General features: G+C 46.6%; 55 protein-coding genes, 1 tRNA gene and 2 pseudogenes (2 of these 58 running past the window's edge). 27 read left to right on the top strand and 31 right to left on the bottom strand.

Going from position 1 to position 57,355, the window contains the following annotated elements; translation table 11 throughout:
• From BM292_RS09410 to BM292_RS09395, 4 genes are all read left to right on the top strand, one after another.
• A protein-coding gene (locus tag BM292_RS09410; RefSeq protein WP_092857916.1) for a sensor histidine kinase crosses the window boundary here: on the top strand, positions 1-661 show its 3' portion. It extends 359 nt beyond the left edge of the window; 661 of the gene's 1,020 nt are visible here — the last part of the coding sequence; its start codon lies beyond the left edge, outside the window; it ends in the stop codon at positions 659-661.
• Positions 654-1,181, top strand: coding sequence for a response regulator transcription factor (locus BM292_RS09405; RefSeq protein WP_092857914.1), 528 nt, complete (start codon positions 654-656; stop codon positions 1,179-1,181). Before BM292_RS09410 ends, BM292_RS09405 begins: the two co-directional genes overlap by 8 nt.
• A gap of 80 nt (positions 1,182-1,261) precedes the next feature.
• On the top strand, positions 1,262-2,128 hold the full coding sequence (locus BM292_RS09400; protein WP_092857912.1) for an MBL fold metallo-hydrolase: 867 nt from the start codon (positions 1,262-1,264) through the stop codon (positions 2,126-2,128).
• 32 nt (positions 2,129-2,160) lie between these two features.
• Positions 2,161-3,102: a YeiH family protein gene (locus BM292_RS09395; protein ID WP_218151680.1), complete on the top strand. Its 942-nt coding sequence runs from the start codon at positions 2,161-2,163 to the stop codon at positions 3,100-3,102.
• Here BM292_RS09395 and BM292_RS09390 read toward each other — a convergent pair.
• On the bottom strand, positions 3,083-3,832 hold the full coding sequence (locus BM292_RS09390; protein WP_245751906.1) for a sulfite exporter TauE/SafE family protein: 750 nt from the start codon (positions 3,830-3,832) through the stop codon (positions 3,083-3,085). The genes BM292_RS09395 and BM292_RS09390 overlap by 20 nt on opposite strands.
• A gap of 156 nt (positions 3,833-3,988) precedes the next feature.
• Between BM292_RS09390 and BM292_RS09385 the strand changes: the two genes are divergently transcribed.
• Genes BM292_RS09385 through BM292_RS09375 form a run of 3 tightly spaced genes read left to right on the top strand, consistent with a single transcriptional unit; the run spans position 3,989 to position 5,979 of the window.
• Positions 3,989-4,621: a peroxiredoxin gene (locus tag BM292_RS09385; RefSeq protein WP_092857910.1), complete on the top strand. Its 633-nt coding sequence runs from the start codon at positions 3,989-3,991 to the stop codon at positions 4,619-4,621.
• 14 nt (positions 4,622-4,635) lie between these two features.
• Entirely contained in the window at positions 4,636-5,238 is a 603-nt protein-coding gene (locus BM292_RS09380) for a 4'-phosphopantetheinyl transferase family protein (protein WP_092857908.1), read from the top strand.
• A gap of 60 nt (positions 5,239-5,298) precedes the next feature.
• Entirely contained in the window at positions 5,299-5,979 is a 681-nt protein-coding gene (locus BM292_RS09375) for a dUTP diphosphatase (protein WP_092857906.1), read from the top strand.
• Here BM292_RS09375 and BM292_RS09370 read toward each other — a convergent pair.
• Positions 5,976-6,893 carry an META domain-containing protein gene (locus BM292_RS09370; RefSeq protein ID WP_092857904.1) on the bottom strand — a complete coding sequence of 306 codons (918 nt, stop codon included), beginning with the start codon at positions 6,891-6,893 and terminating at the stop codon, positions 5,976-5,978. The genes BM292_RS09375 and BM292_RS09370 overlap by 4 nt on opposite strands.
• A gap of 73 nt (positions 6,894-6,966) precedes the next feature.
• Positions 6,967-7,419, bottom strand: a complete 453-nt coding sequence (locus BM292_RS09365; protein ID WP_092857902.1) for a hypothetical protein — start codon at positions 7,417-7,419, stop codon at positions 6,967-6,969.
• Between the two features lie 190 nt (positions 7,420-7,609).
• Between BM292_RS09365 and BM292_RS09360 the strand changes: the two genes are divergently transcribed.
• Positions 7,610-7,792, top strand: a complete 183-nt coding sequence (locus tag BM292_RS09360; protein WP_092857900.1) for a YgaP family membrane protein — start codon at positions 7,610-7,612, stop codon at positions 7,790-7,792.
• Between the two features lie 25 nt (positions 7,793-7,817).
• Positions 7,818-8,477 (top strand): cupin domain-containing protein, encoded by a 660-nt coding sequence (locus tag BM292_RS09355; RefSeq protein ID WP_092857898.1) that lies wholly within the window; start codon positions 7,818-7,820, stop codon positions 8,475-8,477.
• Here BM292_RS09355 and BM292_RS09350 read toward each other — a convergent pair.
• The 4 genes from BM292_RS09350 to BM292_RS09335 all read right to left on the bottom strand — a co-directional run bounded on the left by BM292_RS09350 (position 8,466) and on the right by BM292_RS09335 (position 11,945).
• Complete coding sequence (locus BM292_RS09350; RefSeq protein WP_092857896.1) at positions 8,466-9,602, bottom strand: DSD1 family PLP-dependent enzyme; 1,137 nt, start codon at positions 9,600-9,602, stop codon at positions 8,466-8,468. The genes BM292_RS09355 and BM292_RS09350 overlap by 12 nt on opposite strands.
• A 29-nt stretch (positions 9,603-9,631) precedes the next feature.
• Positions 9,632-10,108: a large-conductance mechanosensitive channel protein MscL gene (gene mscL, locus BM292_RS09345; protein ID WP_425439083.1), complete on the bottom strand. Its 477-nt coding sequence runs from the start codon at positions 10,106-10,108 to the stop codon at positions 9,632-9,634.
• Between the two features lie 69 nt (positions 10,109-10,177).
• Positions 10,178-11,209, bottom strand: a complete 1,032-nt coding sequence (locus BM292_RS09340; protein ID WP_092857894.1) for a bifunctional glycosyltransferase family 2/GtrA family protein — start codon at positions 11,207-11,209, stop codon at positions 10,178-10,180.
• Between the two features lie 85 nt (positions 11,210-11,294).
• On the bottom strand, positions 11,295-11,945 hold the full coding sequence (locus BM292_RS09335; RefSeq protein ID WP_092857892.1) for a glutathione peroxidase: 651 nt from the start codon (positions 11,943-11,945) through the stop codon (positions 11,295-11,297).
• A gap of 225 nt (positions 11,946-12,170) precedes the next feature.
• Between BM292_RS09335 and BM292_RS09330 the strand changes: the two genes are divergently transcribed.
• Complete coding sequence (locus tag BM292_RS09330; RefSeq protein WP_092857890.1) at positions 12,171-14,600, top strand: S9 family peptidase; 2,430 nt, start codon at positions 12,171-12,173, stop codon at positions 14,598-14,600.
• Positions 14,601-14,662: 62 nt separating this feature from the next.
• On the opposite strand, the gene BM292_RS09325 is transcribed toward BM292_RS09330, so the two are convergent.
• Positions 14,663-15,637 carry a benzoate/H(+) symporter BenE family transporter gene (locus BM292_RS09325; protein ID WP_281247510.1) on the bottom strand — a complete coding sequence of 325 codons (975 nt, stop codon included), beginning with the start codon at positions 15,635-15,637 and terminating at the stop codon, positions 14,663-14,665.
• A 100-nt stretch (positions 15,638-15,737) separates the two neighbouring features.
• Here BM292_RS09325 and BM292_RS09320 point away from each other — a divergent pair, with 100 nt between their 5' ends.
• Positions 15,738-15,986, top strand: coding sequence for a TIGR03643 family protein (locus BM292_RS09320; RefSeq protein ID WP_092858243.1), 249 nt, complete (start codon positions 15,738-15,740; stop codon positions 15,984-15,986).
• Positions 15,987-16,075: 89 nt separating this feature from the next.
• Entirely contained in the window at positions 16,076-17,668 is a 1,593-nt protein-coding gene (locus BM292_RS09315) for an ABC-F family ATPase (protein ID WP_092857886.1), read from the top strand.
• A 23-nt stretch (positions 17,669-17,691) separates the two neighbouring features.
• On the opposite strand, the gene BM292_RS09310 is transcribed toward BM292_RS09315, so the two are convergent.
• On the bottom strand, positions 17,692-17,916 hold the full coding sequence (locus BM292_RS09310) for an amidohydrolase family protein (RefSeq protein WP_143434089.1): 225 nt from the start codon (positions 17,914-17,916) through the stop codon (positions 17,692-17,694).
• The gene (locus BM292_RS09305; RefSeq protein ID WP_177203830.1) at positions 17,885-18,454 is read right to left on the bottom strand and encodes an amidohydrolase family protein; all 570 of its coding nucleotides are present in this window, start codon (positions 18,452-18,454) and stop codon (positions 17,885-17,887) included. Before BM292_RS09305 ends, BM292_RS09310 begins: the two co-directional genes overlap by 32 nt.
• Before the next feature lie 247 nt (positions 18,455-18,701).
• Here BM292_RS09305 and BM292_RS09300 point away from each other — a divergent pair, with 247 nt between their 5' ends.
• From BM292_RS09300 to BM292_RS09285, 4 genes are all read left to right on the top strand, one after another.
• A complete protein-coding gene (locus BM292_RS09300; RefSeq protein WP_092857880.1) occupies positions 18,702-19,112 on the top strand; it encodes a hypothetical protein in 411 nt (136 codons plus the stop codon).
• A complete protein-coding gene (locus BM292_RS09295) occupies positions 19,109-20,191 on the top strand; it encodes a DUF2891 domain-containing protein (RefSeq protein WP_092857878.1) in 1,083 nt (360 codons plus the stop codon). The genes BM292_RS09300 and BM292_RS09295 overlap by 4 nt, the downstream gene beginning before the upstream one ends.
• Before the next feature lie 112 nt (positions 20,192-20,303).
• Complete coding sequence (locus tag BM292_RS09290) at positions 20,304-21,353, top strand: isopenicillin N synthase family dioxygenase (protein ID WP_092857876.1); 1,050 nt, start codon at positions 20,304-20,306, stop codon at positions 21,351-21,353.
• Between the two features lie 66 nt (positions 21,354-21,419).
• A complete protein-coding gene (locus BM292_RS09285) occupies positions 21,420-21,689 on the top strand; it encodes a TFIIB-type zinc ribbon-containing protein (protein ID WP_092857874.1) in 270 nt (89 codons plus the stop codon).
• A 73-nt stretch (positions 21,690-21,762) separates the two neighbouring features.
• Here the strand turns inward: BM292_RS09285 and scpC are convergent, their stop codons facing one another.
• The gene (scpC, locus tag BM292_RS09280; protein ID WP_092857872.1) at positions 21,763-23,280 is read right to left on the bottom strand and encodes a succinyl-CoA:acetate CoA-transferase ScpC; all 1,518 of its coding nucleotides are present in this window, start codon (positions 23,278-23,280) and stop codon (positions 21,763-21,765) included.
• A gap of 237 nt (positions 23,281-23,517) precedes the next feature.
• Here scpC and BM292_RS09275 point away from each other — a divergent pair, with 237 nt between their 5' ends.
• Both BM292_RS09275 and BM292_RS09270 read left to right on the top strand, forming a co-directional pair.
• A complete protein-coding gene (locus tag BM292_RS09275) occupies positions 23,518-24,000 on the top strand; it encodes a hypothetical protein (protein ID WP_092857870.1) in 483 nt (160 codons plus the stop codon).
• Positions 23,993-24,205: a type II toxin-antitoxin system RelB family anti-toxin gene (locus tag BM292_RS09270; RefSeq protein ID WP_245751903.1), complete on the top strand. Its 213-nt coding sequence runs from the start codon at positions 23,993-23,995 to the stop codon at positions 24,203-24,205. Before BM292_RS09275 ends, BM292_RS09270 begins: the two co-directional genes overlap by 8 nt.
• Here BM292_RS09270 and BM292_RS09265 read toward each other — a convergent pair.
• The 3 genes from BM292_RS09265 to BM292_RS09255 all read right to left on the bottom strand — a co-directional run bounded on the left by BM292_RS09265 (position 24,195) and on the right by BM292_RS09255 (position 28,901).
• Positions 24,195-25,766: a phosphoethanolamine transferase gene (locus BM292_RS09265; RefSeq protein WP_092857868.1), complete on the bottom strand. Its 1,572-nt coding sequence runs from the start codon at positions 25,764-25,766 to the stop codon at positions 24,195-24,197. The genes BM292_RS09270 and BM292_RS09265 overlap by 11 nt on opposite strands.
• 101 nt (positions 25,767-25,867) lie before the next feature.
• Positions 25,868-27,964 carry a TonB-dependent receptor gene (locus BM292_RS09260; protein ID WP_092857866.1) on the bottom strand — a complete coding sequence of 699 codons (2,097 nt, stop codon included), beginning with the start codon at positions 27,962-27,964 and terminating at the stop codon, positions 25,868-25,870.
• A 199-nt stretch (positions 27,965-28,163) separates the two neighbouring features.
• Positions 28,164-28,901, bottom strand: a complete 738-nt coding sequence (locus tag BM292_RS09255) for an endonuclease/exonuclease/phosphatase family protein (protein WP_092857864.1) — start codon at positions 28,899-28,901, stop codon at positions 28,164-28,166.
• On the opposite strand from BM292_RS09255, the gene BM292_RS09250 reads away from it, so the two are divergent.
• The 3 genes and pseudogenes from BM292_RS09250 (at position 28,888) to BM292_RS09230 (ending at position 32,083) form a co-directional block, all read left to right on the top strand.
• Positions 28,888-30,384 carry an RHS repeat domain-containing protein gene (locus tag BM292_RS09250; protein WP_143434088.1) on the top strand — a complete coding sequence of 499 codons (1,497 nt, stop codon included), beginning with the start codon at positions 28,888-28,890 and terminating at the stop codon, positions 30,382-30,384. The two genes, BM292_RS09255 and BM292_RS09250, sit on opposite strands and share 14 nt — an antisense overlap.
• Positions 30,385-31,173: 789 nt before the next feature.
• Positions 31,174-31,821: pseudogene (locus BM292_RS09235) on the top strand (RHS repeat-associated core domain-containing protein); the annotation flags it as partial.
• The gene (locus BM292_RS09230) at positions 31,814-32,083 is read left to right on the top strand and encodes a hypothetical protein (protein WP_245751900.1); all 270 of its coding nucleotides are present in this window, start codon (positions 31,814-31,816) and stop codon (positions 32,081-32,083) included. The pseudogene BM292_RS09235 and the gene BM292_RS09230, both read left to right, overlap by 8 nt.
• Before the next feature lie 610 nt (positions 32,084-32,693).
• On the opposite strand, the gene BM292_RS09225 is transcribed toward BM292_RS09230, so the two are convergent.
• Both BM292_RS09225 and BM292_RS09220 read right to left on the bottom strand, forming a co-directional pair.
• Positions 32,694-33,662, bottom strand: a complete 969-nt coding sequence (locus BM292_RS09225; protein ID WP_245751899.1) for a nucleotidyl transferase AbiEii/AbiGii toxin family protein — start codon at positions 33,660-33,662, stop codon at positions 32,694-32,696.
• 89 nt (positions 33,663-33,751) lie between these two features.
• Positions 33,752-34,372, bottom strand: a complete 621-nt coding sequence (locus BM292_RS09220; RefSeq protein WP_092857852.1) for a DUF6088 family protein — start codon at positions 34,370-34,372, stop codon at positions 33,752-33,754.
• A 635-nt stretch (positions 34,373-35,007) separates the two neighbouring features.
• Between BM292_RS09220 and BM292_RS09215 the strand changes: the two genes are divergently transcribed.
• Entirely contained in the window at positions 35,008-36,798 is a 1,791-nt protein-coding gene (locus BM292_RS09215; RefSeq protein WP_092857850.1) for a GmrSD restriction endonuclease domain-containing protein, read from the top strand.
• Between the two features lie 101 nt (positions 36,799-36,899).
• Here BM292_RS09215 and merA read toward each other — a convergent pair whose 3' ends face one another.
• Genes merA through merT form a run of 3 tightly spaced genes read right to left on the bottom strand, consistent with a single transcriptional unit; the run spans position 36,900 to position 39,022 of the window.
• Positions 36,900-38,303 carry a mercury(II) reductase gene (gene merA / locus BM292_RS09210; protein ID WP_092857848.1) on the bottom strand — a complete coding sequence of 468 codons (1,404 nt, stop codon included), beginning with the start codon at positions 38,301-38,303 and terminating at the stop codon, positions 36,900-36,902.
• A gap of 55 nt (positions 38,304-38,358) precedes the next feature.
• Positions 38,359-38,658, bottom strand: coding sequence for a mercury resistance system periplasmic binding protein MerP (merP, locus tag BM292_RS09205; protein WP_034818174.1), 300 nt, complete (start codon positions 38,656-38,658; stop codon positions 38,359-38,361).
• 13 nt (positions 38,659-38,671) lie between these two features.
• The gene (merT, locus tag BM292_RS09200) at positions 38,672-39,022 is read right to left on the bottom strand and encodes a mercuric ion transporter MerT (RefSeq protein ID WP_034734507.1); all 351 of its coding nucleotides are present in this window, start codon (positions 39,020-39,022) and stop codon (positions 38,672-38,674) included.
• Between the two features lie 74 nt (positions 39,023-39,096).
• Here merT and merR point away from each other — a divergent pair, with 74 nt between their 5' ends.
• Positions 39,097-39,540 carry a mercury resistance transcriptional regulator MerR gene (gene merR / locus BM292_RS09195; RefSeq protein ID WP_092857846.1) on the top strand — a complete coding sequence of 148 codons (444 nt, stop codon included), beginning with the start codon at positions 39,097-39,099 and terminating at the stop codon, positions 39,538-39,540.
• A 51-nt stretch (positions 39,541-39,591) separates the two neighbouring features.
• Here the strand turns inward: merR and BM292_RS09190 are convergent.
• The 6 genes and pseudogenes from BM292_RS09190 to BM292_RS09165 form a co-directional block, all read right to left on the bottom strand.
• Positions 39,592-39,923: pseudogene (locus BM292_RS09190) on the bottom strand (YnfA family protein).
• A 15-nt stretch (positions 39,924-39,938) separates the two neighbouring features.
• Positions 39,939-40,574: a cation efflux transmembrane domain-containing protein gene (locus BM292_RS09185; RefSeq protein WP_034734464.1), complete on the bottom strand. Its 636-nt coding sequence runs from the start codon at positions 40,572-40,574 to the stop codon at positions 39,939-39,941.
• A 299-nt stretch (positions 40,575-40,873) separates the two neighbouring features.
• On the bottom strand, positions 40,874-41,761 hold the full coding sequence (locus BM292_RS09180; protein ID WP_092857844.1) for a cation diffusion facilitator family transporter: 888 nt from the start codon (positions 41,759-41,761) through the stop codon (positions 40,874-40,876).
• A gap of 59 nt (positions 41,762-41,820) precedes the next feature.
• A complete protein-coding gene (locus BM292_RS09175; RefSeq protein WP_092857842.1) occupies positions 41,821-45,018 on the bottom strand; it encodes an efflux RND transporter permease subunit in 3,198 nt (1,065 codons plus the stop codon).
• 11 nt (positions 45,019-45,029) lie between these two features.
• Positions 45,030-46,175, bottom strand: coding sequence for an efflux RND transporter periplasmic adaptor subunit (locus tag BM292_RS09170; RefSeq protein ID WP_092857840.1), 1,146 nt, complete (start codon positions 46,173-46,175; stop codon positions 45,030-45,032).
• Between the two features lie 3 nt (positions 46,176-46,178).
• Complete coding sequence (locus tag BM292_RS09165) at positions 46,179-47,429, bottom strand: TolC family protein (RefSeq protein WP_092857838.1); 1,251 nt, start codon at positions 47,427-47,429, stop codon at positions 46,179-46,181.
• Between the two features lie 211 nt (positions 47,430-47,640).
• Between BM292_RS09165 and BM292_RS09160 the strand changes: the two genes are divergently transcribed.
• Positions 47,641-47,826 (top strand): hypothetical protein, encoded by a 186-nt coding sequence (locus BM292_RS09160; RefSeq protein ID WP_092857836.1) that lies wholly within the window; start codon positions 47,641-47,643, stop codon positions 47,824-47,826.
• A gap of 80 nt (positions 47,827-47,906) precedes the next feature.
• The gene (locus BM292_RS09155) at positions 47,907-48,869 is read left to right on the top strand and encodes a HindVP family restriction endonuclease (protein ID WP_177203828.1); all 963 of its coding nucleotides are present in this window, start codon (positions 47,907-47,909) and stop codon (positions 48,867-48,869) included.
• Between the two features lie 189 nt (positions 48,870-49,058).
• On the opposite strand, the gene BM292_RS09150 is transcribed toward BM292_RS09155, so the two are convergent.
• The 3 genes from BM292_RS09150 to BM292_RS09140 all read right to left on the bottom strand — a co-directional run bounded on the left by BM292_RS09150 (position 49,059) and on the right by BM292_RS09140 (position 51,950).
• Positions 49,059-49,135: transfer RNA gene (locus BM292_RS09150), tRNA-Arg, on the bottom strand.
• An 86-nt stretch (positions 49,136-49,221) separates the two neighbouring features.
• Positions 49,222-50,298 carry a hypothetical protein gene (locus BM292_RS09145; RefSeq protein WP_092857832.1) on the bottom strand — a complete coding sequence of 359 codons (1,077 nt, stop codon included), beginning with the start codon at positions 50,296-50,298 and terminating at the stop codon, positions 49,222-49,224.
• A gap of 107 nt (positions 50,299-50,405) precedes the next feature.
• Positions 50,406-51,950: a serine hydrolase gene (locus BM292_RS09140; RefSeq protein ID WP_092857830.1), complete on the bottom strand. Its 1,545-nt coding sequence runs from the start codon at positions 51,948-51,950 to the stop codon at positions 50,406-50,408.
• A gap of 142 nt (positions 51,951-52,092) precedes the next feature.
• Here BM292_RS09140 and BM292_RS09135 point away from each other — a divergent pair, with 142 nt between their 5' ends.
• Positions 52,093-53,619, top strand: coding sequence for a leucyl aminopeptidase family protein (locus BM292_RS09135; protein ID WP_245751897.1), 1,527 nt, complete (start codon positions 52,093-52,095; stop codon positions 53,617-53,619).
• 96 nt (positions 53,620-53,715) lie between these two features.
• Here the strand turns inward: BM292_RS09135 and cydB are convergent, their stop codons facing one another.
• Together cydB and BM292_RS09120 are read right to left on the bottom strand one after the other, a co-directional pair.
• Positions 53,716-54,717 (bottom strand): cytochrome d ubiquinol oxidase subunit II, encoded by a 1,002-nt coding sequence (cydB, locus tag BM292_RS09125; protein WP_092857826.1) that lies wholly within the window; start codon positions 54,715-54,717, stop codon positions 53,716-53,718.
• A gap of 3 nt (positions 54,718-54,720) precedes the next feature.
• Entirely contained in the window at positions 54,721-56,115 is a 1,395-nt protein-coding gene (locus BM292_RS09120) for a cytochrome ubiquinol oxidase subunit I (protein ID WP_092857824.1), read from the bottom strand.
• Between the two features lie 149 nt (positions 56,116-56,264).
• On the opposite strand from BM292_RS09120, the gene BM292_RS09115 reads away from it, so the two are divergent.
• Positions 56,265-56,684, top strand: coding sequence for a YqaA family protein (locus BM292_RS09115; protein WP_092857822.1), 420 nt, complete (start codon positions 56,265-56,267; stop codon positions 56,682-56,684).
• Here BM292_RS09115 and BM292_RS09110 read toward each other — a convergent pair.
• Positions 56,664-57,355 carry the 3' portion of an amidohydrolase family protein gene (locus BM292_RS09110; protein WP_092857820.1) on the bottom strand. 691 nt of this gene lie beyond the right edge of the window, so 692 of the gene's 1,383 nt are visible here — the last part of the coding sequence; the start codon falls outside the window, past its right edge; the stop codon is at positions 56,664-56,666. The two genes, BM292_RS09115 and BM292_RS09110, sit on opposite strands and share 21 nt — an antisense overlap.

Genomic DNA, 57,355 nt, shown 5'->3' with positions numbered 1-57,355 from the left:
CCAACATCGCGATGAACAACTTGTCACCATTGGTACTGCGGCCGCACAGTTCAGTCACGAAGTAGCAACACCCATTCAGACCATTCAATTTATGCTAGAAGATGTGCGGCAACAGTATCCGAATGACGAGGACTTGCAACGTGCCGAGCAGCAAATTAAACGAATTCATAATTTATTGTTAGATTGGCGCCAAGTTGCCGAGGATGTGCGCACCCATCGCGTACTTGAGTTGCAAGTTAATGAGCTGGTACAACAGGTACGTGATGCGCTCTTAATTGCGCGCCCAGATATCCGGGTGCATTGGCATGATGATGAACAACCAGGATGTATCATTCAGGCAGATAGAACATTAATACCCGCTATTTTGAGCTTATTGCATAACGCTGCCGATGCCGCACCGTTGGATTCAAAGATTGATGTCAAAACGCGCGTGGTAGAGAACACATGGCAGATGATTATTCGTAATGAAGGCGAGCCGTTAGATGCCCCGCGAAAGCGTGGGTTAGGGCGGGAGCTTTTGCCAAGTAGTCGCGGTGTTGGAGCTGGCGCCATGCTTAGTTATGCCACCTTTGAACGATTCGGCGGCACGGTTTCGTGGCACGCCGAGGCAGGGTATACCGTAACCGAAATTAATATGCCGGTGGCGGTGCGTCATGACTGATACTGTATTGATTATTGATGATGATATTAACTTGCTGCAGGCGTTAAGTAGCCGTTTAGAGCGTGCAAATTATAAAGTTGTAACTGCCGCCACAATGACGGAATTGGCGGCCCTACCTTACACAGAAATCGACCATATTCTTCTTGATTTAAAATTCGGTGATACTAACGGTCTAGAGCTAATAAAGCCGTTAAAAGCACGGTTTTTACCGAAAAATCTAGTGATTCTCACTGGTTATGCAAGTATCGCTACGTCTGTCGCGGCAATTAAAGCGGGCGCAACAGACTATCTGGCGAAACCGATTCAAACGCAGGTTCTGCTGCAGACGCTGGCCACCGATGATACGTTGTCGCCGGAGATTAGCGCTCAACCGCTGACGCCTGCGCAGCTGGAGTGGGAACACATTCAACGGGTAATGCAAGAGCACCAGGGCAATATTTCAGCGACAGCGAGGGCGCTCGGAATGCACCGTCGTACACTGCAGCGCAAACTCAGCAAGCATTCACCAATCAAGCAGTGATCAATCGAGATGGGTTTTATCTGCGTGAAAACTAGTTTAGTATTTACTAAATTAATCAATTTTCTTGATGAGGTTAAGTCATGTCAGCAGTACAAGTGAAAGCATTTTTGGACGATGACAGCGAAACATTTAGCTATGTGGTTTATCGCGAAGATGAGAAGCAAGCGGTTATCATCGACCCAGTATTAGACTTTGACTATAAGTCCGGTCGCACGAGTACTCGTGGTGCACAGCGCTTGGTTGATTTTGTTCAAGCCGAAAATTTGCAGGTAGCCTGGGTTTTAGAAACGCATGCGCATGCCGATCACTTGTCTGCTGCACCATTTGTGAAAGAACAGGTGGGCGGTCACATCGGTATTGGCGAACACATTAAAGACGTGCAGAAAATCTTCAAAGATGTGTTCAACCTTGAAAAAGAGTTTTTACCGAATGGGCACCAATTTGATCATTTATTCAAGGACGGTGAGACTTTCAAAGTTGGCTCAATGACGTTTCGAGTCATGCATACGCCAGGGCATACTCCAGCTGACCTCTGTTACATTGTTGATGAAGAGAAAATCTTTGTCGGCGATACGTTATTTATGCCGGATGTTGGTACCGCGCGTTGTGATTTCCCCGGTGGCAGCGCCAGCACACTTTATCAATCGATTCAAAAGATTCTGTCATTACCTGAAACGACGGAAATTTATATTTGCCACGATTACCCAACCCCAGGACGCGAGCACGAATATAAAACAACCGTGAGACTGCAACGCCAGCACAGCAAACATGTACATGATGGCGTAAGCGAAGCTGAATTTGTGAAAATGCGTGAAGAACGTGATGCCACATTAGAGATGCCACGGCTGATTTTACCGTCGATTCAAGTTAATATTCGTGCGGGGCACATGCCGCCAGCAGACGCAGACGGCAAGGTGTATTTAAAATTGCCGATTGATCAACTCTAACTGGGTATCAATCATCACCGAAAAGGTGAGTTGTGACGAATATAAAACCGGCACTATTTTGGCTGGTCGGCATCTTAACGTTTACGCCGTGGATTAGTGCGCCCTTTGCATTAATTCTCGGCGCATTGATGGCGCACTTTCAGGCAATTCCAACGCAGGTTCAGCCCAGTGTCTGGGTAAAAAAGTTACTGGCTATAGCTATTGTCGCACTGGGCTTCGGCGTTCAGCTCGATGTCGCGTGGCAGGTTACTAGCGATTATTTCGCGCTCATGATCGTGAGCATCATTGTCACCATTACTCTGGCATTAATTCTCGGTCGCTTGTTTAAAATAGATACCGTTACTAGCCATCTATTAGGCTCCGGCACAGCTATTTGTGGCGGCAGTGCAATCGCTGCAGTCGCACCGGCTATCCGCGCTCGCAACGATCAGATGGCGCTAGCACTTGCTAGCGTATTCACACTGAATGCCATTGCGTTACTCATTTTTCCATTGATAGGGCATGCGCTTGGTCTAGACGAGCAAACGTTCGGCGCTTGGGCGGCGATTGCGATTCATGATACCAGTTCAGTGGTTGGTGCAGCTCAGGCCTATGGCGATAATGCATTACAAGTTGCAACCACCTTAAAGCTCGCCCGCGCGCTGTGGATTATTCCGCTGGCGCTGGTTTCTGCGATGGTTTATCAACGTATGACCAAAACCGGCGGCAAGCGACGCATTACTGTCCCTTGGTTTATTGCTGGCTATATTGCCGCCATGCTGTTGGCAACGATACTTCCGCAACTTGATGCGCTTTATAGCGTCACATTTAATCTAGGTAAGCAGTTATTAGTCTTCTGCTTATATTTGGTTGGTGCAAGTATCACGCTGGAACGGCTAAAAGCAGCAGGTTGGCGCCCGCTGCTTCTTGCGATTGTGTTGTGGGTAGTGATAGCAACAATGTCGTTACTATGGCTTACAGTACCGACTGGCTGAGTACGAATATCGCCATCAAAATGAGAAACACGGCAAACGCTTTTTGCAGCTTCTGGCGTGGTAGGCGTGCACCAACCCAAGCGCCGGCGTAACTTCCGAAAATACCTGCGACGGAGATAATGGCGATAATCGTCCAATCGAATTCATACCCCTGCGCACTAAGGGCAGTAAAGTATTTTGCAAACCCGACAAACGATTTTAGCGCGATGACCATCAAGCTTGTGCCAATGGCGAGTACCATCGGTACGCCACCCAATAAAACTAACGCAGGCACAATCAAAAAGCCGCCACCAACACCAACGAAACCGGTAATTGCGCCAACTACTAAACCGTCAATAATAACGCGAACAACTTTCACATCTTTCAGTGTTTCGCTGGCGCTACGACCGCGCCACATCATCACCGACGCAATCGCCATTAGCACAACGAATACGAGCAACTGAATACGGCTATCAACGGCGGCTCCGACCCAAGCCCCGGCATAGGCGCCAATCATACCGGGTATCCCGAACAGCCAAACATGTGGCCACGAAACTATTTTCTTGCGTGCGCTGAGCAAACCACCGAATAAACTAATAAATGCAACAATCAGCAACGACGAGGCAATCGCTAGGTTGGCGGGCATATTGACGAGATACAGCAGTACGGGAACGGTTAAGATCGAACCACCCGAGCCAAATATTCCCAAACTCAAACCAATTAATATGGCTCCAATGATTGCCTGAATCATGTGCACGAGTCCTCTAAAGTGTATTGATATAACCGTTTCATTTAAGTTAGTTAGCAATCGAATAAAACGATTTCACACATCGACAGTCTATACTTGCAGGAAGTCATCTTAACAACTATTTTAGTTTATTACGAAATAAAACATGAGGATATAAAAATGGGATTACGTATTGGCGATATCGCACCGAACTTTAAAATTGACACCACGAAAGGTGAAATTGATTTTCATGAATGGTCAAAAGGTTCATGGGTATTTTTCTTCAGTCACCCAGCAGATTACACCCCAGTGTGCACCACGGAAATGGGTCGTACTTCGCAATTAGCTGGCGAATTCGAAAAGCGCGGCGTGAAACCTTTGGGTTTATCAACGGATACGGTTGAAGAGCACTTAGGCTGGATCAACGACGTGAATGAAACACAAAACACGAACCTGCAATTCCCAATTGTCGCAGACAAAGACAAAAAGGTAGCGGCGTTGTATGAAATGATTCACCCAGGTGAAAGTGAAACCGCCGCAGTTCGTTCAGTGTTTATCATTGATCCGAACCACAAAATTCGCCTGACGATGACTTATCCAATGGCTGTAGGTCGTAACTTTACTGAAATCTTGCGTGTTATCGACGCCTTACAAACGGGCGATCAGTTCGGTGTTGCTTGCCCAGCCGACTGGCAAGTTGGTGGCGACGTGATCATTCCACCAAGTGTATCGAACGAGGCTGCGGAGAAAAAATTCCCGCAAGGTTTTAAAACGGTGAAGCCTTATTTGCGTTACACTAGCGTAAACAAATAACCTTTGACTGATGAATGATTGCGACTGCTTACTCAACAGATTTTGATACCCTGTTGCCTGCGCTCGATGCGTGGGTCACTGAAGCTGAGCGAGAAGCGGCGCATACGTATAAGCAGGAGCCACGTCAGCAGCAGTTCATTGCTGGGCGTGGCTTATTACGTTGGTTAGTGTGCAATACCTGGCATTGCGCGGCAGGCGCTGTATCGATTACTCGCCAAGAGAATGGCGCGCCGTTGCTCACGGTTGGTGGGCAAGTCTGGCAATGTTCAATTAGCCATACCAAAGGTGCCGTCCTAGTCGCAGCTAGCCCTGAATTTACTGTTGGCGTTGATGTCGAACGAATAAAAGCCCGTAAGCGTTTAGCTGAGCTTGTTGCCAACTATCAAGATGGCTTTTTTGCAGATTTATCTGCTGAAAATTGGCATCGCTTCTTTGAACGCTGGACACTTGCTGAGGCGGTTACCAAAGCCGAGCAGGGGTTGTTATTGCAAACACTAAAGCGACCGGTTGCCAATTACCAACACGATGCAAAACATGAGCAACACGACGACTTTATGCTCTGTTGCTACACCCCGAAATTTTCCGAGCCGGTAACCTTTCAACGCTTTCCCAGCTAAGTCTTCAATGGTAATCTTGCGATTATTAATTTGAAACTATTTGCCATTAACGAGAGCGCTATGACCCCAGAACAAGCGAAGCAACTGGTTGAAATGCAAATTGCATTTAATCAGGTTATTGACCCGTCGTACCCAGAAAACCCGCAAGTTAAACGTGATGACGTCAAAGCGATTTTGGTTGAGTTGGGTGAGTATTTTGAGCACACCGCATATAAATGGTGGAAGAAGCAATCGGCGGACTGGGCGCAAGCCAATATGGAACTTATCGATATTCTTCATTTTGCTATTTCTGATGCGGTAGAGAATGCGTGTGCACGAGGTTTAAACCACGAACAAGCCGCAGAAGAAGTCGCGGCACTGGTACTCAAAGGCGCCACCAGCGGTGAAACTATAAGTGATGGTAAAGAAATCGTGGTTGCGTTAGCGAAAGATGGCGATGCGCAAAAGGCATTGCAGTGCGGTACGTCGTTCTTTGCGAAGTTATTTGCAGCACTTATCGACGCCTATGGCGATGCCAATACCGTCTATTTAACCTACATTGGTAAAAATGCCCTCAATAATTTACGCCAACAGCGCGGCTATAAGCAGGGTACTTACATTAAAATGTGGCAAGGCCGTGAAGATAATGAAGTGATGATGGAGTTATTAGAGGCGCACGAAGATGCCATTATCAATGCGCCACAACCGTTGCAGCAAGCTCAACACTTATTACTCAGTCATTATGACGAGCAAGTCGCTTAGGATGCTTTAATGAAGCGCAGCAACGTGTCTTCGTTGTTGCGCAACTGTAACGTGTTGCCATTATCTCCAACGGTAAAGTGCGTGATTTTATCGAGTGCTTCGAACATGGCTTGTTCAGCGTCCATTTGCTCTGGCGCGCACATCATTTTGGTTGCTGCTAGCGGTTTAAAGCTGAGCCCCTCTCCAGTTAACTGATACTCACCTTGAAATCGGTTACAGCCGCTGTAACCAAACACGACATTGTCACTCATAAATTGGATGCTGGGAGCTTGTTCCAGTGCGCTTGCGTGCAACTGCCACGAAACGCCGGTAATAAGGCGATGCGGCTCACCAGCGCAGCCGCCGAACGTGGAACCATTGCGATTTAGCTTGGCCGTAAAGGGGTACGGCATGCCGGACATAGAGTCCTGACAAACTGTGGCTGAAATATGCAGCGTTTCATCTTCTTTAAGCTTAACCTCCCAAGTATTGTCACTGGTATCGCTGACCTTAGAAATATCCACCTGTGGATAATCGCGGTCGCCGGAAGGTTGACGAAGCGATGCGCTACCATTATTAACGTGCACGAGCCAGAATGGCTCGTTTCCGCGCGCACTAAATTGTTGGGGAAGCTCAGTTTTATCAATACACAACGGATACGCTTGTCCGGCAATGGTTAACTGGGCATGAGAGCCTTTATTCCAAAACTCGAGTTCGCGCTGTTGATTTGAATATAGGGCGCCCGATGCGCTTTTCTTCGCATCGAGCTTGACGCGTTGATCGCCGAACTTGAGTTCGACGTGCTCTGAAGAATAGGTCGCCTGTACATCAAGTGCGCCGCAACCGTAACTGACATTGGTCGATTGCGGCGAACTATCACAAGCTGTTAAAACAATCATGCTACCCAGCGCCGATAATGCATGAATCAAACGCATTTTTAGAATCCTTCACTTTATAAACACTGATGGTATTTCTTATGACCATGTTTTAAGTGAATGATTCCATCAACTAGTAATCATCATTATCGTCTTTATTGTCTTTTTTCTTACGTTTATCGTTGTCTTTCATGCGATCTTTCATTGCTTTCGCACGGTCTTTTTCAGACTTTTCCATTTGCTTATAGGCTTCGCGCTCTTCCTTGTGCATCTCTTGCATCATTTCCATTTCGTCTTTGTGCATTTCGCGCAAGGCTTTTTCTTCTTCACGATGCATTTCACGCAAGAGCTTACTATCTTCTTTCATCATCGTAGCTTGTGCTTTGCGGTCGCGCTTCATCATCTCCATGTCGGCTTTACGTTGTTCACGCATCTCCGCCATTTCTGCTAAACGCGCTTCACGATGTTGCTGATCCATCATTTTGGTTTGCTCGCGAGCCTGTTCGGCTGCTTTATCCTGTTGTGCAACAGCTAAAGTTGATAGAGTAGCCATCGCAATAACCATCAATACTTTTAAGTAATTCATAATGTTACCTCCGTAACGAAAAACTAGAAAAAGCAAAAATGAAGTATAGATGGCATTTTAAGGAATACCGAATTCTTTACGCTTTTTTAATGACGAGAAACAAATGATCGAAGGCTTTCGCAGAATTCTTTTCTTTCAGCGATCTATTGTCTACTTTATTTAGTAATAACTAAAAAACATTGGAGGCTTTATGGTTAACGTCGGTACCCCAGATCGAATTATTCGAATTATCATTGGTATTGCACTGATTGCATGGAGCGTATCTGCCGGAAATATGTGGTGGATTCTTGGTGCTATCGTGTTAGCAACCGGTATATTCCGTTTTTGTGGCTTATACAAAGTACTTGGAATTAATACCTGTTCAGTAAAATAAGTCGTAACAAGGAGAATGCAGTTCCATGTTAAATATGGATTTCTCACAGCGTGCGGTGATTCGAAGCGCTGAGCAAGATTGGGTTAAAAGTCCTGCTGGTGGGGTGTTGCGTAAGCCGCTTGAACGCGAAGAGGCAGAGCGCGGCCGTGCAACTAGTATTGTGACGTATGAACCTGGCGCTTCGTTTCAAACACACCAACACCCGCTTGGCGAAGAAATTTTTGTGCTTGAGGGGGTGTTTTCAGACGAAAACGGCGACTACCCCGCAGGTACTTATATTCGTAATCCGCCAGGCTCGTCGCATGCGCCATACAGCAAGAACGGCTGTACGCTGTTCGTTAAACTCCATCAATTTGCTGAAACTGACCGTGAGGTTGTGCGAATTGATACTAACAGCACGCCTTGGCTACAAGGGCAGGGGCGGCTGCAGGTGATGCCATTGCATAGTCACGAAACCGAGCATTGTGCATTGGTGAAATGGCCAGCCGGCGAGGTATTCAAGCCGCATCGGCATTTTGGTGGTGAAGAAATTCTGGTGCTTAGTGGTGAGTTCATCGACGAACATGGCCGTTACCCAGCGGGTACTTGGCTACGTAGTCCGCACATGAGTATGCACACGCCCTTGGTTGAGCAGGAAACGATTATATACGTCAAAACCGGTCACCTACCGGTGTCACCAACCTAAAATCCGCGGCCAAACCTCACGCTCTCCAGTCGCCGTCAGCACCACATAGTGCTGGTGCATGGCGGCTGTTGCGCAGGCATGGTTTGGCAATACCCGTAATTGAGTTCCAATTGGAAACTCTTGCACTGTGCGGCCATCGGGTAGTGCAATGACGCCATGTTCTTGATTTACCTTAGTGACGCAAACATGTTGTAACGGTACACCACCCTCATCGCAAACAAGCCCATAGCCAAAATCCTCATGCTGCGAGGCGGTGCCACGGTCGCGTGATAATGCCATCCAACCAGCATCGACTAACACCCAGTTCTTCTCTGCATTGTGCCCAATGACTGTCGTGACAACGGACATCGCAATATCATTTAGAGCACACACGCCAAGGTTATACATCACCAGATCAAACGTGGTGTAAACGCCAGCTCGCACTTCGGTTATCTGGCTGAGATCTTCTGCAAAATGTGCTGTTGGCGTGGAGCCAACACTCAGAATTGGGCAGGCTATTCCGAATTGGCGAATCTGCGCTACGGCCTGACGGATTGCCACACATTCTTGCTCTGCAGCCTGCACAATTTCGGCTGTTGTCTTGGCACTGTATGACCCACCTGAATGCGACATCACTCCCGTTATCGTCATGCCGTTACGATGAAGTCGTTGTGCAATGTGGCCAATCAATGGACTGGTCGGGGGCAAACCACCGCGATGGTCATCACAATCGATTTCAATGAAAATAGAAAACACGACATCATGCTGGCGTCCATAAGAAATGACCGCTTCAGCTTGCGTTAAGCTATCGAGTAAAATGTGCAACTGCACCCCACGTTCAAGCAACGCTCGCACTCTGTCTAATTTATTCGCGCTGATGCCCACAGCATAAAGTAGGTCGGTATACCCCGCATCAGCAAATGCTTCCGCTTCGGCCAACGTTGAAACCGTCGCAGGAGATGATAAATCGGGCAAGATATAACGTGCGGCATCGACTGCACGTAAAGTTTTGAGATGCGGCCGTAGTTGACACCCAAGCGCCGAAATACGTTGTTGTAATCGCTCAACATTGGTCAAAAATCGCTGTTGGTCGATGAGTAAAAAAGGCGTTTGTTCAGTTTCAAGCCACGGCACAACATCAGTCATGGATACAACCTATCTATCTCAAAAACTCGTTACGATGGTAACTCCGAGGTACAAGCCGGACAGCGTTTGGCTGCCAACGGAATACTTGTTGCACAAAACTCGCAGGTTTTGGTCGTGACCGGTGCGGGTTCTTCTTTTGTACGCAAGCTATTCATGCCTTTTACCAGCCAGAATACAGCAAAGGCAACTATCAAAAAGCTAATCGTGTTGGTAATGAATAAGCCGTAATTCACGGTCACCGCTCCGGCGGCTTGCGCATCGGCTAACGCAACATACGGGCCAGGATTTTCAACGCCAGCGCGCAGTACAACAAACATATCGGTGAAATCGACACCACCTAACAACAAGCCAATCGGTGGCATAATAATATCGGCAACAAAGCTTTTCACGATCGTACTAAAAGCACCGCCGATAATAATACCTACAGCCATATCGACAACATTACCTTTCATGGCAAATTTTTTGAATTCATTCAACATAATCGTCATCTCACTGTATCTAGCCATAACCCATTGTTATGACTAATGCCTATCTTATAGGCGATAAATCAGCGAAAAGAAATATATTGGCGCAGGTTATTCCTTGCGCTTAAAGACCAACCGCTTTTGTAAGCCATAGCTCAGTAAAAAGACAACGATTTCGGCAACAGGTTTGCCAATAAACGGTGATACGCCGACCGCGAAAAATGTTTTGGTAAGCAGGTAATTTGCCAAAACCAGCACGACAGCAAGCGTTGTGTATTTCATTGCATCGCTGCCAAGCGAGCTACCTTTTCCGAATACCCACTGCCGATTCAAGGTGAAGTTAAAAATACCGGAGACTAACCGAGCCGATGCAATGGCAAGTAGAATTTCCCCTGTGAGTCCATAAACGAGTGCGAACAAACCGTAATCTAGTGCTGCGGAAGCAATACCGACACCGGAGAACTTCAAAAACTTTTTATAAATTATGGCGGAATCTTGCAGCGGTCGAAAATGACTACTGGCATTGCCTTTTTCATAAACCGTCGTGATTTCTACCGAGCGAAAAGAAATCTCTTGTTGTTTCGCTAGAATCAGCATGTCTAATTCAAATTCATAGCGATCGCTTGGTGTATTCACTAATGCTCCAAATAAACTCGAGGGGATACCGCGTAACCCAGTTTGAGTATCTGGAACATTAATGCGCAATCCAAGCCGGAAGGTATAACGAGCAAATGTATTACCTAGCCATGATCGAAACGGAATGCCTTTATGTTTGAAGTTACGGCTTCCAAGCCAGAGTGCTTCAGGTGAGTCAGTGAAGTGCTTTAGAACCTGGAGAATATCATAAGGTAGATGCTGGCCGTCGGCATCTGCCGTGACAGCCCCTGCGCAGGTTGGCTTATTATCAAGAATCCATTGAAATCCGGTTTTGAGGGCGGCACCTTTGCCTTGATTTTTCTCATGCGCGAGTAGGTATAGGTTTTCAGCTTGAGGTAATTGCTCAAATATATCGGCACTATCGCTACCATCATTAATGATAACGATGCTGTCATAGTGTTGTGGTGTCTGCTGCAGTGCCTCAATGAGGCTGAGCAAGGCGTCGTCTGGATTATATGCAGGAATAACTATGACTGGTTTTGGCACAAAGTCCTCGTCCTTCGGTTTGTGGTTATTTAGATAATGACGACAAACCGAAGCGAGTGCAATAAAAGCGCCTAGAAACGCTCATTTATTCCGCGCTTGAGGTTAAATACCGATCAATTACGTCGGTCACGCTTTTATCCATCGGTTCCACTTTACTTGGAAAGCTTGTGACCTGCTTACCATCTGCGGAAACAATGTACTTGTGGAAGTTCCAACCAGGCGCTTGATTGGTGGCTTGGGTGAGCGCTTTGAATATAGCGTTGGCGTCGTCACCTTTCACTGGCGTTGTTGCCATCATTGGGAAGGTCACACCAAAGTTCACAAAACATACGGTAGCTGTTTCTTCCTCGTCATTATGTTCTTGACGAAATGAATCAGAAGGGAAGCCTAAAATAACAAAATCTTCGTCTTTGTAAGTTTGATAGAGCTCTTCAAGCCCTTCGAACTGCCCGGTGTAACCACATTTACTTGCTGTATTAACCACCATCACCACGCGATTTTCGGTCAGTTCACAAAGATTGTGATTATCCTTTGAATGCAATGCGCGCATGCTATGGTCGAAGGTTGCCAGACAGCCCTTATCGGTTGCTTCAAAGCTCTGAGCAGCGCGTTGCACGGTTGCTACTTCTTGCTGTGTACCACCGGCGACGGCGGAGAATAAAGTGACACCTGCGATGCCCGCGGCTGCGATATAGGCGACAGGTTTTGCAATTCTAGACTTAATCGGCTGCTTCATTGTAAAAAGCTCCACAACAAAATGATAAGTAATTGACTACACCTTACGACGTTATGTATCTAATAGCGACATCAACCTAAAAACGATCACTGCGCACGCGATGAAAAATATACAAGTTCGAAATAATGCGTTGAAACACATGATGTTTGCGATCGAAAAAAGTCGACAGTGACGAAACTGTGTTAACTTGATAGCAACATTTATGACAATTAAAAGGCATTGTTTATGAACAAACCTTCAGCATTGAATGCATTGGTATTGGCGCTGGGACTTGGCTCGTTTTTAGTAAGTACTGCACCGGCTGATGCCAACCCAGTAAAAATTGATTATCAACAACCGACTCAAGCGTTGATTGATATTGTGGATGCAGCGCCGTCGCCAGGCGGTAGTTTGAGCCCGAACGGCAAACTGCTCATGGTGATGAATTATCCGGCGTTACCAAGTATTGCGGACGTGGCAGCTGACGAGTTGAAACTTGCGGGACGACGCATTAACCCAGCAAATTATACCGTCAGCCAAGCCCGTTATATTAGTTCACTCAATTTTGTTGATGTCGCTTCGGGTGAAAACCTGCGTATTAAAGGACTACCAGAAGAGCTCAAAATTATTGGCGCAAGCTGGGCACCGAACGGTGAGTATGTCGCATTCGCCCAAATGACTGCTGATAAAGTTGAACTGTGGCTGGTTGATGTCGAAAAAGCGCGTGCAAAACGTCTTAGCAAGCAGTCGCTCAATGCAGTATGGGGGCCGATGTTGGAGTGGCGTCACGACAGCTCTGGTTTATATACCTACACTGTTGCCGATGGTCTAAAAAAACCGGCGTTGAAGACCATTCCTACCGGCCCGGTGATTACTGAAAGTATGGGGCGTAGCGCACCGGGGCGTACGTACCAAGATCTGCTTCAAAACAAACAAGATGAATTGTTATTTGATTACTATTTCACCAGCCAAGTGAGCTTTGTTGGCGTAAATGGCCGCACGAAAGCATTGGGTGAGCCAGCAATTTATCGCAGTGTCAGCACCTCGCCAAACGACGAGTTTTTACTGGTTGCGAATATTGAGCGTCCGTATTCTTATGCAGTGCCTTGGTATCGCTTCCCAGTCACCACAAAGGTTTGGAATACCAGCGGTAAAGCGGTGTATACCGTTGCTGAACAACCGCTAGCCGATAACTTACCGATTGCTTTTGACGCTGTTGAACAAGGACGCCGCTCGATTAGCTGGCGTAACGACGCGGATGCCACCTTAGTTTGGGCAGAAGCCGCCGACCAAGGTGATCCAGCGGTGAACGTTGAGATTCGCGATCGCGTTTATCAACAAGCTGCGCCGTTTAACCAAGAGCCGCAAAAGTTATTGGATTTAACCAAGCGTTATTCGCGCTTGTTAGCGGCCGACGCAGACACCATGCTGGTGTGGGAACGCTGGTGGGCTGATCGTGACGAGAAACTCTGGTTGGTTGATGGTACCGGCAAAGCTGAACCGAAACTGGTATGGGAGCGTTCGTGGGAAGACCGTTACAATGACCCAGGCCAGCCGTTTACCGTACAAAAAGATGGCCGCACCCTGCTGTATGTAGATGGTGAAGAAGTACTGCTGCGCGGCACTGGTGCTTCCGATGAGGGCGACCGACCATTTGTTGATCGATATAACTTAACTTCCGGCGCGAGTGAACGCTTATGGCGCAGTGAAGCTCCGTACTTTGAGCAGCCACGCGACATCATTGATGCCGAAGAACTCACGTTCTTAATGCAACGCGAGGGCGTTGATGACCCAGCAGATTTTTTCGTGCGTGATTTAGATGATGACAAACTGCGCGCGCTAACTGAAACCCCGCATCCAATGCCACATACGTTAGGTATTACGCGTGAGCTCATTACTTATGAGCGTGAAGATGGCTTGCCCATGTCGGCTGAATTGTATTTACCAGCTGGCTACGATAAAGAGCGTGATGGGGCACTACCAACCATGGTGTGGGCATACCCGCGAGAATATAAGAGTTCGGCTGCCGCTGCCCAAGTGTCTGGCTCGCCATATGAGTTTGTCCGCATTAGTTACTGGGGCCCTCAGTACTTAGCAACGCAAGGTTATGCGGTGCTCGACAGCGCCACCATGCCGATTGTGGGTGAAGGTGATAAACAACCCAACGACACCTTTATTGAGCAATTAGTCATGAATGGCAAGGCTGCTATTAAAGCGGGCGTTGATTTGGGCGTAACCGATCCTGAGCGGGTCGCACTTGGTGGTCATTCGTATGGTGCCTTTATGACCGCAAACATGCTAGCACACAGTGATCTGTTCACGACGGGTATCGCTCGAAGCGGCGCCTATAATCGGAGCTTGACGCCATTTGGTTTCCAGCGCGAAGAGCGGACCGTATGGGATGACCCTGATTTATACATTCGCATGTCACCGTTTTTCCATGCGCATAAAATCAACGAGCCTCTGTTGATGATTCATGGTTCGAATGACAACAACTCGGGTACGTTCCCAATGCAATCTGAGCGCTTGTATCAAGCCATTAAAGGCTTAGGCGGAAGTTCGCGCTTGGTGATGTTACCGCATGAATCACACGGCTATCGTGCACGTGAATCGATTCTCCACATGTTGTGGGAGCAAACGCGCTGGCTCGATATATACTTAAAAGAAGAAAAATAGAAATTAATCTTCGGTGAGTTAAGAACCCCAATAATTGCCAAGTTATTGGGGTTTTTTATGGCCTATTTTACCGCTTGTTTCGCTTTAAAGTGCCGTGCAAGGTAGAACGCCACAATCCCGATCAGCAACCCCCAAAAAGAGCTATTAATTCCGAAGAAATGTGTTCCAGATGCGGTGGTCAAGAACGCTAAAATCGGTGGCAATTGATTGTCGGCGTCGCTAAAGGCTTTGAACATGTTACTACTCAATACCGGTAATAGAGCTAAACCCGCTATTGTGGCCGTTACGGCGGCAGGTAACATTAAGAACAACCCCACAATAACTGAACTTGCTAAGCCGGCAAGGAGGTAAAAAATACCGCCCGCAACAGCTGCTTTATAGCGCTGCGAGCTATCTGGATCGACGTCGGGTGATTGGCAGATAGCGGCTGTAATTGCTGCAAGGTTAATCGCGAAAGCCCCCAACGGAGCAAGAATTAAGCCTGCTAAACCGGTGGTTGTTAACAGTGGCGACATCGGCGGCGCATAGCCGTTGCTACGGAGCATCATAATACCCGGTAGGTTCTGCGACACCATCGTCACCACAAATAACGGGATGCCAATCCCTATCATCAATGACAGATCAAACTCGGGCCAAACCCAAACCCAAGCTGGCATCGAAAATGACAACTGAGTGAAATCGAGATCTTGCATGAGAGCAGGTAAACCTAATGCCAGCAGCAGAACCCAGAAGAATACAAATCGCGGCGTCAAATAACGCAATACAAAGAAAGCAATCACCAATGAACCGGCGATAATCGGCTGTTGGTAAACTGCCGGCATGACGGCTAAAACAAATTTCAACAAAATACCGGCGAGAATCGCTGCCGCTACCGATACCGGAATGTATTTTATCAGTCGGTCTGAAATGCCGGTTAAGCCAAACAGCACAATAAGCGCTGATGAGAAAATAAACACTCCAACCGCTTGTGCGAGTGAAACACCTTGCAGAGCCACGATGAGTAAGGCGATTCCCGGTGTCGACCATGCCGTAAAAATTATCGATATTATCCAAAAACATTCATCTAAATTCGGAAACGTGACGTAAGTACCTTAGAAAAACATTTTAGAGTTGAAGAGTATTATTGGAATGACGCGCATGAAGTTTTCTGATGCCGATCTCTCGCGCATTATCGAAATGGCATGGGAAGATCGAACCCCCTTTGAAGCAATTTATACGTTATATCATTTGAACGAAACGCAGGTGATTGCACTTATGCGAAAAGAACTAAAGCCGAGCTCATTTCGGCTGTGGCGTAAGCGCATGAATGGGCGCACAACCAAGCATTTGCAGTTACGCGATCCGAAGGTGAGTCGGGCGTATTGTCCAACGCAGTACAAACGCTAATTTTATTCGCTTGAAACGCAAAACTTCCTTTGTAATTTCCCGCCAAACCACGTAGATTACGCGCCTATTTTTTGTTCGGGTGTTTAAACGTGATTTCTGCTGCAAATATCACCATGCAATTTGGTGCAAAACCTCTTTTTGAAAATATTTCCGTGAAGTTTGGTGAAGGAAACCGTTACGGTTTGATTGGCGCAAACGGTTGCGGCAAATCAACCTTCATGCGTATTTTGAGTGGTGAACAAGAACCATCGGCCGGTAATATTTCCATTGAACCCAATATGCGTGTCGGTAAGTTGCGCCAAGATCAATTTGCTTATGAGCAGTACAGTGTCATTGATACCGTGATCATGGGCCATGAGGAATTATGGCAAGTGAAAGCGGAGCGGGACCGCATTTATAGCATGGCAGAAATGAGCGAAGAGGACGGCATGCGCGTTGCGGACCTTGAAGTTGCCTTTGCTGAAATGGACGGTTACACCGCTGAATCACGTGCTGGTGAATTGCTATTAGGTGTCGGTATCCCGCTGGAGTCGCATTTCGGTTTGATGAGCGAAATTGCGCCAGGTTTGAAGCTACGAGTGTTGCTGGCACAGGTATTGTTCTCTGACCCAGACATCATGTTGCTGGACGAGCCAACCAACAACTTGGATATCAACACCATTCGCTGGCTCGAAAACGTGCTGAATGAACGCCAAGCGACCATGATTATCATCTCGCATGACCGACACTTTCTAAATAGTGTGTGCACGCATATGGCCGATATTGATTATGGCGAATTGCGTGTTTATCCGGGCAACTATGACCAATATATGTTTGCAGCCACTCAGGCTCGTGAGCAGTTGCTCAATGAGAATGCGAAAAAGAAAGAGAAGATAGCGGAGTTACAACAATTCGTGAGCCGCTTCTCAGCGAACGCGTCAAAAGCGAAACAAGCAACTTCGCGCGCCAAACAAATTGAGAAAATTCAGCTAGCCGAAGTGAAAGCTTCTAGTCGAGTCAGCCCATTCATACGCTTCGAACAAGAGAAAAAGCTTTATCGTTTAGCGCTTGAAATGGAAGGTGTGAATAAATCGTTTGATGAGTTACATGTACTTCGCAATTTAAGTGCAATGATTGAGGTCGGCGAAAAAGTTGCGATTCTTGGTGCCAACGGTATTGGTAAAACCACCTTGTTGAAATGCTTGGTTGGTCAGCATCAACCGGAGAGCGGCATCATTAAGTGGTCGGAAAACGTCAACATTGGTTATTACGCCCAAGACCATGCCGATTGGTTTAAAGAAAAAATCAGTGTTTTTGAATGGATGAGCCAGTGGAAGCAACCGCACCATGATGAACAAGCGGTGCGGGGAGTACTTGGCCGTATGTTGTTTTCGCAAGATGACATCAAAAAGCCTGTGACTATTTTGTCAGGTGGTGAAAAGGGCCGCATGATTTTTGGTAAGCTGATTATGCAACGCCCAAATATTTTGATCATGGACGAACCTACCAACCACTTAGATATGGAATCGATTGAAGCGCTGAATCTTGCGCTCGAGCACTATGACGGAACCTTATTGTTCGTGAGTCACGACCGTGAATTCGTCTCGTCGCTCGCAACCCGCATTATCGAACTCACCAACAACGGCATGCGCGATTTCTCGGGCACGTATGACGACTATTTGCGTCAGCTTGAGGTTGATTAATTCCAAAATAAACGGCGGCACGATTAGTTAAAAAATCGTGCCGCATTTTCGTAATTAATTTTCGTCCGTTGTTGTTCGGATAAAAATTCAAAGCCGTTGAGTCGATTGAGAATTGCCCCAAGCGGCATATTATCTGTTCCTAACATCAATCGATCTTCCAACCCGGCATCAATAAAGTTCTTAAGTAATTGACGGTGTAATGATTCTGGCATGACGCTAATTAAGAATTGACATATCGGCATAGACATTTGGGAACTCTTGCATTAATTCAATAGCTTCTTTATGAAACCGAATTTCGCCGGCGTGCATCAACCAAACCTTTAATCTCGGATATTGTTCAAGTACAGGTTTCAATAAAAGTGGATTCCCCATATCCGCATTGAAGTTAGGACAACAACCCTCTGGCCGACCTCGCGGGGGGGGACCATCAGCGGCATGAACACCAACCGGAATATTCATTTTTTCAGCAAGAGCAAAATAGGGTTGAAGTCGTTCATCGAATGGCGAGATGCCATAATAAACGTAGAGCAACTCGCCCATGACAGTCATTCGGCCACTTGCAAACTGAGCTTCCAACCATTTGATATCAGGCCAGCCTTCATTCTCAGCAAAGCATGGATACATTCTTGGATAAATACCATCGGTGCAAGGAAACGAAGCACCAACTCGAAAACGCGAAGGTGCCGCGCGTTGCCATGCATAGGCTAGCTGATTGTCTGCACCCGAAAGAACAGCAAATCGAACATTGTATTCATCCATTTCAGCCAGAACAGACTCAACTGTCATCCCTCTCTCATTCGTCGCATGCAAGTGCGCATTAATAGTTGGTATTCGTTCGTCAGTGCTTTGAACTTGCTCTTGAAATAAGGCCGCATAAACGGGGAACGTACCGATCGTAAGCATTCCCAATATAGTTATTCGTAGCCACATAATTAAGGCCTCTACATCAAGGGTAATGAACACTAGTTAAACTATAGTCCATTCTCAGAAAAGCAAAATTAGAAGGTTTTCATTAGTTACAAGGCAGTGCATTATGGAAGTCCTTATGTTCATCGTGTTGGTAGGACTATCTCGAGGTGCTGAATTGAAATACTACTTTGCTGCATTCGTTCTATGTCTCTCAGGTTGCGTGACATCTCCAAAATATAGTCATTTTGAGTGCTTTGAGTCGCGTGACCAAGCTCAGCAAGTTGGCAGTGATATATTCCTGGCAGGTTTTACTGAGCGAGTCGGTCATCGGCTAGGGCTTTCGTCGAATCGCAGCGTAAAGGGTTTAGGATTAAGATGGGGCGGTATTAAGGCGACCGATTACTGCGAATCAGGACACCCCTTGATTGTCACATATGATTCGATTAAATCTGATTATGACCCAGAACAAGTGATGTTTTGGAGTAAGATAATTTTTCGCGAAATGATTTCTGAAGTTAAGAAGGCAGAACAATGAAAAAATTAACGACCGCGGCACTACTTCTTTCTTTCGGTTTAATTGGTCAGGCACAAGCGAACACTGAGAGTGCGCATCAATTAAAACTCGCTGAAGCTGATAAATTAATCACGTTGCCGCTACACTGTGTTGAAACCCCATACCCATATAAAACCGGTATTGTGCTCGGTAGTGCTGAAGATTTGAAAGAGCCTTCACAACATCATCCCATCTTTTACGGTTGCTTTGATTGGCACAGCGCCGCACACGGTTATTGGTCGTTGGTAACATTGCTACGCCAGTTTCCCGATATGGCGCATGCCGAGCAGGCGCGTGAGGTGTTAAAACGTAATCTCACCAAAGAGAATGGTCTGCGCGAAGCGGAATTTTTCAGCAAGGACATCAATAAAGCCTTTGAACGCACGTATGGTTGGGCGTGGTTGCTTAAGTTGGCCGATGAACTAGAAGCCTGGGACGACCCTATGGCGGTTGAATTTTCGGCTAACTTACAACCGTTGGTTGATGTGATTGTTCAGCGCTACATGGAATTTCTTCCACAACTGGTTTATCCGGTTCGTGTTGGCGAACATAGCAATACTGCGTTTGGGCTTAGTTTTGCTTATGACTATGCGGTGAATAATGAACTAACCGAACTCGAGAAGCTAATAGAGACGCGAGCAAGAACTTATTTTATGAGTGATAAAAACTGTCCAATTAGCTGGGAACCAAGTGGCTATGACTTTATTTCGCCATGTTTAGAGGAAATCGGTTTAATGCAGCGCGTGTTGCCGAAAAAAGAGTTTCTCGCTTGGTTATCTGACTTTATGCCACAGCTTGCTGATAAGAATTATCAGCTTGAGGTCGGAAAAGTGAGTGATCGTAGCGACGGCAAGTTGGTTCACCTTGATGGCTTGAACTTCAGCCGAGCTTGGAATTTATACGCACTAGCTAATGCATATCCACAGTACGCGCACTTGCGCGCACTAGCTGATAAGCATTTCGCTCATTCGTATCCAAACTTGATTGGCGACAGTTACGAAGGCGGCCACTGGTTAGGTAGTTTTGCGATTCAAGCTCTCAATCAGTCACAAGCAAAATAGATACGTCGTTGCAGTGGCTATAGCCAAACAATCTAACTTAGAAAAATTCGTTCGTTCATAATTTACGCACAGCGGCTTATATTGAGCGTCATTACGCTAATAGGAGCCGCTTATGAACGCAGCGACATTACCGATTATCTCTTTAAAATCGCTTGATTCCGACGAGGGCTTGGCGCAGTTGCGCTATGCCGCCAGTGAAGTCGGTTTTTTTTACCTTGTCGATCACGGTATCAGCTCTGCGGCGCAACACCAATATTTAGCACTTAGCAGAGCATTTTTTCAGCTTTCAGCCGAGCAAAAGCAGGCGGTTGATATGATCCATTCGCCACATTTTCGTGGCTATAACGCTATCGGCAATGAAATGACCGCTGGTCGGCTCGATGCGCGCGAGCAATTTGATTGGATGAATGAAGAGCGCGCGCTTTCTGCGGAGCAACTTAAGTTTCCTTGGCAAAAACTGATTGGTCCTAACCTATGGCCGAGCGCCATGCCAACGCTCAAGCCGGCATTGACGACGCTACAAAGTAAGTTAAGCGACATCACGGTTAACTTATTACAAAAACTTTGTGAATCGTTAGGTGCAGGTCGAAACGCACTTGACCATACCATTGGTGCCCAGCCATATACGCATGCCAAGCTGATTCGCTATCCGGCACAACAGTCTGTGCAGCAGGGCGTTGGAGCGCATAAAGATCCGGGCTATCTGACCCTGGTGATGCAAGACGCGCAAAGTGGCCTCAAAGTTGAGCGCGGCAATGAATGGATTGATGTCGCACCAATTCCGGGGGCATTTGTCGTGAATATCGGTGAGTTATTGGAACTTGCATCGAACGGCTATTTGAAAGCAACAAATCATAAAGTGCAAAGCCCAATGGATGGCAACGAACGTTACTCAATCGCCTTTTTTATGGCCGCGCAATTGTCTGCCACGGTTCCGGTACTTTCTTTGCCGCCAGAATTAAAATCGCGCGCTCATGGCCCATCGGTTGATCCGCGAAACCCATTACTGACCGATGTCGGCAATAATGTGTTGAAAGGGCGCTTGCGCTCGCATACCCATGTAACGCGCAAACACTACTGCGACGAGCCATTAAGGCATTTACTAGCGAAAAGCTTTGCACACATGCCTACCGCTGACATTTGTGACGAATGCCACGCTTAAACTGAAGAGGAACTAACTTCTATTGTTAAACTCTATGTATACAATAATAAAACAGAGGAAACGGCAATGAAGTGTCCAGTATGTAAAGAAGAAAATTTGGTGATGGCGGAGCGTCAAGGTATTGAAATTGATTATTGCCCAAGTTGTCGCGGGGTTTGGTTAGATCGCGGCGAGTTAGACAAAATTATTGAACGTTCCGCGCCGCAAGAAGCGCCAACTTCAAGAACGTCTCCTCCGCAACAGCAGGCAGGTCATTACGATCGTGGCTATGACAAAGGTTACGGGCATAAAAAATATAAGAAAAAGAGTTTGTTGGGCGAACTTTTTGACTTTTAGTTAGTGAGCGCGAGCTAATTGCAATTCAGGCGCTGAATCAATCAAAATAACCGTTCAGCGCCTCGCGTTGGGTTTACTTCATGTCTCCGGTTTGCTCAAAGCGCTCATGCCAACTGAGCGCTTCATTCAGCAGGTGTGGCGTATGCATACCACGACCGCTGGCGCAGGCACGCTCGAAGTAATCGTGCAGCTGATCTTTGAAATCAGGATGAGCACAATTTTCAATGATAGAGCGAGCGCGTTGGCGAGGCGATAATCCACGCAAATCGGCCAACCCTTGTTCAGTCACAATGATTTTTACATCATGTTCGGTATGGTCGACATGGGAAACCATCGGCACAATCGAGGAAATTTTTCCGCCTTTTGCGGTCGATGGCGACATAAAGATTGAAAGATAACCATTGCGAGCAAAGTCACCGGAACCACCAATTCCGTTCATCATGCGAGTTCCCATAATATGGGTAGAATTCACGTTGCCGTAAATATCGGCTTCGATCATGCCATTTGTAGCGATGATGCCAAGGCGACGTGCGACTTCTGGATGATTGCTGATATCTTGCGAGCGCAATAGAATTTTTTCGCGATAAAACTCAATATTCTCATCAAACTCAGCTAACCCTTCTGGGCTTAAAGAAAAAGCCGTTGCGGAGGCCATTTGTAGCGTGCCTGATTTCAGCATCTTGAGCATACCGTCTTGAATCACTTCGGTATAAGCCGTCAGATTTTTATATGGACCCGTGTCGAGCGCCTCGAGCACGGCATTTGGAATATTGCCCACGCCAGATTGCAGTGGCAGTAATTCCTTTGGTAAACGACCAATTTTTATTTCGCGCTCAAAAAACGCCAGAATATGTTCCGCGATTCGTCGTGAAGCGTCGTCTGGTTGCTTAAATGGTGTATTTCTATCTGGTGCATTGGTTTCAACAATGGCCACGACCTTTTCAATCGGGCAGCGCAGGTACAGGTCGCCAATACGTTGGTTCGGCTCCGTCAACATGATGGGTTTACGGTGAGGCGGCAAGGCAGCGCCATAATAAACGTCGTGCATGCCCTCTAAGCGTTCATGCTGTTTGTAGTTTACTTCGAGAATTACTTTATCCGCTTGCTCAATCCAAGTTTTGTTATTACCAAGCGACGATGATGGAATCAACGAACCGTCCTCACGAATACCCACAACTTCAATGATTGCGATATCCATTTTCCCGAAGAATCCCGACCATGCATATTGCGCCACTTCGGAAAGATGATAATCAGCGTAGTTCATGGTGCCAGAATTTATTCGATCGCGACAAATCGGATCGCTTTGAAATGGCAGACGCATTTCGATGCCATCCACTTCAGCGAGTTTACCGTCGAGTTCTGGCGCGGTTGAGGCACCGGTGAGTACATTGATACGAAATGGTTTTCCACCTTGCGCATTATGAGCTCGAATACGCTCTGCTAGTGCACCCGGAACGGCTTTAGGATAACCGGCTCCGGTAAAACCACTCATGCCAACATTAGCACCAGGTGAAATGAGTTTCGCCGCTTCTTCGGCGCTCATGACTAAGTGCTTCAGTTGGGGGCATAAAATACGGGAATTTTTAGACATGACATTACCTGTAGGTTAACTCACAAGACTGCATTCTTTGTGTATTAATGGGATGCAGGTATAGAAGTGCGGTATTGTACGCCGAACCTTCACGATTGAGGTGCAGTTACGACCAAAGTCTAACGGTAAATAAATATTCTTTTGATTTTTTGATACCCCAGGGTTGCAAAATGACACCTTTAGGTTATATATTGAAACCTAAGGGTATCAATCGATGCCTAATAGGAGGACAAAACAATGTCAAAATGGTCAGCAGAGGCGCAGGCAAAATCGCTCAAGTATGGCGCATATATTTCCCTTATTAGTGGTGTCTACTTTGCGATCATGTTGGTCGCGAAATGGCTGGAACTAGCTGATATCAATGCGGGCGAATGGCCGAATATACTGATGGTGTTAGTGGCGTTGCTGTTTGTTGGCGTGGTTACTCGAATGAGTGTCGGCAACCATAAATTAACCGGTGGTTGGCGAGAAATGCTTGGTATTTATAATGACGAATTCACCCGTGAAACCAGCCGTAAAGCGAATGCACGAGCGTTTGTCGGATTAATTGTTGTACTTATCCCAGGCGTGCTTATTGGTGAAAATTTAGCAACGACGGCGATTGGCAGCTATGTCACAGTGAGCACGTACAGTCTGTCGCTAATCGTTGTTGGAACTCTTGTTTGGTCAATTTCTGTTTTATGGGAAATGCGTGGCCAAGGAGAAGATGATCATGGATGATCAGGTGCTGAATAATTTACCTGCCTTCAGAGCACAGCAAGGCTTGTCACAACAAGAGCTCGCTGATGCGATTGGGGTATCACGCAAAACGATTAGTACAATTGAGACACGCCGATTTACACCATCGGTGGTTATTGCTCTCAAGCTAGCCAATTACTTTAATGTGCCCGTTGAAGAGATATTCGTTTTAGAACCTAGTTCATAAAACTATCTCGCTCAGCAATCAAATCAAGCTGACGATCGTATAATCTGGTTTTGACTTTGAAGTAGCCCAGCAATGTATGTGAAAGATTGTCATGGCTAACCTGCTGGTTGTCCTTTTGAGCATCGGCTTTGAAGCGAGTACTTGGCCACACAATCCAAGGAATATGGGTTTGCTCTTTCGGTGCTAACCATTTGGGTAAGCCATGCAAATACACCCCATTGTCGCCGAGTGATTCACCATGATCGGAAACGTACATTAAGCTGGCGTCTAGTCGCGTATCGGTTTTCAGTAACTCGATAATCGCCGCGACCATTTCGTCAGTCACCACTAAACTGTTGTCGTAGGCATTCACAATTTCTTCGCGTGCACAATCAGTTAGTTCAGCGCTTGTGCACTCGGGTAGAAATCTTTTCAATTCGTTTGGCGAGCGCTCAAAGTAAGCCGGTCCGTGACTCCCCATTTGATGGAGGACTAATACCGAATCGCCTTGAACTTGCTGCAGCCACTCTCGAAATTTATCAATTAACACCGTATCGAAACAGTCATTCTGTGTGCAGGCGTTCTCTGGCATTGTGATGGTATTGATACGGTCACAAACGTTTTTACAACCGGAATTGTTTTCAACCCAGGTCACTTTTATACCGACTGTGTCTAATACGTCGAGCACGTTGGTCGTATTGCGTGCGGCTTGATCATAATTATCTGCATTGTAGAAGCTAAACATGCAAGGTACAGAAATGGCTGTGGCGGTACCGCAAGATACTGCTTCATCATAGCTAGCGATTTCACCGGTGCGCTCTAATTGTTCGAGTCGAGGTGTTGTTGGGCGCGGATACCCATTTACCGAAAAGTGATCGGCACGCGCTGTTTCACCGAGAATAACAACCATGACTTTTGGCTTTGTTTCTGCGCTGATCTCACGGAATGCATCTTTGCCCTGCGCGACAAATTCTGCGGGTCTACGTAGCTTTTGCTTCGCAACGGAAACCGAAGCAGAGATAACGTTAAATGGCACAATGCGATATTTAATATCGCGATGATTTCGGAAAAGTGATGCAAAGTCATCATAACTTGTCATCACAATACCAACCGAAAAAGTTGTAAAGCAGAGCCCAATAACAACGCCCTGTTTCAATCTTTTAAATATGCTTGTCGGAGTTATCTTAAGAAAAATCAGAATCAACGCCGGCATAATCCCCATAAAAATGAAGTGCATAAACAGGCCGGCGGAAAGTTGATCATTCGCTTCAGCAGGGTCGGTTTCTAGAGCGTTAATCAACATATCTGGATCAATTAAAATACCGTACTGTTGCATATAAAATGCGGCTGGCGCTGCCAATAGAATCAGACTTATTGCGACGGGTTTGAAAATATTGAGCATTCTGGCAAGCACTAACATGATGCCATATACGCAGGCAACGAAAACAAATAGCTTCACCTGCGTAATGGGATATACAGCATAGCTCTCAAGCGCATCACGAAGTGCGACTGAATAAGCCAAAACCAACCATGCGGTTACGCCAAGAAGCACCGCTGGGAAATTAACGTTGATTCGTTTCATATTGCATACCGTTACCATCAAATCGATGCGTAACGGTATGCTATGAGGGAAATATTAAGTAAGGCTTAAGAAATTTTAATATTTTGGCAACAACGTGCCGATTAAAATGACCCGACGAGTGACAATGAGGCATTGAGTGGCGCCCCGACGGTAACCTGATGCGTCGAGTGCGCATTCGGGAAATAAAGCTCATCGGTCAGGTTCTCAATATTCAACTGGACTCGCATATCATCAGAAATTTGGTAATAGGCCGATGCGTCAATGCGAGTATAGCTCGGCATCACTGCGGTATTACCGTTGTCGATAAAACTGTCATCCTGATAGGTAGCACCAAGCCCCATACCAAACTTGTCGGTAAACTGGTAAGTATTCCAAACCGAGAATGTCTGCTCAGGTAATTCACGTGGTGTGCGACCGGTTGGGCCTGTGCGATCTACAATTTCACCATCGAGATTGCTGTAGTTCGCTGTAAGATACCAGTTGTCCGTGACTTGGCCTTTGAACTGTAATTCAAAACCATTAATGTCCGAGTCAATAATATCTAAGGTTGACGGATCGTTGTCGGCTGGCTGCGGCGAGCTTTGTTCATTTTCAAAAATCGCTGCCGTGAAACTCATTCCTGGTACAAAGTCCCATTTAAGCCCGATTTCGCGATTGCTGTAAGTATCTGGATCAAGCTTGTCATTGTCGCCGTTAATATCAGTATATTGTTCACCACTGCGCGGCAAAAATGAGCGGCTGTAACTTGCATACAATGAGATATTTTCCATCGGCTTATAAATGACACCAGCACGTGGTGAAACTTCATTGTCAGTGCGACTGCGGGTTTCTAATACGGCTGGGTCGGCGTTAAATACTTCAATATCAAATTGATCAAAACGCGCGCCGAGTACCACATCAAAGTAATCAGATAACGCAATTTCATCTTGTACGTAAACCGATACCACATCTAACTTCACGCGGGTATCATCATTCAGATCGCTAAAACTTACGGTAAAGTTCTCACCATCCGCGTTGACACCTGCGAGCCCATTGATGTTGATTGGACGCTGAATATCAAATAATTCTTGGTCAGAACCTGTGGTACTGAAAACTGGATTAAAGCGATTTTGATCAGAGTGCGTCGAAATCAACTCTGAACCAACAATGAGTGTATGCCCGATATTGCCGGTTTCAAATTCGCCAACAATATTACCGGATAGAATCAAGTTATCGCGAGACGTGCTGTCGATGTAACCGTCAAGCTCCACAATGTTGTTTGTCGCGTCGTAATCGCTAGCGTAGAAATTCGAGTACACTTTTTCATAGTCGCCGTAAAAAGCGCTGAAGTTACCTTTTACAGCATCGCTAAAGTTATGCTCGGCCGCTGCTCGGAAGATGTGAGCTTCAAGGTCGGTGAAGTTGTTCTGCGGGTCACCGAACACAATCTCTTCGAAAGCTTCAACAGGGCGGCCATCGGCACCAGTCGGAACACCACGATCGATAAAACGCTCATGATTAACATATTCATAAGAAAGATTAAGCGTGGTGTCGTCTGATAATTCAAACCGCGCCGTTGGGTTAAAGCCGTAACGATCGCCATCATAAAAATCACGATGGTTTTCAACGCGCTCGTACATTGCATTTATTCGTAGCGCTGAGCTGTCGCTCATGGTGACATTCGTATCGATAGCGGCATTTAAGCCACCGAATGAGTTTACCGAAGTTGTGTAATCAGTAAATTCACCACCAATATCAGCCTTCTTTGAAACTCGATTTAAAATACCACCGGTACCGCCACGACCAAATAACAAGGCGTTAGGGCCACGCAAAATTTCGACTTGCTCAATGTTGTATAGCGCACGGTAGTACTGCACGTCATCACGGTTACCATCGAGATAAAAATCAGCCGTCGAGCGCACACCACGGAAAACCACAGCGTCGCGATGGCCTTCACCTTGAGTCGTATTCACACCGGGTGTGTAGTCAATAATCTCGCCAATACTGGTGATCCCGCGTTCAGAAATTTCTTCCGCGGTGATGATGGTGAGGCTCTGTGGCACGTCGATAATTGGCGTTGGAGTTTTCACCGAATTGGATTCACTCACCGACAAATGCTGACCCCTGACTTCAATTCGCTCGACGTCATTGCTTTCCTGTGCGGTTGCGGTGTGACTTATTAAAATAGCCGCGGCGATAGTTGTCAGTCTGAATTTCACGTTGGGGATCTCCAATTGAGTGTCAGTAAATTGTCTTAAAATTTTCTCGGCAGCGTCGACCGATTGCGCATTACTTTGCGAACGGTGAGCATGTTAATGCGAATCATTCCTAATTGCAATAAATGAAGTTTAAAAGTGCCTGAATGCAGGTTTTGTTATCTAAGTCTGTCGACGCGCGTATGAAGAAAGTTTCTTATTGTTATAATTTAAAACGCGCATACAGCGGGTTGTGGTCGGACACCGTACGGGTGTCGATTGCTGACGTTTCAAGTAAGGAAAGATCGCGGTAAAAAATAAAATCTAGTGGGTGCTGTCGGTAGGTTTTTATATGATGTGGGTCTACCATAATGGCTTGTCGAAGCCCGACGCTACGACAAAATTGCAGCAGGCGTAAGCGGCGCTGCCGACTCCATACGTTAAAATCGCCAGCCACAATCAGCGGCCCTTTGTGACCCAATATCTCTGCTTTGATGAGTTCGATTTCTTTTGAAAATTGGTTCGCACGAACGAAGTTAATGGCATGAACGTTAGCGACCAATAATGAACCGCCCTCGGCCAGCGAATGGTAGGACAGCATGTAACTTTTGTGTGTTGCAAACATGCCTTCGCGCTTATGACTGAGACGCGCTTGAGCTTCTGTAAACGCATATTGACTAGCTGTGAGCACACCATAAGTCGAGCGACGGGTTTGCATATTCGGCGCAAGAGCGTATGACCATTGCGGCAAAAGCCAGTTACTTTTTGTGCTTAATTTTGCTTCTTGAAGCAAGAGGAATAAGCAGGGGTAGTTGGCTAAAACATCCGCCAGAACACGCTGAAAGTTTTGTGTTTCAGTAAGCTTCTGTGTATTCCAGCACAATACACCGAACTCTTCCCCATGATGAATAGGTTGCTCGTGTATGAACTGCTGAGGAATCACAACTTTGGGTTTAAGCACAATTCTGCCTTGTAAAAATCTGCAGGCTAATTATTTTGCGAACTGTATAGATTGTATTGTAAATACCCCATTTATAACACAGTCATCTCGTAGCATATTTATGCCCCACTTCGAGACTGAAACGGGTCAATTACTCGAGTTTGAATACGGAAACGGGTTGTTGTTTAACCAGAGCTTGGACGCAAAATTTCGTCCTGACATGCGGTCGATTAGCAATAGTACGGCACTTTTTGAGCATACTTACCACTACGATCTGAATAGCAATTTACTGGCAATCACAGATATTCTAATGCCTGTCAACACTCTGACGCTCGGCTACGACCGTCTTGATAGATTGACAAGTGCCAATGGTGCATGGGGTAGTGGTTATTTTAGTTATGATGCGCTTGGCAACATCATCAGTAAGACGGTGGGGAACGAGAATATCAATTACCACTACAATAGCTCGAATCGATTGGCTAGTGTGTCGGGTGCAGTTTCGCGAACCTTTAGCTATGACAGCCGTGGCAGTGTGACTTCAAATGGAACGCGTAGTTTTAATTATAATCGGGCTAACCGTTTAATCAGCTCTGGTGGTATAACCTATCAATATGATGGTCATGGTCGACGCGTGTCGAAGACCGAGGGTGGACTGAAGACCTATAGCCTGTATAACCAACAGGGGACATTACTGGCGACGTACAGGAATGGCAATTACATTGAGTATTACCATTTAGGCTCGCAACTAGTAGCGCGCTATAACGATGCGCCACAGCAGGCGGATGGTCTCGGCTACACAGGTCATTTGGAAGACGATGACCTTGAGCTGACGTATATGCAGGCACGATACTATGATCCACTGATTGGGCGGTTTTATTCGAATGATCCGGTTGGTTGGACGCCTAAAAATCCGGTTATGTCGTTCAACCGCTACTTATATGTCAATAACAACCCTTACAAATACACCGACCCAGATGGTGAGTTTTTATGGGGAGCAATCATTGGTGCAGGTATTGAGCTTGGTGCTCAACTTGGAACTGGTCAAAATGTTGATTGGAGTGATGTTGCGATAGCAGGTGCCGTCGGTGCCGTGACTGGTGGTTTTGCTGGTAGAGCAGCGACCCAAGCGCTGAAAGGTGCAATTACTGCAAGTAAAGCAGTTAAACAAACCGCTGCGGTTAGTGCTGTTGCAAGTGGAGCTGGATCAGTTGCTCAGGATGTAGCAAATGGTAAAGATATTTCTGTAGAAAATGCGGTAGTCAGTACTGCAACCGGAGCTGCCGGTGGTGCATTGGGTGGTAAAATCGCTAATAAGTTCGCCTCAAAGTTAGATGCAATGTCTAATGCAGGGGGAATATCTGCACAAATATCTGGAACCACTAGAAGCGCTATCGTTGGTACGACTGCGGGACAAACTACTTCAACAACTACTGGTTTGGCAAATAAGGCTGGAGATCTTGCTATATCCGTTGCAGATAAAAAAATTAAAGAAGAGTTGAATTAGCATAGGAAACAGCAATGTCATTTTTTAAATTATATAAATTACAGTTAATTGTATATTTTGCTCTTGCAGCGTTAGTAGGAGGTTTGATCTCTGTTGAAAGTGGATTGTTTCGGGGATTTGCGTTTTCGATTGGCTGCTTTTTGTTTTTAACTGTTATTTCCTATATCACGTATCGTAAAAATTTATCTAAATATGGTAACAATGATATTGGATAAGTGGAGTTAACATTCTCATTGAAAACAAAGCCTCTTGCGAGGCTTTGTTCTTGTTCACATCAAGGCAAGTCGTCGCTGATCAATATTCAGATGATACGGTGCAAGGTTTCGTATCAATGCCATGCTTGGTGGCAAAGGCCATCAGTTTCTTATCGTAAAAGTTCATATCCCGTTTGTAACGGCAGAAGAACTTTATTTCTGTATTTTCTTGGTCATAGATAGCCCGAATATCGTTTTCCCCAGAATCAATGGAGTAAGAGCCATCGTCTAGCTGATAAGCGTATTGTTCTCCGAGAAAGCTCTCTTTGGTCAATGAAGAAGGCGCGTCTTTAATTCTATTTAAAACCGAGCTAACCGCTTGATCAGCTCAGGTGGTATAACCTATGAATATGATGGTCATGGTCGACGCGTGTCGAAAACCTCGGGTGGAATTAAGACCTACAGCCTGTATAACCAACAGGGGACGTTACTAGCGACCTACAGGAATGGCAATTACATTGAGTATTACTATTTAGGCTCGCAACTGGTAGCGCGCCATAACGATGCGCCATAGCAGGCGGATGGTCTCGGCTACACAGGTCATTTGGAAGACGATGACCTTGAGCTGACGTATATGCAGGCACGATACTATGATCCAGTTATCGGTCGGTTTTATTCGAATGACCCTGTAGGTGCGTTAGATCACTTAAGCACTCCAAACGGCATACACGGTTTTAACAGATATGCCTACGCCAACAATAATCCATACAAATATAAAGATCCCACAGGTAAGTCTTCGGAAGAAGCTAATATGTGGGCTAAGATGCTCGGGTTTTCATCCGCTGATCACGCAACAACAAAGATCAACAATTCTATCGAGAGTGGCCGACAGGCGATAGCGAATTCCACTTCTCCTGAAAATCTAAGCGCGATATCTGATACTCTTGCCGGTACTACTGTTGTTGCCTTGATTGCTGGTCAACCTGAGGTTGCGGCTGTAACAGGGGCAGGCTCATTCTTAGCTGGAGTTGGATCTGCACTTCAGAGAGATGATCCTGTCGCTGGTGTAACGAAAGAAACAGCGCTACACGTAACAGGTGCTAAATCAATTGGAACTATGGCCAAGATTGCTAACGGTGCATTAGATAGCGCCCCAGCTGTTAAAAATGGAATTGACGCAGCATCTGATGCGACTCAATCAGTCATCAAAAATGAAATAAAAGAAGAGATCAATCATGAGTAAAAGAACTCGTTTAGTTGTCTATTTGGACAAAAGGTATCTGCTTGCCTTTAAGATTTGTATGCTTTTGGTATCACTTCCTTTTCTGTATGACGTATTCATCATACTTTCTTCGGGTATAGCGGATTCAGGGCAATATGTAGTTAAACGTAGTGAAGGATGGGGATATTACGCATATTTGTTTAAGAAATCAGCATTTGCATTTTTATTTGTTTGGTTGGGAACTCTAGGCTCTAAAGAGAAATTAAACATTCCTGAAGATTAATGATTTGAATCCAAAGCCCCGCCCTAGCGGGGCTTTGTTTTTTGCTCACATCAAGACAGTAGTAGTTATTCACTATTCAGATGAGACGGTGCAAGGTCTCGTGTCAATGCCATGCTTAGTGGCAAAAGCCATCAGTTTCTTATCGTAAAAATTCATATCCCATTGGTAACAGCAGAAGAACTTTATTTCTGCATTTTTTTGGTCATACATAAAATGCTTAGTTAGTGGACACTATTGCGTTAATAGCCTTGATATATGGCGCACCCGACAGGAGTCGAACCTGTGACCTCTGCCTCCGGAGGGCAATCATAGGTTCGGTGGTAAATCGTTAAAGCCTGGTTTAGCAAGGGGTTAAACGGTGTTTTAATTTTTTAATTGGTGTCGAAATTGGCACTTTTGAGGCCGTTTAATGACAAATTTGGTCACAGAAAACCGACTCCAAAATTTCAAATTTTGACCTTTGCCTCGCGACAAGAAATTCTAAATCTCCGAAAAATCCTGAGTTTTTAGGTGGAAAAAATTCCACCTTTTAACCGGACTTTAGGTGTGTAGATTAGCCTATAATTTAATAATGCCAACAAACGAGATCGCTTTATTCCAAATATCGAAATTAACGCCGTCCGTTCAAAAAGCTATTAATTAGATCTTGCTGCTCGGCTAAACGCTCAATGATGCCGGCAAAGCTATCGGGGGCACTAAAGAACATTCCACCGCTTACGGACTGGTCGTAATCTTTTTTGATATCTTCGAGCAGCCGCCCCGTTGGGATTAGCACCAACTTACCGGAAAGAATGGCTTCAAAGGAAACGCCTCGAGTAGCCCACCTTGCCGACTTCATCGCTACCACGTCTTGCAGTGCTTCCATGTTTTGGTATGAGCCTTCATAGAGATTTTTCAGAATGCAGTCTACATCATACCAATGTCTGGACAACCGCACCGTATCAAGCGGGTTTTCTTGCGTGCAGAATTGATGAAGTGCGGTTAGCTTTTCCCAAATAATGTAATCCGGGTGGTAAGCCTCCACTGCAGCTATCGGTAACGTATGGGACTCTGCAATCGCATCTATTTCTGACAGGTAAGTCGTTACGGGTTTAGAAACCGTCGGCCGGCCCCGGTTACGGCCGCCAAATTCGAGCAGTACATGCTCTAACTGATAAGAATCATCCTGGAATGCCACATGTGGAAAGTGAATGTCGATTTTCTCACCACCAGAGCCTTCTTCAATTTCAGCGCTCAGCCCCTCAATGCCATAATCGGAAAGTCTTCCATTCAACCTTTGAACAAATTCGTTGGTCCAACCTTCTAAACGCTCTCTCTGTTCACGTCTAAATTTACGTTGCTGACTGGGATTCCGTGTTGTTTGCTCCCATGCGACAGCTTCATCATCGGATTCTGCTAAGTCAGCCCAATGAATCGATAAATCAATATCCTCAGAGAATCGCTCAATGGTGCTGTAACACTTACTAAGAGCCGTTCCACCTTTGAAAGCCACGTCATGGCCATCCAATAAATCTTCTTCGTAAAGCAACCGCAGTACTTCGGTCACCCAAATATCTTTCTCTAAAAAATTAGCGGCCAAACCTCTTGCGGAGTTCTGCGCAGCATATTCGAGGATTAATTTTAGTTCCGCTCGTTTCGCTTCAGTTCTATAGTAATCAAATATGTCCATCACACTGACGCGCTCTCAACTTGCGCTAGCTTTTGGCGCCATTGCGAATTCAGCGTAGAATGCTTGACGTTGCTGAGAACACGCTCCTTCTCACTTCCTGTCAACGATAATCGCTTAAATACCTTGCGTAACTGCTCGGGCTTGAAGTGTTCTGGCTCCATCACCGAAAGGCCTCGAAGAATCATACCTTCAGGTTGGTTCAGCCACTTAAGCTTACTCGATGCGACGTGCTTCACTTCAACAGTTGAATTCCCCACTTTAAATTCACGCGATGGGCCGTTCGTCCAATAAATAGTTCGGGCAGGAGCCTGAGTTTGCAGTCCAATGCGATATGCCGCTTCAAAGCCATTCGAAACAAGTTTGTACCCGTAATTTCTCGCCCAAGCTTTTGCGACCTCTTCTGGGCTGGGCATTACCTTCGCCCCCGGTAAGTTTTCTATTGACTTAGGACGAACGTAAAAGCCTTTTGACACACGCACAATCTCGCCTGACTTCGCCAATCGGCTAAAAGCCTTCTGGACAGCACTTTCCGTGCCTAGCTCATAAAATCCCTCTATGGAAAAAGGAACACCTTTTCTCATGCGAGCAATCCGAGACTCAATTTGTGCGGTGATAGACATTGAGATAATCCTGACTATGAAATGCTGTGTTGATTAAATATACACCTTTAATTGCCCAATGTACATGGTCATTGATGTCAGGATTGTTTGATCCACCTAACCAATTATTTGGGTAAGGGTAAGACGGTGGCTGTAAATACTTCTAAAGACTCGAGATGCGTACTTTTACCTATGTCGAGTCTATCGACGCAACAGGATTGTTTGTCGATTATTTCGTGTTTTATCGACATGAAAGGCCGTTGGATGAAGTAAAAATATTTGGGTCATATTCTGCATTTTTTCGCTATTATTCAACTTTCCCCCTAAAATTGCTTCGATTCTTAGGGGGATTACAGCGATCCCGAACTGGGAAAAGTTGAAACTCGGTTTATTTAGATAAAATATCAACTAAAGTTATGGTAAGGCCTGATTTTTCCCGACTCTTTTAAGGTCACAAGACACTCTACGAGTGGGCTGTATTATTTGATGGGATAGTTACACTGGAACGTTAATACTTGATGTCTTGAGAGGGAAAATGTAATCCTCAACTTAATTAGAAACTATCAAAGATAATCCACCTTACTGTGAATGAGTGTCCTGAAACGAATGGACTCTTCACACAAATTCACGATTTAAATTAGAAAGTGTGGGACGACATGGCAAAATATGAAGTAAAGCAAACAGCGATCAGTCAAATTCTTGCTGACGTTCGTAGCGATAAAATAGCAATTCCGGAACTACAACGACCATTTGTTTGGAAAACATCTCAGGTCAGGGACTTAATTGACTCACTTTACAACGGTTATCCGGTTGGTTATCTGATAACGTGGCAATCTGTTGGCGCCAAATTAAAGGGGGGAGCTGTCGCAGCACATCAACAAATACTAATCGATGGCCAACAACGAGTAACAGCGTTGAGGGCCGCAATTGCGGGACAAACGGTGATTGGTAACCGTTATGAAAAAAAGCGGATCGCTATTTCGTTTAATCCTGTAACGGAAGAGTTTGCGACGAGAACGCCAGCGATTACCAATAGCTCCCAATGGATTCACGATATTAGTGAGTTTTTTTCCGGTTCCAGTCAGCTGAGCTTTCTGAGAAATTATTTCGCTAAAAATCCAGATGTTGATCAAGACCAAGTTGAACAAGCCTCGGCGAGACTCGCCGCTGTTGAGCATGCGCAAGTAGGTGTCATTTCATTGGCAGACGATTTGGATGTAGAAACGGTTGCAGAGATCTTCGTTCGGATCAATGCCAAAGGTGTTCCGCTATCAAGTGCTGATTTTGTAATGAGTAAAATTGCCACGTACGGCAATGAAGGGCGCAATCTTCGGAAGCTAATTGATTATTTCTGTCACCTGACGGTCTCTGGGCACGCATTTGATGATATTAAAGAGAACGATGAAGAGTTCGCAAAATCGGAGCATATTAGGAAAATTCAGTGGTTAAGTAATCAAACGGACGAGTTATTTCAACCTGACTATACCGATGTCATTCGTATTGCCGGTCTAGTTGGATTTAGTCGTGGTAAAGCCGGAGCAATTGTTAGTGAGCTATCCGGGCTTGACCCACAAACGAGAAAAATTGATGAAAATCTTATTCCAGCCGCGTATTCTCGTTTTGCGGAAGCATTAGATCTACTTGTGAGTAAGACGCATCTCGAGCGATTTGTAACGATGATCAAGTCTGCTGGGTATATCGATGCCAGCATGATTGGGTCAAAGAATGCATTGAATTTCGCATATGCACTTTACCTGCGCCTTCGGTTGGACGATCAGCTGAATGAGGGAGAGAGAGCAAGAATTGTAAAACGCTGGTTCGTTATGACATTACTGACCGGAAGAGCCGTGGGAAGCTTTGAATCCACGTGGGAAACTGACTTACGTCGTATTAAGGACCACGGTGCGGAACAATACTTACGCACTCTTGAAGCCTCAGTTCTAAGTGATAGTTTTTGGGATGTAACTTTAGTTCAGGAGCTCGAGTCACCAAGCAAGCGTAGTCCTGCATTCCAAACATATTTAGCAGCAAGAGTTGCAAAAGGAGGGCGGGGATTCCTTTCAAAGTCGATTAATATCGCACAGATGATCGAGGGGCATGGCGATATGCACCACATAATTCCCAAGAATCACCTTATTCGTCATGGATTCCCGAAACAGGGAGATTACAACCAGATTGCAAACTTTGCGTTGACAGAAACAGCAATCAACATCGCGATTAAAGACCTACCACCGAAAGAATACATGTTAATGGTTCTTGAACAGATTGAATCCGGAAATTTAAGACTTGGCGAAATTTGTGATCGAGAAGATTTACAGAGAAATTTAGCCGAAAATGCTATTCCTGAGCTCATATTCAATACTACCGCAGAAAATTACAAAGAGTTCCTAGCGGGACGCCGTTTTTTAATGGCAACAATGATCAAAGAGTATTATGACAGCCTTTGATCTTAAAGATGAGAAAACTTATACATGATTGTCTTCAATCTATTTAAAACTCAATGGCGGCAAGGTGTCTAGCAAATCAGTGTCGATTCAGCTAGGTTATCTCACCCAGCGCAGCAAGATAATTGGCTAACATCTTTAGTAAACGTTTGAGCGCATAATTTTAAGCCTTCTACCATCGTAAGGTATGGGAAGAGCTCATCAGCCAACTCATTGACTGTCATTCCTGCTCTTATCGCCATTACAGCAGCTTGAATCAACTCACCGGCTTCTCCTGCGACGACTTGAACACCGAGCAGTCGGCCGCTGCCACTCTCTGCGACAATTTTTATAAACCCTTGGGTATTGAAGTTAACCAATGCCCGTGGGACATTTTCAAGGCTCAACGTGCGGCTTTCGGTGACGTAACCACCAGTTTTAGCATCAGCTTCTGATAAACCCACCGTGGCGACTTGTGGATCAGTAAAGATAACCTCGGGCATTGCACTGAGATCAAGATGCGCATCACCGCCCGTCATGTTAATAGCGGCTCGGCTGCCGCCTGCGGCGGCGACATAGACAAACTGCGGCTGATTCGTACAGTCGCCTGCCGCATATACTCTTGAGCTAGAGGTTTGCATGCGCTCGTTAATCGTTATTGTACCGCGTTCAGTTTGTACACCGATGGTTTTTAAATCGAGGTTTTCCGTATTGGGCGTACGGCCTGTGGCCACGAGCAGTTGTTCTGCTTTTAATGTTCCGGCATTGGTTTTGAGAATGAAGTGTTGTCCGTCGTAACGCACTTCGCTGGCTTCTGTATGCTCAAGCACATTGATGCCTTCGCGATCAAAAACAGTCGCTATTGCTTCACCAATGGCAGGCTCGTCTTTGGATAACACCCGACTGCGAGCCAAAACAGTAACTTCACTACCGAGACGCGCGAAGGCCTGTGCTAATTCAAGAGCAACGACCGAGGCTCCAATAATAGCGAGGCGTTTAGGAATGTTACTTAGCTCTAATGCGCTTGTCGAAGTAAGGTAAGGGGTTTCAGCTAAGCCGGGGATGGGGGGTTGTGCGGGTCGGGCCCCGGTGCCGATAAAAGCACGGTCAAAGTAAACCGTTTGCTCACCGCCATCGCGAAGTGATACGGAAAGAGTTTCATCGTTTATAAAGCGGGCTTCGCCGTTAATAACGGTAATGGCGGAATTCTCTCTAAGAATACTCTGGTATTTGGATTCACGGAGTTCTTCTACCCGAGCCTGTTGTTGCTCGAGGAGAGCTGATCGATTTACCTTAAGAGTATGAGTACTTAAGCCTTTATCAAAAGGGCTTTCTCGCCGCAGTTGGGCGATATGAGCCGCTCGGATCATGATTTTAGACGGGACACAGCCAATATTGACACAAGTTCCGCCAATAGTACCTCTCTCAATGAGCGTCACTCGGGCACCTCTCTCGGTCGCTTTGAGTGCCGCAGCCATCGCACTGCCGCCGCTACCAATGACAGCAATGTGTAAATTGTTATTACTCATAACGGTTACTCCTTGGTCTTTCAGTTTTACAGCAGCTATAAGGCATTGTGATGTTTCATGACTGATTTTTTGGTGCCGTTGCTTTCAGTGTTGATGGGTATCCTGCATTTGTCGTTGCTTCAGTGAGCTGCTTAACTGACGTTTTTTCGTCGTCGAATGTCACGGTTGCATCCCGCTCTTCAAAACGGACATCGACGGCGCTCACACCTGCAACTTGGCCAAGTGCAGCTTTGACAGTAATTGGGCAGGTGACGCATGTCATACCGGGTACTGATAGCGTAACCGTTTTCTCAACCGCCAATGCGGGCATGCTAAACAGTAAAAATAAAATGGTTGTTATCATTGTTTTTTTCATCGTGTATTGCCTCCTAGTAAAAGAAAGGAACAACATAGGGGTAAGCCAATGCTGTTAAAGTAAGCACCGCAACGAGCCAAAACATCACTTTGTAGCTCTTACGAGCATTTGGCGTTGCGCAGGTGTTATCAGGGTTGCAGTCATCAGCACGCCGGTATATTCGACGCCAGGCAAAGAATATGGCAATCAATGCAATGGCAATAAAAATGGGTCGATAAGGCTCAAGTGCTGTGAGGCTCCCAATCCAGGCCCCGGATACACCGAGTGCAAGTAATATGAGGGGACCCAGACAACACGCAGATGCCAGAGTCGCTGCGATCCCTCCCGCGAGAAGAGAGCCCCGACCAGATTTTGAATTTGACATAAGAGTAACTCCTTCGGGCATTTTGCTTTAATGTGTTAATCTTAGACCCGTACCTCACTACGGAAGCAATAGCTATGTTAAAAAAACGCAACGTAATGACAATTGGCACGCTGGCCAAAACAGCCGGCGTGGGCGTGGAAACGGTGCGCTATTATCAGCGCCGAGGGCTAATGAGCGAGCCGGAGAAGCCGTATGGGGGGATCCGACATTACGACGAACAAGCGCTTGCTCGGCTTCATTTTATTCGCGCGTCTCAATGGCTCGGATTTAGTCTGGATGAAATTGGTGAGCTATTAACTCTGCAAGATGGCGCTCATTGCGATGAAGCACGGGAGCTTGGAGAGCAAAAGCTCACCAGTGTTCGTCGAAAGATATCGCGCTTACAGCAAATTGAACGAGCGTTGAATGAGCTGGTGCAAAAATGCAGCTCCGGACACGGAGATGTCTATTGTCCACTGATGGCGTCGCTTAATGACGGGGTTGAGGACGCTACCACGGACAAACATAAGGTGCGTTAGTCTGTGTAGTAAAACTTTTGAGCGTAGTTCTTTAACTGAATTGCTTTATAGCTAACGCCAGCCATACACAAGAATCCCCATACCGGTTAGCACAAACGCCGCCCCAATCAAGTCGAAGCTGGATAAAGGCGATTTATCGATAATTCGCAGCTTATGGCAGTTAACACGTAAATACCACCATAAGCTGCGTAGACCCACCCGCTTTCCGCTGGATGAAGTGTTAATAAGTAAGCAAATAAGGCTAAGCTTATTGCTGCCGGAATGAGCAACCAAACGGAATGACCCTCTTTGAGCCATAGGTAGGGTAAATAGCAACCGACAATTTCTGCAATTGCGGTTGCGATAAATAACCCGAGTGTCTTTATTAAAAATATTGAGCTCATTACGAATCCTGGTGATTACCCGCAACACCCAGAAATATCGTCTTTTTCACCTGTCTTTACAGCTATCGCGTCTTTGATGATGCGAATAGCAGAGTGCAGTACAATGATGGCTATGACAGTTGCGATGAGTAAGTCAGGCCATGCCGCATGGAGCTGGGCGACGAGCATCGCAGAGACAATAACACCGACATTCATGATCATGTCATTGCGTGAACAAATCCAGCTGGCGCGAATGTTAATATCGCCGTTTCGGGAGCGATATAGAAGGGCAAAGCAAACGATGTTTACCAGTAATGCAAGCCCCGCTATTGAGAGCATGACAAAGGTTTCGGGCTGACTACCAAATGCCAGTTTAAGGATGACATCCAATAACACCGCCAGAGCTAATAATGTTTGCAGTATGCCGTTTAAAATAGCGGCATTGACTTTATATTTAATGGCTTTGCCAACAGCGTATAAGCTCACAGCATAAACCAAAGTATCGGCAAGCATATCCAGCGAATCAGCAATAAGACCACTGGATTCAGCCATCCAACCCGCAATGAACTCAACAAAGAACATGACGCCATTAAGGACTAGAACCGTCCATAACAACCTGCGTTGAGAGTTATCCATTTCGGCTTGCGCTGAACTTCCGCAACATGATGACATTGGAACAACCTAAAACGATTTCGATATACCTACAGTTTATCACACGTTAACACGAGTTTCAGCGCTGGTTTTATGGTGGATTATTAGATAAAGTGGCCGTTACGAAAATATATTGGTTGCTCATATTGGTCTTATTAACACACAGCTTTTTTACCTCTGCATCTGCTTCTTTCCATATTTAAGACTCGGGTCACCAAAGTGTCGATGTTGTGTTTGGAGAATATGATATCGAGCATCAATTTCATGCGCACATCTGGTGTATTACTGGCTCGTCTTGAACAAAAATAATGCACTCATTATCAGTTGTCCCGGCACGCTTCATCAGGATCTTCGAGTTCTACCGTTGTATGGCTTAGAGCATAGGGCGCAAGGACGTTATCGATGTGCTGTTTTAAGTCGCTACGGGCCTCGATATCAAGATTTTCAGTTAACACCAAATGAACGGTTAATACATGCTCCTCGCCGTCTAGTGACCAAAAATGCAAATGGTGTAGGTCAGCAACATGAGGTAGCTCCAGTAAAGCGTCAGCGACTTGTCTGTAGGTTTTTTTGTCCGGAGTTGCTTGTATGAAGAGTTTCAGCGTTGCCCACAGGTTGCGCAGCACATTCACTAAAATAAATAGAGTAAAGCCAATCGACAATATAGGGTCGAGAATTGGCCAGTCTACGAACAACAAAACAATACCAACGATAAGTACAGCAACCCAGCCGAGAACATCCTCCAGCAAGTGCCAGTTAATAACGCGTTCGTTTAACGTTTTGCCCTCTGACAATTTGTAAGCGGCAAATCCATTAACTGTAATGCCAACGACGGCTAAAGCGATCATGCCATCAGCGATGGGCATTTGAGGGTTCCAGAGTCTGGGAATCGCTTCCACAAGTACCCAGGCAGAGCCTGCGATTAAAACAACGGCATTAATAAATGCACCGGCAAGATTGAGTCGCTTATAACCGTAGGTAAAGTGTTGGTTAGCCTGTTTTTTGCCCAGCTTATTAAGTACCCACGCCAGGCCAAGCGACAAGCTATCGCCAAGATCATGAACGGCATCAGCTAAAATGGCGGTACTGTTGGTAAGAAAGCCACCAATAAACTCGATAATGGTGAAAACAAAGTTAAGAACAAATGCCCACCCTAATCGGTTGGACGGCATGTCCTTTGAGTGATCATGGTTATGGTGATGCCCCATAATACGTTCCTCTTTGTAGTAGAAGGGGCGGCAATAACCGCCCCCTTAAGTGCTGAACCCTAACGGCTCAGATCCTTAATTTTTTGTTTCGAAAACCAAGGATAGAGCACGGGTAAGATAACCAGTGTTAGCAATGTCGCAGACACCAAACCGCCAACAATGACGGTGGCCAATGGACGCTGAATTTCAGCGCCTGCGCCGGTTGCAAACAGCATGGGAATGAGTCCTAACGCTGAGGTTATTGCCGTCATTAATACCGGGCGTAGTCGAGACCATGCGCCATCAAACACGGCATCATTAACTGCATGCCCATCGGTTATTCTCTGGTTTATACTTTCGACCAGAACCACACCGTTTAGTACCGCCACACCAAACAGTGTGATGAAACCCACGGCGCTGGGCACCGATAAGTACTGTCCTGACACATAGAGTGCCACAATACCACCGATGACTGCCAACGGTACATTCACCAAAATCAACATGGCTTGACCCATGGTGCCGAAAGCAAAATAAAGCAGCAGGGCGATGAGTGCCAGCGATATGGGAACGACAATGGACAAGCGCTCCTGTGCTCGTTGTTGACTTTCGAACTGGCCACCAATGTCGACTGAGTAACCGGTTGGTAAATCCACCTTCTCGTCAATCGCCTTCCTAATATCGGCAACCACGCTGCCCATGTCACGACCCTGAACGTTCGATTGAATTACAACGCGACGCTGTACATCATCACGACGGATTTGCGGTGGTCCTGATTCAATTGCAACGTTGGCGACTTCGCCTAAGGTTACCCAGGCCCCCGAGGGAGTTAACAAGCGTAACGAGCGAATAGACTCCGGCGTATCGCGGAATTGCTTGGCCAACCGCACGTAAATATCATAGCGCTCATTACCGCGAATGATCTGGCCTGCCGAAGCGCCACCCAAGCCATTGTCGACAACGCTAAGTACATCGGAGACATTTAAGCCGTAGCGTGAGAGTTGTTGGCGTTTCGGCGAAACCACCAGTTGTGCTTCACCTTTTATTTGCTCCATCGCTACTGCAACGGCCCCGTCAACCTGCTTGACGGCACTTTCTATTTCCTGGCCTTTACGGGCCAACACGTCAAGCTCGGGTCCAAATAGTTTGATGGCTAGCTGCGATTTTACACCTGAGAGCAGTTCATCAACCCGTGTTGCAATAGGTTGTGAAAAATTAAACAACAAGCCTGGGTGATCATCTAGTTTTGCCTCCATTTTTTCTTGTAAGGCGTAGCGATCCGATGCTGTTGTCCATTCAGACTGCGGCTTAAGACCCACATATATCTCGATGTTGCTGATAGGCTCTGGATCGCCGCCCACTTCGGCTCGTCCAATGCGGCTGAGTGCGTAGGTGGTTTCCGGGAACGACATCAGGATTTTTTCAAGCTTCGGAGCCACCTCTAAGGCCGTTTCAAGGTTAGAGGAGGGGGCTAATGTCACGCGAATATTAATCGTGCCTTCTTCCAGTTCGGGCGCAAACTCTGTGCCGAGACGAGGCACTAACACCAAAGCGCCGACAAACAGCACACCGGCCAGGGCAATAACAGCCTTTTTACTGCGTAACGCCACCGATAATAGTCTTTTATAACCATTATCTAGTGGTTTAAGCAGCTTATTTTCACGAGGCTTAATACCCCGACTGAAAAAGTAACTGGCTAATGCCGGTACAACCATGATGGCCACAAAAACCGCGGAGATAATGGCCAGCATAATACTGATAGCCATGGGCTCAAATAATTTAGCTTCAACACCCTGAAAACTAAACAGTGGCATAAAGACCACCAAGATAATCATGGCGGCAAAGAATACCGGTCGTGCCACTTCGTTAGCCGCTTCCTTAACTCGCAGCTTGATACCATGACTATCGAGTTTGGCTGCCTGAGGATCCGGGTCGCGGTGCTCTGTGCGTTGCTCGGCGTCGTCTTGGTGTTCACTATCCGGACGACTTAAGTGCTTAAAGATATTTTCAACCATCACCACGGAGCCGTCGACCAGCATACCAATGGCAACAGCAATCCCGCCCAGCGACATCAGGTTAGCCGACATGCCCATCGCGGACATTACCATCAGGGCAATGGCGATAGAAACGGGAATGGACAGTAACACTAAAAAAGTAGCGCGTATGTTGAGCAAAAACAGTGCTAATACTGCGATAATAAACACAAAGGCAATGAGCAGTGAATACGCGACCGTAGATACGGCTTTTTGTATTAAATCGGCCTGATCATAATACGGCTCAAAGGTAACACCCTCGGGTAATGCTTGCTGAATAAGCGGAATGCGCTTTTTAATACCGTCGATGGTGGCTTTGGTATTCGAGCCCATGCGTTTGAGCACAATACCCGACACCACTTCGCCCAACTGGTTGACCTCGCCGTCGACTTTACGCGACATTGAGACCGCCCCCTGGCGAATTTCACTGCCGATTTCGACGTCGGCAACCTGTCCCAGTGTTACGGAAACGCCGTCAACGGTTTTGAGCGGTATTTGTCGTATTTGTTGCAGGCCTTTTTTACCGCTATCCAACCAGCCGGTGCCGCGAATAACCAACTGCTCCTGACCGCGGGGCATATACCAACCACCAACGTTACCGTTATTCTTGTTGACCGCGCCCATGACGTCTTGCTGGGTAAGGTCGTAAGACAGCAGCTTGGCGGGATTGAGGTTAACCTGATATTGCTTAACTTCACCGCCAAAGGACAAGACTTCGGTAATTCCCTCAACGGGCATCAGTAGCAGTTTAACCACATAGTCGTTAAGACTGCGTAGCTCCATGCTACTGACACCAGAGCCCGGCTCGGCAAGTAGCAGATACTGATAAACCTGGCCGAGACCGGAAGAGTTAGGGCCCATTTCGGGCGTGCCGACTCCCTCTGGAATCAACTCCTTTGCCGCTTGCAGCCGCTCGAATACCAGTTGCCGGGCAAAGTAGATATCGACACTCTCGTCAAATACCACGGTAATGCCCGATAAACCTGTTTTTGAGATTGACCGAACTTCTTTGACGTCGGGCAGGGCATACATCACCGACTCTATCGGATAGGTAATAAGCTGCTCGACTTCGGTCGCTGCTAATCCTGGTGCTTCCGTATTTACCGTTACCTGAACGTTGGTAACATCGGGAAAGGCATCCAGATTAAGTTTGGGAATAATAAAAAATGACGCAATGCTGATGCTGAATAAAGCCAATACCAATAACAGGCGATTGGCGACAGCAAACTGAATAATGCGCTGAAACATACAACCTCCTGTTAGTGGTTATGTGGGTCAAAACCGCCTTTAGCGATTTGTGAGCGAACGAAAAACGCGCCGTTGTCTACGTATTTTGTGCCTTCGTTAACGCCTCGAATAACTTTCCACGGACCCTTTTCATCAACCAATTCGACTTTCTTCGGTTCAAACTTTCCGGGTTCGTGCTCAATGAATATCTGCCAGTCACCATCAGGGGCCCGCATTAAGGCTGAGTCCTTAACTGCAAGCACCGGTCCATCCGACTTGACTGAGAAATAAACATCCGCAAATAAACCAGGGTGTAATTGGTCCTTTTCGTTATTTACCGCAAGTCGTACCGTTCGGGTGCGGGTTTTATGGTCTATTGTGTGGCCTTCCTGAATGACTTTTGCCGCAAAGCGCTGATTGTCGACACTCACTGTAACAGGATCACCAAACTGCACACTAAGGTCAGCTGAGCCTGGTAGACGAGCATTAACCCACAAGGTTTCTTCTTGCAGCACTTCAACCAAGTGATTACCGGCATTAACTTGCTGGCCTTGCTTGAAGTTATCGCTAACCACAATCCCGCCAATTTCTGAGGTCAGTTGGTATTCGCCGATAGGGTAGTTAGCTTTACTTAAACGCTTAATGTCGCTGGCTGACATACCAAATGCTTTGAGTTGCGCTTGCGCTGAGGTAAAGGCGTTTTTCGCTTCGACAAAGCGTTTTTCACCCACCGTTGACTCACCGAGTGACTGCACGCGTTGCCATTCGTTAAGTGTGACCAAATACTGACTTTGCGCCTCCGCCATGGTGGCGCTGAAGAGGGTTGCCAGTGGCTCACCTTTTTCGACGTGATCGCCAATACTGACAAAACGTTTGAGAACGGTCGAATCGATGCGCGGACTCACGATATAGCTATTAAAGTCGTTAGCAACCACCTCGCCCGGGGCATAAACCGGATATTCAATGACTTGAGTTTGCAAGGTTCGCGTGGTGATATCTGCCATGGATAGCTGCTTGCTGGATAGCTCCACGCCTGCACTTTCCTTATGTTCACCTTGCTCGTGTTTGCCTTCTTCCTTGTGGGTATCTTCTTTTTCGTCGTGTCCGTGTTCATCCTGCGCCATAACCGAAAAGCTCAGCGCAAGTGCTATTGCTGCGTATAAAGGTTTTACTGACATCGTTTACTCTCCAATCTCTGCGTTTGTTGGCTGGCTTAACGGCGATAACGTCAGCGCTTTACTGAGTTCGCCCGAACGGTACAACCATTCAATGGCGGCCAACCGATATTGTGTTTGCAGCGCTATCCCTGCAAATTGGCTATCGAGCTGCTGTTGCACAGCGGTGAGGTAGTCTGTGGTGGATAGGTCACCGGCGAGCCAGGACTGCTCAATCACCTGCATCGACTCATCCTGCCGAGATTGAAAGTCTTTTTGCCAGCTTTGCCACTGTTTTTTCACAAAACGATAATTGTTAAGAGATGATTTCAGTGCTGCTTGCCATTGTTGCCTTAGTGCAATCAAACGTTTTTCTTCAGCAACAGCTTCGCTATTGGCTGCGCGTACCGCATCGCTGTAGTTATTGCGAATCTGTAGTGGAATGCTGAATGATAAGCCAACTACTGTTTCGTTATCGCTCTCGCCCGCTTCGACGCCTATGGTTGGGTTGGCGGTGGTTAACGAGCGTTTCCAGTCGACATCGGCGCGCTTTAATTGCCATTGCAGGTAAGCGGCTTTTAACGCTGGATGTTGTTGCCAGCGAGCCGTTAACGCAGGTTCAACGTTAAATAGCTCCTCATTCACGGAGAGTTGAGCGACGTCAATCGTGGTTAGCAGAGCGTTTAACTCTGCTTCAGCGGATTGCAGCTGTTGATAAGCCGCTGCCGTTTGTTGCAGTTGCCGACTTAGTGCGAGTACCGTCAGTTGTTCGTCGACGGCACCTAAGTCACCGGCTTTACGTCGTTCGGCAACCAAGCTTATCGCCTGTTTAACGATTTTCTCTTGTTGCTCGGCCAGTGCGTAACGCTGTTTTGCATCCAGCCATTGCACATAGGCATTCAACAGAGTTTTAGCATGCGATGTCGCCGACTGGCGATAAATACTCACTGCCATAGCCGTCATGGCGTCACTCTGACTGGCTCTTGCTTCATTGCGAGTGCTCCAGTCCAGCGTTTGGCTTAGGCCAACAGTGTAATTATTGATGTCACCCTCGCGCTCTAAGCGTGACGATAAGCTAGGGTTGTACAAAGGCTGATTTAATTGTTTGCCCTGTTGGATCAGCGCTTCAGCCTGCTGTTGAGCGGCTTCAACACTGGGGTGTTGCTGCACAGTTTTTTGCCATTGCTCGGGCAACTGTTGTGCATTGGCGTAGCTTGAACTTATTGCCAGACTTACGGCAATAAACAAGCGTTTGCTATGTGTCGAAAACGGACCCATAGATAGACTCCTCAGTCATATTACTGCGTAAAATAATGATTTTTTTGCGCTGCTATAGCAGCTTATTAGGCAGTTATGAGGAGATGGGAGGCCGGAACAGCGGAGATGATAGAGGGTTAGTGTAAAACTCAGTATACCCAGGACGTATTGTGCCCATTCGTGGTAACGCGAGAGTTTTTTCAGTCTTCATGGCATATAAATGAAATGAGCCATGGCAGTGACAGCAGTGATGGCAGTCAAAGCTGATTTCGCCACTTTTAGGGAGATTGCGCTTATCGATGTGGGATTCGTCATGCTCAAAATTGAGGTGTTGCTCAGAAGAGGATTGGTGAGATTGATGCACATCAGCAACCGCCTGACTGATTTGAGTCAGAACAGCAACAAGCACCAGTATTAAAAATCCTAGTCTAAGCATCATTACCTACAGTTCTAAATAAGCAGCTTAACGGTACATTAATTAAAAATAGTTTTCAACTAGTGGCGATTCACACAAATACTTCTGCTGTATACCTATGCACGAATCAAGAGCTTCAGGTAGAAGCGCGAGAAGAAGGTTTTGATTTTATATTTGGTACCGATGTGGCAAATAATGAATTGAGTTTTTTATTCGAGTCAAAATTCGAGCCTTACCAAGAATATTCAAGGACAGACATTAAAGGAATTGATCTCGTACTAAAACTCGGTGACTCATTTATTCGAGCCTTGGAAGTTAAGCTTACAGTTATTCCGGACAATACCACTGCAAACGACAGAGAGTCTGACTGGGGTACCGAGTTGGTGATTAGACCTGCAAGTACTTCTTACGCCGCGCTAGGTATTTTTGATTCGATAAAACCATTTAGAGCGAGACTAAAGGAAATCTTAGAGCCTACCTGTTCGACAATTCAACATTGGGATAATACTGTTGAAATGTTGAGTAAAAGGGAGGAAATCATTGGGTGTTTAAATAAAATATTTACAGAGCTTAAAGACTACCAAAAACCTTTTTTATTACATCCAATATGGAAGACATTGGGTAAGTCACCGATTATTGATAAGGGTAATGCATATGATATTTTTGTTTGGAGCGACTTTGCTATTTGCCGTACCTTTATTGATTGCGCATCAAGAGAGCGAGATGTGGGGAAAGTTACAAGGCTTTATAGATCAACGCTAAGGCTTGCAAGGATTCTTTACGAACTAACACAAACAGATAAGGTAAATATTCATAATATTTATACTCAAATGGCTTTCAACCTGCAGACTGACAAAGAATTTGCTCTGAATGGTAAAATGACTCGTAGATTTATGAATCATCCTCGACGTTATAATCCAATTATGAAATTATCTAGCATCACAAATGTGATTATGAATGGCGGGCACAAAGAGTTAAGTCCAGAACGTCGTTTTGATCAAAGCTTGTATTATACAGCACAGGAATTATTTAAAGACGATGCTTAAAATTGAATATTGTTGTTTATGCTTAAGAGAAAACGACAGAATTTGCTTCCTAAATCGATTAAGAGCAAGAATGTTGTGCGAAGGTCATGAAACTTGGAGGCAAAACCTTAACAAGTCACAATTTTGGCACAGAATCGGCACAAAAGCCTCAAAGTTAGTACTTGCTATCAATGTCAGGCTATAGAATTATGGCGCACCCGACAGGAGTCGAACCTGTGACCTCTGCCTCCGGAGGGCAGCGCTCTATCCAGCTGAGCTACGGGTGCGCATAGATTCGCAAAGGAATCGGAAAGAGCCGGCATTATAGTGATCTCGGCAGATGCTGTCTAGCGCACTCGGCCCATTTATCCGGCTAACAACTGATGTCCGAAAGCGCGATAGCTTTAATGCCGTTATCCCACAAACCAATGTATAGCATTGTTTCGGAGGCCCCTGGAACAAGCATTAAGCTTTTCACACCGCCTCGGCTGGTTTCATCTGACAAGTCATTTTCAACCCATGTTTCGCCGTTGTCGGTGCTGCATTCAATTATCAACGGCTGTTCAGCTGAAAGTTTGTCGTACTGCGCGGAATAGAGCGTTCCATTCTCTGCCAATACAACATCCCAGTAGAATTTATGATTTACGTCGCCCATTGGGGTTTGCCATTGCTCGCCACTGTCGGTACTTAACACAACGCCACCTTCGCCACTGAATAACACGGTGGAGGGCGTTAGTGGGTGAACGAGGCCGCCAATGAAGGTAGCGGGTGCAGGTAATAGTTCGTGCCACTCGCGAACGTTGCCGGTAGTCTGATCGTAACGCGCTAAGTAACCATTCTCGATAGCGCCTTGGCCACCAAACCACACTTGTTGTCTCGGGCTGTCGACATAAAGCAGGCGCAATCCAGAGGCGAAACCGTCCCACTCGCCGTGCAGAAGTGTCCAGTGAGTGGCGGTCGTGTCAGCCACTGCGAGAGATGTGTTACCAACTGCATATATTTGATCCGTGCCGGAATCATAAGCTAAGTTTCGAATGGCACTGTGAAATTCGCCGCCAAAATCATGCTCAATTTCCGTCCAAGTTTCGCCGGCGTCTTGGCTTTGATAAAGCGGAAAGGGCGCTGAGTCGTCGGAAATATCCTCGCGCTCGAATGCAACCACATAATAGCCAGAGGCAACAATAGCCACACCTTTTACCGCGGTTGTCGTTGGAGAACGTAATTCCCACGCAGCGGTATAGTCACTGCGCCAATAAAGTCCGCTGTTAGTGCCCGCAAGTTGTGCTTCGCCGTCTTGTGCCAGCAATTCGACAGTAAGTTGATTTGAGAGAATGGTTGTTAATTTCCCCGTAACTGGCGGTTCAGTTGGTGTTTCATCGCCAGAATCACTTCCGCAACCAGCAATTACTAAAATGAAAATAAGAAAGCCTAGGCGTAATCGTAGTGTCATCGTCCTTGTCCTTTTTATTTACAATTATAGGCTAGACGCAATTACTGTAATTTTTGTGACCTATATTTTCCTTTAACTTAATAAAAGCAGATAACCCAAAACGCCAACTACGGTTGGCGTTTTAACTCTAAATTATGGAAATCGAAGCTGAAATCGGTAAATGGCGCAATCGCTTCCATTTTAGCGCCTGTCACCTCGTTCGAGCGGCTGACGTTAAAATCAATATAAGCATCAGCCTCTAACAATGGTTCGTCCCAACGCACCACAAAAGTATCGCCGTTATAGTGCTCGAGGGTGCCTTTTAGCATTGGTGTGTGGGTGAAGTTAATCCGTAATTTTTTGTCCGTCATACCAATATCGACAGCACCATACCAAGCATCGACGTAGCTACCCACGTATCGCGCTAATGGTAATGCTTTGCGACTGACATCCGGTACAGGCATTTTAAACGCTGCTTTAGAATCCATAAACTCGCGATATTTTTCGCTTTCTTCTGCTATCCAATCGGAATCTGGCAAGCCTAATAAGTCTTCAAGCGCTTCTTGAGTAATTGCGGTTAATGCACCGAAGGCCTGCTGATTGCTCATGACAGTAATCGCAAAGTTGCGCTCAGGAATAATGGTCGTGAGCGAAAGCATGCCTAAGATACCGCCGCTATGGTAAACGTGTTTTACGCCGTGTTCGTTCTTCACAAACCAACCCAAGCCGTAGCCACGGTAATGCGTGCCGTTCTCGGCAGCACTGGCGCTCACCGTCAATGGAGTAACGACCTGCCACATGGCACGTTGAGAATCGGCGCTAAACACCTGCTCACCGTTAATTGATTTGCCATGGGCGATTTGTGCCAGTAACCACTTCGCGAAGTCATTGGCGTTGCTAGCCATGGCCCCTGCCGCTGCAAAATCTTCCAGATAATCCAGTGGGAAACGATGCAGCTTGCCATTCATTTCAATAGTGCCGACTGCCACATTATCAACGTTACCTGGAATGTTGGAATGGCCAATCACCGTGTCATTCATACCCAACGGCTTAAGTAATTTTTTTCGCACATAGTCCGTAAACGGCATGCCACTGGCGCGGGCGATGACTTCTCCTGCGGTGACAAACATTAAATTGTTGTAGGCGAAGCGCTCACGTAAGCCGGAGGCAAATGGTACATGAGCCAGCCCTGCTAAAATTTCTGCGGTGGATTTGTCAGTGTTTGGCCAAATCATCAAATCGCCGGCACCGACGCCTAAGCCAGAGCGATGACTCAACAGATCGCGAATGGTCAGCTCGGCGGTAATTGCCGGGTCCGACAAACGAAATTCAGGAATGTATTGAATGACTTTGTCGTCCCAACGAAGTTTCTTTTGCTCAACGAGTGTCGCAAGCGCCGCTGCAGTAAAAGCTTTGGTATGCGAGGCAACACCGAAGAGGGTGTCAGCGTTTACCGGCTCGCCGTTGCCAATATCACGAACCCCGAAGCCTTCGGCTAAAATCACTTCACCATCTTTCACCGCAACAACGGCAAGCCCAGGAATATTAAATGCGCTCAACGCTTCTTCAGCTGTTGCACGAATATCATCGGCAGATTGTCCGAATGTTGGCGCGGTTGAAAAGAGCAATGCACCGCACACCAAACTGGCTAAGGGTTTGAAAGATAACGTCATGATTGTGTCCTGATTTTTGTTCTATTGACTGCTAGCCAATCTAACCTCATCGCAGAGATTAGGCAACTTGCCCGAATACGCTAGTGAACCCGCGCAGTTTGGTTACACTACGCAACAGGTTATTTCTTATAGAGGAAGAGTCATGAAGGCAATGAAAGTTATTGCGGCACTTGCAACGTTCATGTTGTCAGTACAGGCGTTCGCCTCGCAGTTTGTCATAAACCACAAATTTGACGATGACGCGAACAATGACAGTAAGGTGATGGTGGTATTTGTCGCGGAAGATCAGGCGGTTGCATTAGAATCGTGGTCAAGCGCGACGCAAACTATGGTCACCACTGCGTTGAATGCGAAGGAATTCACTGGTAAGCACGGCCAAATGGTTGAAGTATTAGCGCCTACTGGATTAACAGCGCAGCGTTTGATTGTTGTTGGCGTTGGAGCGGCCGATGCATTTAATCGAGTGAAAGCTGAGCAAGTTGGCGCAAAGCTACTTAGCTCGTTGCCAAGTGATAGCGAAGTGGCGTTAAACGCTAGTTTGCTTGCTGATGCGGATGCGGTTGCAGCCATTGCACACGGTATGGATTTAAAAAACTATCGTTTTGATCGCTATAAGAGCGATGCAAAAGATCGCGACACCGTCACCTATTACTGGCAAGTGGCTGATGATTCGGCGGCACAGCAACACTATGGCGACTACCAAGCGATTGCAAAAGGTGTTTTCTTAGCGCGCGACATTACCAATCTGCCAGGCGGCGATGGCTATCCGCAAGCGATTGCTGAAATGGCCTCAAAAGCATTGAAGCCATTGGGTATTAAGGTAACCGTATTGAACCCTGAACAAGTGCGTAAAGCCGGCATGGGTGCGCTTTACGGTGTCAGCCAAGGTAGCCAACACAAGGCTTACTTGCTGGCCGCGCATTGGCAAGGCAGTAAAGACCAACCGGTTGCTCTGGTTGGTAAAGGGAATACGTTCGATACCGGCGGTTATAATCTGAAAACGTCGTCGAGCTCAATCTTGCGTATGCAAACCGATAAAGCGGGTGGCGGTGCAGTATTAGGTGCAGTGATGGCATTAGCTGGACAGAAAGCACCGGTTAACGTTGTGGCTGTGGTGCCGTTATCACATAACTTAATTTCAGGCTCAGCGCTGTTACCGGGTGATGTGGTGACTGCCGGTGATGGCACGAAAATTGAAGTTGCGAACACCGATGCGGAAGGTCGCCTGATTCTGGCTGACGGTATCTGGTATGCACGTGATAAATTCAAACCGCGTGCAATTGCCGACATTGCAACGTTAACTGGCTCGAAAGTTGGTGCGTTAGGAACCGATTACTCAGCGATTTTCACTGAGCATGACGATTTACTTGCAACCATGAAACAAGCTGGTGAATCAACTGACGAATTAGTATGGCAACTACCGTTAGGCCCATACCCAGGTATCATCAGCAGCACGTTAGCAGACATTAAGAACGTTGGTTCGCCTGGTGCGCAAGCTGGCGCGGTATTCTTACAGCACTTTGCTAAGGATACCCCATGGATTCATATCGATATGGCCGGCAATGCATACAACGCTGGCGCTAACGGTATCCATCCAGCTGGTGGCAACGGTTACGGCGTACGCTTGCTCACCGAATGGGTAAAGCTGTACTCAAACCAAGCAAACTAAAGTAACACCGCTCGAATGAGCAGGCCGACCAGGGTGATCGTGATCACCCCGGCGGCCCATATTCCGACAAACCATAACCAGCGCTGCCAAGTCGGTTTAGTCATGATAGCCACTGTCCTCTTTCACTTTGCCGCGAAACACCCAGTAGGTGTATCCGGTGTACGCGAAGATAATCGGAAGCAAAATCACAGCACCAACAAGCAAGAACGCTAAGCTATTATCAGGTCCGGCGGCTTCCCAAATAGTAATTTCAAACGGAATTAGATACGGGAAGATACTGACGGCGAAGCCAACGAAAGCAATTAAGAATACGCCAAGTGCCCATAAATAGGGGCGGCCCTCTTGCTGCTTGGTGAGTGAGTTAAGTAAACCGCCGCCAATCACCGCTAAAGCGAATGGAACAACCCAAAGCGCTGCCGAGCCAGGCCAGGTAAGCCAGCGTTCAGCGACATTTTCAAATGATGACACCAAGTAAATACTGACTGTCGCAATGGCAAGGATTAACAAGATGGCGCTGTTTCGCCCATAGTTGTATGCGCGCGCTTGCAGTGGTCCGTCAGTTTTCATGACCAGCCACGTTGCGCCTAAAAGTGCATAGCCAACACAAACAGCAATACCAGCAAAGATGGTAAACGGGCTTAACCAGTCAAACCAGCCGCCAGAATAAGCACGATCAGTCACTTCAATACCTTGCAGCATGGCACCCAACATAATGCCTTGGCTTAACGCTGCGACCATAGAACCGAGCATGAATGCGCGATCCCACCAATGTTTATTGGCTTTACTTTTAAAACGGAATTCAAATGCAACCCCGCGGAAAATAAGCCCCAACAACATGGCAATAACGGGCATGTAAAGCGCGGGCATCAGTACCGAATAGGCTAAAGGGAATACGGCAAGCAAGCCGCCACCACCAAGCACCAACCATGTTTCGTTACCATCCCAGACTGGAGCCACGCTATTGACCATGCGGTCGCGATATTTTTCCTCGCGAATCCATGGAAATAAAATTCCCATACCTAAATCGAAGCCGTCCAGTGCCACGTAAGCGAACACTGCAATAGCAATTAGAGCTGCCCAAATGAGTGCATAATCCATCGCTTAGTCCTCCTCGTGATATAGGCGTTCAGCGGCCATTGGCACGCGTGCATATTCAGGAATATGGGTATGCTCTGGGCTACCGGCCATTTTGCGTAAGATATAAACCGTACCGGCACCGAATACCAAGAAGTACACCACGATAAATGCAACGAGGCTGGCGCCTACACCAACGGCATCAATGGGTGAGGCCGCGTCGCTAGTACGCAGCAACCCTTGAATCACCCACGGTTGGCGGCCTACTTCGGTGACAACCCAACCGGCGATAACCGCGACAAACCCCATCGGCCCCATAAACAGAGCTGCACGGTGAAGCGCTCTCGAGTCATAAAGCTTTTTGCGCAGTCGCAGATAGCCAGACCATAAGCCAATCAGCATCATCAACACGCCGATACCAACCATGATGCGGAACGACCAAAACACAATCGGAACTGGCGGCCATTCATCACGTGGGAAAGCGTCCAGTCCCGTTACTGTAGCATCGACGTCGTGTTTTAAAATCAAGCTGGCAAGGCCAGGTATCTTAATCGCATAATCAACTTCAGCTGTTTCTTCATTGGGCCAGCCAAATAAGTACAAGGGCGCTTGTGATTCAGACTTAAAGTGGCCTTCCATTGCGGCCACTTTGGCGGGTTGATGCTCTTGTGTATTTAAGCCGTGAAGGTCGCCAACGAATACTTGCAGCGGCGCGACAATCAACGCCATCCACATCGCCATCGAAAACATTTTGCGAGCGGCTTGCGAGCTTTTGTCTTTCAACAAATGCCAAGCCCCAACCGCGCCAACTACAAACGCAGTCGTTAAATATGCGGCAATCAGCATGTGCGCCAATCGATACGGAAACGATGGATTAAATATGGCTTCTAGCCAACTGGTGACCACATATTGACCTTGCTCGTTCATGGTGAAGCCGGCTGGGGTTTGCATCCAGCTATTGACCGATAAAATCCAGAAGGCACTAATCGCGGTACCTACAGCAACCATGAGGGTTGCAAAGTAATGTAAGCGCTCACCAACCTTGTTCATCCCGAAGAGCATGACACCTAAGAATCCGGCTTCTAAGAAAAACGCTGTGAGTACCTCGTAGCCCATCAACGGACCAATGACGGGACCCGCCTTGTCGGAGAATACCGACCAGTTGGTACCGAACTGGTAACTCATCACAATGCCGGAGACCACGCCCATACCAAAGGCAACCGCGAAGATTTTCACCCAGTAACGGTAGAGCTTTTGATACACTGGATTGCGCGTTTTAAGAAATAGACCTTCGAGTACAGCCAGATAGCTGGCTAAGCCAATGGTGAAGGCGGGGAAGATAATATGGAAGGCAATAGTGAATGCGAATTGAAACCGGGCAAGTAATACCGCATCTGCCTGTGTGAACCAACTTTCGAACATCTTTCACCTCGTGGGTAGTATGTACCTTAGTCGAAATAAGTATAGGCATTAATTTAGCTGGTTACGAATAATAAGCCTTTCATTAGCAAGATAATAACTAATCGTGCCCATACAAAATGTATGGCAGTACCAAAACCAGAGTATCTCGTATGTATGTGACGCTATTTGTGGCGGCGTTATTGTCTGCCACGCTGTTACCCGGTTCATCGGAAGTATTGTTGGTTTCACTGCAAACACAAGGGTATGCGGTAGGTTGGTTGTGGTTAGTGGCTACGCTTGGCAATACGCTCGGTTCATGTGTGAACTATGGGTTAGGTCGCTATGCTTTGCATTGGCAACATCGGCGTTGGTTTCCGGTGTCATCAAAGCAGCTAGAGAAAGGGCAAGCGTGGTTTGGACGCTATGGCAAGTGGAGTCTATTGTTGGCATGGCTACCGGTTGTTGGTGATCCAATCACCCTTTTTGCTGGCATTATGCGGCTTCACTTCGGCGTGTTTTTGGTTCTCACTGCCATCGGCAAAGCCGCACGTTATGCGGTCATTCTTGGTTTACTGCTCAGTATCAGTTGAAACGGCATATGCTGCGGCAATTTCAGCTAAGCGCGCATCGATAGTTGCTCGATCTAACCACTGGCCAGCAACCATAACACCAGCATGTTCAGCGATAGCTTCTGGGGCAATAAGAGGATTTTCATTGAGCAACATGAAATCAGCGCGCTGACCTTCCGCAATCGCACCGAATTTATCTTTATCGGCAAAATACTCACCAGCAGCAACTGTCGCACTGTGTAATATACCTGCGGTCGGAATACCGGCATCGCGTAACATACGAATTTCATGCATTGCCGAGAATCCCGGAACGCTGAATAACTGCGGCGCATCGGTACCGAAAATCATCGGTACACCGCCATCATATAAGGCTTTGATGAGGCGTTGGCGGTTTTGTTGCTGCACCATGGCGTTGTCTTGATTGAAGTAACCAAGCGTGGGTTCCTCAAGGTAACCAAACCAGCCATCGCGAACTTGCTGCGGTACATATTTAATCTCTGGGTAGGCACGCAGTGCATCTTTATCGGCCGCACCAATAATGGTTGCCCACAGCGCTTGGGTTGGCACCACGGCGACGTTGTAGCGCAATGATAATGCGACTAAATAATCGAGTTCATAACGTGATGCAGCGCGATTAGTCGCATCAATCTCTTCAAGGTAACCGTCAAGGTGATCAATGGTTCGTTGTCCAG

Origin of the sequence: Pseudidiomarina tainanensis, assembly GCF_900115255.1 — a bacterium.
GTDB classification, from domain to species: domain Bacteria; phylum Pseudomonadota; class Gammaproteobacteria; order Enterobacterales; family Alteromonadaceae; genus Pseudidiomarina; species Pseudidiomarina tainanensis.
The sequence above is the reverse complement of the archived record's forward strand: the minus strand, read 5'-3'. Positions and strand labels throughout refer to the sequence as shown.

What these genes read in the sequence shown, in the direction of transcription:
- BM292_RS09160 (WP_092857836.1), top strand. Translation starts at nt 47,641, where the DNA reads ATGGCAGTGACAGCAGTGATGGCAGTCAAAGCTGATTTCGCCACTTTT.
- BM292_RS09275 (WP_092857870.1), top strand. Translation starts at nt 23,518, where the DNA reads ATGTCAAAATGGTCAGCAGAGGCGCAGGCAAAATCGCTCAAGTATGGC.
- BM292_RS09270 (WP_245751903.1), top strand. Translation starts at nt 23,993, where the DNA reads ATGGATGATCAGGTGCTGAATAATTTACCTGCCTTCAGAGCACAGCAA.
- cydB (WP_092857826.1), bottom strand. Translation starts at nt 54,717, where the DNA reads ATGGATTATGCACTCATTTGGGCAGCTCTAATTGCTATTGCAGTGTTC.
- BM292_RS09385 (WP_092857910.1), top strand. Translation starts at nt 3,989, where the DNA reads ATGGGATTACGTATTGGCGATATCGCACCGAACTTTAAAATTGACACC.
- BM292_RS09405 (WP_092857914.1), top strand. Translation starts at nt 654, where the DNA reads ATGACTGATACTGTATTGATTATTGATGATGATATTAACTTGCTGCAG.
- BM292_RS09350 (WP_092857896.1), bottom strand. Translation starts at nt 9,602, where the DNA reads ATGACTGATGTTGTGCCGTGGCTTGAAACTGAACAAACGCCTTTTTTA.
- BM292_RS09300 (WP_092857880.1), top strand. Translation starts at nt 18,702, where the DNA reads ATGGAAGTCCTTATGTTCATCGTGTTGGTAGGACTATCTCGAGGTGCT.
- BM292_RS09175 (WP_092857842.1), bottom strand. Translation starts at nt 45,018, where the DNA reads ATGTTTCAGCGCATTATTCAGTTTGCTGTCGCCAATCGCCTGTTATTG.
- BM292_RS09330 (WP_092857890.1), top strand. Translation starts at nt 12,171, where the DNA reads ATGAACAAACCTTCAGCATTGAATGCATTGGTATTGGCGCTGGGACTT.
- BM292_RS09180 (WP_092857844.1), bottom strand. Translation starts at nt 41,761, where the DNA reads ATGGGGCATCACCATAACCATGATCACTCAAAGGACATGCCGTCCAAC.
- merR (WP_092857846.1), top strand. Translation starts at nt 39,097, where the DNA reads ATGTTAAAAAAACGCAACGTAATGACAATTGGCACGCTGGCCAAAACA.
- BM292_RS09310 (WP_143434089.1), bottom strand. Translation starts at nt 17,916, where the DNA reads ATGTCTATGCCGATATGTCAATTCTTAATTAGCGTCATGCCAGAATCA.
- BM292_RS09375 (WP_092857906.1), top strand. Translation starts at nt 5,299, where the DNA reads ATGACCCCAGAACAAGCGAAGCAACTGGTTGAAATGCAAATTGCATTT.
- BM292_RS09365 (WP_092857902.1), bottom strand. Translation starts at nt 7,419, where the DNA reads ATGAATTACTTAAAAGTATTGATGGTTATTGCGATGGCTACTCTATCA.
- BM292_RS09185 (WP_034734464.1), bottom strand. Translation starts at nt 40,574, where the DNA reads ATGTCATCATGTTGCGGAAGTTCAGCGCAAGCCGAAATGGATAACTCT.
- BM292_RS09355 (WP_092857898.1), top strand. Translation starts at nt 7,818, where the DNA reads ATGTTAAATATGGATTTCTCACAGCGTGCGGTGATTCGAAGCGCTGAG.
- merT (WP_034734507.1), bottom strand. Translation starts at nt 39,022, where the DNA reads ATGTCAAATTCAAAATCTGGTCGGGGCTCTCTTCTCGCGGGAGGGATC.
- merA (WP_092857848.1), bottom strand. Translation starts at nt 38,303, where the DNA reads ATGAGTAATAACAATTTACACATTGCTGTCATTGGTAGCGGCGGCAGT.
- BM292_RS09320 (WP_092858243.1), top strand. Translation starts at nt 15,738, where the DNA reads ATGAAGTTTTCTGATGCCGATCTCTCGCGCATTATCGAAATGGCATGG.
- BM292_RS09265 (WP_092857868.1), bottom strand. Translation starts at nt 25,766, where the DNA reads ATGAAACGAATCAACGTTAATTTCCCAGCGGTGCTTCTTGGCGTAACC.
- merP (WP_034818174.1), bottom strand. Translation starts at nt 38,658, where the DNA reads ATGAAAAAAACAATGATAACAACCATTTTATTTTTACTGTTTAGCATG.
- mscL (WP_425439083.1), bottom strand. Translation starts at nt 10,108, where the DNA reads ATGGCTAGATACAGTGAGATGACGATTATGTTGAATGAATTCAAAAAA.
- BM292_RS09380 (WP_092857908.1), top strand. Translation starts at nt 4,636, where the DNA reads ATGATTGCGACTGCTTACTCAACAGATTTTGATACCCTGTTGCCTGCG.
- BM292_RS09285 (WP_092857874.1), top strand. Translation starts at nt 21,420, where the DNA reads ATGAAGTGTCCAGTATGTAAAGAAGAAAATTTGGTGATGGCGGAGCGT.
- BM292_RS09165 (WP_092857838.1), bottom strand. Translation starts at nt 47,429, where the DNA reads ATGGGTCCGTTTTCGACACATAGCAAACGCTTGTTTATTGCCGTAAGT.
- BM292_RS09220 (WP_092857852.1), bottom strand. Translation starts at nt 34,372, where the DNA reads ATGTCTATCACCGCACAAATTGAGTCTCGGATTGCTCGCATGAGAAAA.
- BM292_RS09295 (WP_092857878.1), top strand. Translation starts at nt 19,109, where the DNA reads ATGAAAAAATTAACGACCGCGGCACTACTTCTTTCTTTCGGTTTAATT.
- BM292_RS09140 (WP_092857830.1), bottom strand. Translation starts at nt 51,950, where the DNA reads ATGACGTTATCTTTCAAACCCTTAGCCAGTTTGGTGTGCGGTGCATTG.
- scpC (WP_092857872.1), bottom strand. Translation starts at nt 23,280, where the DNA reads ATGTCTAAAAATTCCCGTATTTTATGCCCCCAACTGAAGCACTTAGTC.
- BM292_RS09360 (WP_092857900.1), top strand. Translation starts at nt 7,610, where the DNA reads ATGGTTAACGTCGGTACCCCAGATCGAATTATTCGAATTATCATTGGT.
- BM292_RS09390 (WP_245751906.1), bottom strand. Translation starts at nt 3,832, where the DNA reads ATGATTCAGGCAATCATTGGAGCCATATTAATTGGTTTGAGTTTGGGA.
- BM292_RS09170 (WP_092857840.1), bottom strand. Translation starts at nt 46,175, where the DNA reads ATGTCAGTAAAACCTTTATACGCAGCAATAGCACTTGCGCTGAGCTTT.
- BM292_RS09290 (WP_092857876.1), top strand. Translation starts at nt 20,304, where the DNA reads ATGAACGCAGCGACATTACCGATTATCTCTTTAAAATCGCTTGATTCC.
- BM292_RS09305 (WP_177203830.1), bottom strand. Translation starts at nt 18,454, where the DNA reads ATGACAGTTGAGTCTGTTCTGGCTGAAATGGATGAATACAATGTTCGA.
- BM292_RS09335 (WP_092857892.1), bottom strand. Translation starts at nt 11,945, where the DNA reads ATGAAGCAGCCGATTAAGTCTAGAATTGCAAAACCTGTCGCCTATATC.
- BM292_RS09115 (WP_092857822.1), top strand. Translation starts at nt 56,265, where the DNA reads ATGTATGTGACGCTATTTGTGGCGGCGTTATTGTCTGCCACGCTGTTA.
- BM292_RS09230 (WP_245751900.1), top strand. Translation starts at nt 31,814, where the DNA reads ATGAGTAAAAGAACTCGTTTAGTTGTCTATTTGGACAAAAGGTATCTG.
- BM292_RS09145 (WP_092857832.1), bottom strand. Translation starts at nt 50,298, where the DNA reads ATGACACTACGATTACGCCTAGGCTTTCTTATTTTCATTTTAGTAATT.
- BM292_RS09135 (WP_245751897.1), top strand. Translation starts at nt 52,093, where the DNA reads ATGAAGGCAATGAAAGTTATTGCGGCACTTGCAACGTTCATGTTGTCA.
- BM292_RS09370 (WP_092857904.1), bottom strand. Translation starts at nt 6,893, where the DNA reads ATGCGTTTGATTCATGCATTATCGGCGCTGGGTAGCATGATTGTTTTA.
- BM292_RS09400 (WP_092857912.1), top strand. Translation starts at nt 1,262, where the DNA reads ATGTCAGCAGTACAAGTGAAAGCATTTTTGGACGATGACAGCGAAACA.
- BM292_RS09120 (WP_092857824.1), bottom strand. Translation starts at nt 56,115, where the DNA reads ATGTTCGAAAGTTGGTTCACACAGGCAGATGCGGTATTACTTGCCCGG.
- BM292_RS09215 (WP_092857850.1), top strand. Translation starts at nt 35,008, where the DNA reads ATGGCAAAATATGAAGTAAAGCAAACAGCGATCAGTCAAATTCTTGCT.